This window comes from Bradyrhizobium sp. TM233 (assembly GCF_036247965.1).
GTDB classification, from domain to species: domain Bacteria; phylum Pseudomonadota; class Alphaproteobacteria; order Rhizobiales; family Xanthobacteraceae; genus Bradyrhizobium; species Bradyrhizobium ottawaense.
Genome location: NZ_BTIG01000001.1, coordinates 854,708 through 911,431 on the forward strand (window position 1 = coordinate 854,708; position 56,724 = coordinate 911,431).

Annotated in this window: 53 protein-coding genes (2 of these 53 only partly in view); 14 read left to right on the forward strand and 39 right to left on the reverse strand. The window is 64.7% G+C overall.

What is annotated here, in order from left to right; all coding sequences use genetic code 11:
• The 4 genes from phnE (AABA86_RS04075) to phnC all read right to left on the reverse strand — a co-directional run.
• Positions 1–549: the 5' portion of a phosphonate ABC transporter, permease protein PhnE gene (phnE, locus tag AABA86_RS04075; RefSeq protein WP_338305815.1), read on the reverse strand. The gene continues 297 nt to the left of window position 1, outside the view; only the first 549 of its 846 coding nucleotides appear in the window; its start codon is at positions 547–549; its stop codon lies off the left edge, out of view.
• The gene (gene phnE / locus AABA86_RS04080; RefSeq protein WP_338305816.1) at positions 546–1,430 is read right to left on the reverse strand and encodes a phosphonate ABC transporter, permease protein PhnE; all 885 of its coding nucleotides are present in this window, start codon (positions 1,428–1,430) and stop codon (positions 546–548) included. The genes phnE (AABA86_RS04075) and phnE (AABA86_RS04080) overlap by 4 nt, the downstream gene beginning before the upstream one ends.
• Before the next feature lie 73 nt (positions 1,431–1,503).
• A complete protein-coding gene (gene phnD, locus AABA86_RS04085; protein ID WP_338305817.1) occupies positions 1,504–2,439 on the reverse strand; it encodes a phosphonate ABC transporter substrate-binding protein in 936 nt (311 codons plus the stop codon).
• A 62-nt stretch (positions 2,440–2,501) separates the two neighbouring features.
• Complete coding sequence (phnC, locus tag AABA86_RS04090) at positions 2,502–3,311, reverse strand: phosphonate ABC transporter ATP-binding protein (RefSeq protein ID WP_338305818.1); 810 nt, start codon at positions 3,309–3,311, stop codon at positions 2,502–2,504.
• A gap of 174 nt (positions 3,312–3,485) precedes the next feature.
• On the opposite strand from phnC, the gene AABA86_RS04095 reads away from it, so the two are divergent.
• From AABA86_RS04095 to AABA86_RS04105, 3 genes are read left to right on the forward strand one after another with little or no spacing between them, the layout of a single operon-like run.
• Positions 3,486–4,145, forward strand: coding sequence for a transferase hexapeptide repeat family protein (locus AABA86_RS04095; protein WP_338305819.1), 660 nt, complete (start codon positions 3,486–3,488; stop codon positions 4,143–4,145).
• Positions 4,142–5,335, forward strand: a complete 1,194-nt coding sequence (locus AABA86_RS04100) for an alpha-D-ribose 1-methylphosphonate 5-triphosphate diphosphatase (RefSeq protein ID WP_338305820.1) — start codon at positions 4,142–4,144, stop codon at positions 5,333–5,335. The genes AABA86_RS04095 and AABA86_RS04100 overlap by 4 nt, the downstream gene beginning before the upstream one ends.
• Before the next feature lie 18 nt (positions 5,336–5,353).
• Positions 5,354–6,052, forward strand: coding sequence for a DUF1045 domain-containing protein (locus AABA86_RS04105; protein WP_338305821.1), 699 nt, complete (start codon positions 5,354–5,356; stop codon positions 6,050–6,052).
• Positions 6,053–6,055: 3 nt separating this feature from the next.
• Here AABA86_RS04105 and AABA86_RS04110 read toward each other — a convergent pair whose 3' ends face one another.
• The 15 genes from AABA86_RS04110 to AABA86_RS04180 all read right to left on the reverse strand — a co-directional run bounded on the left by AABA86_RS04110 (position 6,056) and on the right by AABA86_RS04180 (position 26,481).
• Complete coding sequence (locus tag AABA86_RS04110; RefSeq protein ID WP_338305822.1) at positions 6,056–6,649, reverse strand: hypothetical protein; 594 nt, start codon at positions 6,647–6,649, stop codon at positions 6,056–6,058.
• 83 nt (positions 6,650–6,732) lie between these two features.
• Positions 6,733–8,133 (reverse strand): selenium-binding protein SBP56-related protein, encoded by a 1,401-nt coding sequence (locus tag AABA86_RS04115; RefSeq protein ID WP_338305823.1) that lies wholly within the window; start codon positions 8,131–8,133, stop codon positions 6,733–6,735.
• A 390-nt stretch (positions 8,134–8,523) separates the two neighbouring features.
• Positions 8,524–9,462, reverse strand: a complete 939-nt coding sequence (locus tag AABA86_RS04120; RefSeq protein ID WP_338305825.1) for a dihydrodipicolinate synthase family protein — start codon at positions 9,460–9,462, stop codon at positions 8,524–8,526.
• 129 nt (positions 9,463–9,591) lie between these two features.
• Entirely contained in the window at positions 9,592–11,673 is a 2,082-nt protein-coding gene (locus AABA86_RS04125; RefSeq protein WP_212246057.1) for a methyl-accepting chemotaxis protein, read from the reverse strand.
• Positions 11,674–11,812: 139 nt separating this feature from the next.
• On the reverse strand, positions 11,813–12,583 hold the full coding sequence (locus tag AABA86_RS04130) for an enoyl-CoA hydratase (protein ID WP_338305826.1): 771 nt from the start codon (positions 12,581–12,583) through the stop codon (positions 11,813–11,815).
• 12 nt (positions 12,584–12,595) lie between these two features.
• Positions 12,596–13,060: a MarR family winged helix-turn-helix transcriptional regulator gene (locus AABA86_RS04135; protein WP_212246059.1), complete on the reverse strand. Its 465-nt coding sequence runs from the start codon at positions 13,058–13,060 to the stop codon at positions 12,596–12,598.
• 49 nt (positions 13,061–13,109) lie between these two features.
• Complete coding sequence (locus AABA86_RS04140; protein WP_338305827.1) at positions 13,110–14,771, reverse strand: tannase/feruloyl esterase family alpha/beta hydrolase; 1,662 nt, start codon at positions 14,769–14,771, stop codon at positions 13,110–13,112.
• A 96-nt stretch (positions 14,772–14,867) separates the two neighbouring features.
• The gene (locus AABA86_RS04145; protein ID WP_338305828.1) at positions 14,868–16,322 is read right to left on the reverse strand and encodes a GntP family permease; all 1,455 of its coding nucleotides are present in this window, start codon (positions 16,320–16,322) and stop codon (positions 14,868–14,870) included.
• Positions 16,323–16,325: 3 nt separating this feature from the next.
• On the reverse strand, positions 16,326–17,345 hold the full coding sequence (locus AABA86_RS04150; RefSeq protein WP_212246065.1) for a patatin-like phospholipase family protein: 1,020 nt from the start codon (positions 17,343–17,345) through the stop codon (positions 16,326–16,328).
• 221 nt (positions 17,346–17,566) lie between these two features.
• Positions 17,567–18,811 (reverse strand): phosphoglycerate dehydrogenase, encoded by a 1,245-nt coding sequence (serA, locus tag AABA86_RS04155; protein ID WP_338305829.1) that lies wholly within the window; start codon positions 18,809–18,811, stop codon positions 17,567–17,569.
• A gap of 284 nt (positions 18,812–19,095) precedes the next feature.
• On the reverse strand, positions 19,096–20,328 hold the full coding sequence (locus tag AABA86_RS04160; protein WP_338305830.1) for a rhodanese-like domain-containing protein: 1,233 nt from the start codon (positions 20,326–20,328) through the stop codon (positions 19,096–19,098).
• Between the two features lie 96 nt (positions 20,329–20,424).
• A complete protein-coding gene (locus AABA86_RS04165) occupies positions 20,425–21,708 on the reverse strand; it encodes a DUF1963 domain-containing protein (protein WP_338305831.1) in 1,284 nt (427 codons plus the stop codon).
• Between the two features lie 164 nt (positions 21,709–21,872).
• Positions 21,873–23,057 carry a PepSY-associated TM helix domain-containing protein gene (locus AABA86_RS04170; protein WP_338305832.1) on the reverse strand — a complete coding sequence of 395 codons (1,185 nt, stop codon included), beginning with the start codon at positions 23,055–23,057 and terminating at the stop codon, positions 21,873–21,875.
• 2 nt (positions 23,058–23,059) lie between these two features.
• Positions 23,060–25,297 (reverse strand): TonB-dependent siderophore receptor, encoded by a 2,238-nt coding sequence (locus tag AABA86_RS04175; protein WP_338305834.1) that lies wholly within the window; start codon positions 25,295–25,297, stop codon positions 23,060–23,062.
• Between the two features lie 299 nt (positions 25,298–25,596).
• Positions 25,597–26,481: a dihydrodipicolinate synthase family protein gene (locus tag AABA86_RS04180; protein WP_338305835.1), complete on the reverse strand. Its 885-nt coding sequence runs from the start codon at positions 26,479–26,481 to the stop codon at positions 25,597–25,599.
• Positions 26,482–26,661: 180 nt separating this feature from the next.
• On the opposite strand from AABA86_RS04180, the gene AABA86_RS04185 reads away from it, so the two are divergent.
• Both AABA86_RS04185 and AABA86_RS04190 read left to right on the forward strand, forming a co-directional pair.
• Positions 26,662–28,074, forward strand: a complete 1,413-nt coding sequence (locus AABA86_RS04185) for an FAD-binding oxidoreductase (protein WP_212246078.1) — start codon at positions 26,662–26,664, stop codon at positions 28,072–28,074.
• A gap of 8 nt (positions 28,075–28,082) precedes the next feature.
• Entirely contained in the window at positions 28,083–28,763 is a 681-nt protein-coding gene (locus tag AABA86_RS04190; protein ID WP_338305836.1) for a GntR family transcriptional regulator, read from the forward strand.
• Between the two features lie 6 nt (positions 28,764–28,769).
• Here AABA86_RS04190 and AABA86_RS04195 read toward each other — a convergent pair whose 3' ends face one another.
• The 3 genes from AABA86_RS04195 to AABA86_RS04205 form a co-directional block, all read right to left on the reverse strand.
• The gene (locus tag AABA86_RS04195; protein ID WP_162832268.1) at positions 28,770–28,934 is read right to left on the reverse strand and encodes a hypothetical protein; all 165 of its coding nucleotides are present in this window, start codon (positions 28,932–28,934) and stop codon (positions 28,770–28,772) included.
• A 124-nt stretch (positions 28,935–29,058) separates the two neighbouring features.
• Entirely contained in the window at positions 29,059–30,015 is a 957-nt protein-coding gene (locus AABA86_RS04200; RefSeq protein WP_338305837.1) for a DMT family transporter, read from the reverse strand.
• Complete coding sequence (locus AABA86_RS04205; protein WP_212246083.1) at positions 29,984–30,283, reverse strand: hypothetical protein; 300 nt, start codon at positions 30,281–30,283, stop codon at positions 29,984–29,986. The genes AABA86_RS04200 and AABA86_RS04205 overlap by 32 nt, the downstream gene beginning before the upstream one ends.
• 218 nt (positions 30,284–30,501) lie before the next feature.
• Here AABA86_RS04205 and AABA86_RS04210 point away from each other — a divergent pair, with 218 nt between their 5' ends.
• A complete protein-coding gene (locus AABA86_RS04210; RefSeq protein WP_338305838.1) occupies positions 30,502–32,523 on the forward strand; it encodes a YgiQ family radical SAM protein in 2,022 nt (673 codons plus the stop codon).
• A gap of 17 nt (positions 32,524–32,540) precedes the next feature.
• Here AABA86_RS04210 and AABA86_RS04215 read toward each other — a convergent pair whose 3' ends face one another.
• The gene (locus AABA86_RS04215) at positions 32,541–32,834 is read right to left on the reverse strand and encodes a DUF718 domain-containing protein (protein ID WP_212246087.1); all 294 of its coding nucleotides are present in this window, start codon (positions 32,832–32,834) and stop codon (positions 32,541–32,543) included.
• A gap of 364 nt (positions 32,835–33,198) precedes the next feature.
• Between AABA86_RS04215 and AABA86_RS04220 the strand changes: the two genes are divergently transcribed.
• Together AABA86_RS04220 and AABA86_RS04225 are read left to right on the forward strand one after the other, a co-directional pair.
• Positions 33,199–33,657, forward strand: coding sequence for an Rrf2 family transcriptional regulator (locus tag AABA86_RS04220; protein ID WP_038947373.1), 459 nt, complete (start codon positions 33,199–33,201; stop codon positions 33,655–33,657).
• A 26-nt stretch (positions 33,658–33,683) separates the two neighbouring features.
• The gene (locus AABA86_RS04225; protein ID WP_212246110.1) at positions 33,684–34,367 is read left to right on the forward strand and encodes a class I SAM-dependent methyltransferase; all 684 of its coding nucleotides are present in this window, start codon (positions 33,684–33,686) and stop codon (positions 34,365–34,367) included.
• 370 nt (positions 34,368–34,737) lie between these two features.
• Here the strand turns inward: AABA86_RS04225 and AABA86_RS04230 are convergent, their stop codons facing one another.
• From AABA86_RS04230 to AABA86_RS04255, 6 genes are all read right to left on the reverse strand, one after another.
• On the reverse strand, positions 34,738–35,298 hold the full coding sequence (locus tag AABA86_RS04230) for a group I truncated hemoglobin (RefSeq protein ID WP_038947372.1): 561 nt from the start codon (positions 35,296–35,298) through the stop codon (positions 34,738–34,740).
• A 282-nt stretch (positions 35,299–35,580) separates the two neighbouring features.
• A complete protein-coding gene (locus tag AABA86_RS04235) occupies positions 35,581–36,114 on the reverse strand; it encodes a hypothetical protein (protein WP_338305839.1) in 534 nt (177 codons plus the stop codon).
• Between the two features lie 294 nt (positions 36,115–36,408).
• Positions 36,409–37,368, reverse strand: coding sequence for an alpha/beta fold hydrolase (locus AABA86_RS04240; RefSeq protein ID WP_338305840.1), 960 nt, complete (start codon positions 37,366–37,368; stop codon positions 36,409–36,411).
• Positions 37,369–37,533: 165 nt separating this feature from the next.
• Positions 37,534–38,046, reverse strand: coding sequence for a phasin family protein (locus AABA86_RS04245; protein ID WP_338305841.1), 513 nt, complete (start codon positions 38,044–38,046; stop codon positions 37,534–37,536).
• Between the two features lie 687 nt (positions 38,047–38,733).
• Positions 38,734–39,924: an extracellular catalytic domain type 1 short-chain-length polyhydroxyalkanoate depolymerase gene (locus tag AABA86_RS04250; protein ID WP_212246119.1), complete on the reverse strand. Its 1,191-nt coding sequence runs from the start codon at positions 39,922–39,924 to the stop codon at positions 38,734–38,736.
• 3 nt (positions 39,925–39,927) lie between these two features.
• Positions 39,928–40,347: a CopG family transcriptional regulator gene (locus tag AABA86_RS04255; RefSeq protein WP_338306146.1), complete on the reverse strand. Its 420-nt coding sequence runs from the start codon at positions 40,345–40,347 to the stop codon at positions 39,928–39,930.
• 351 nt (positions 40,348–40,698) lie between these two features.
• On the opposite strand from AABA86_RS04255, the gene AABA86_RS04260 reads away from it, so the two are divergent.
• On the forward strand, positions 40,699–41,163 hold the full coding sequence (locus tag AABA86_RS04260; protein ID WP_212246121.1) for a hypothetical protein: 465 nt from the start codon (positions 40,699–40,701) through the stop codon (positions 41,161–41,163).
• 162 nt (positions 41,164–41,325) lie between these two features.
• A complete protein-coding gene (locus AABA86_RS04265) occupies positions 41,326–42,348 on the forward strand; it encodes an LLM class flavin-dependent oxidoreductase (protein WP_338305843.1) in 1,023 nt (340 codons plus the stop codon).
• A 120-nt stretch (positions 42,349–42,468) separates the two neighbouring features.
• Here AABA86_RS04265 and AABA86_RS04270 read toward each other — a convergent pair whose 3' ends face one another.
• The 6 genes from AABA86_RS04270 to AABA86_RS04295 all read right to left on the reverse strand — a co-directional run bounded on the left by AABA86_RS04270 (position 42,469) and on the right by AABA86_RS04295 (position 48,995).
• A complete protein-coding gene (locus AABA86_RS04270) occupies positions 42,469–42,927 on the reverse strand; it encodes a hypothetical protein (RefSeq protein ID WP_212246125.1) in 459 nt (152 codons plus the stop codon).
• Between the two features lie 10 nt (positions 42,928–42,937).
• A complete protein-coding gene (locus tag AABA86_RS04275; RefSeq protein ID WP_028140810.1) occupies positions 42,938–43,156 on the reverse strand; it encodes a hypothetical protein in 219 nt (72 codons plus the stop codon).
• A gap of 99 nt (positions 43,157–43,255) precedes the next feature.
• Complete coding sequence (locus tag AABA86_RS04280; RefSeq protein ID WP_338305844.1) at positions 43,256–44,815, reverse strand: hypothetical protein; 1,560 nt, start codon at positions 44,813–44,815, stop codon at positions 43,256–43,258.
• Between the two features lie 83 nt (positions 44,816–44,898).
• A complete protein-coding gene (locus AABA86_RS04285) occupies positions 44,899–46,038 on the reverse strand; it encodes a glycoside hydrolase family 5 protein (RefSeq protein ID WP_338305845.1) in 1,140 nt (379 codons plus the stop codon).
• A gap of 2 nt (positions 46,039–46,040) precedes the next feature.
• Positions 46,041–48,212 carry a GumC family protein gene (locus AABA86_RS04290; RefSeq protein WP_338305846.1) on the reverse strand — a complete coding sequence of 724 codons (2,172 nt, stop codon included), beginning with the start codon at positions 48,210–48,212 and terminating at the stop codon, positions 46,041–46,043.
• 126 nt (positions 48,213–48,338) lie between these two features.
• Complete coding sequence (locus AABA86_RS04295; protein WP_338305847.1) at positions 48,339–48,995, reverse strand: LysR family transcriptional regulator; 657 nt, start codon at positions 48,993–48,995, stop codon at positions 48,339–48,341.
• A gap of 151 nt (positions 48,996–49,146) precedes the next feature.
• Here AABA86_RS04295 and AABA86_RS04300 point away from each other — a divergent pair, with 151 nt between their 5' ends.
• Complete coding sequence (locus tag AABA86_RS04300; RefSeq protein ID WP_338305848.1) at positions 49,147–50,370, forward strand: MFS transporter; 1,224 nt, start codon at positions 49,147–49,149, stop codon at positions 50,368–50,370.
• Here the strand turns inward: AABA86_RS04300 and AABA86_RS04305 are convergent.
• Entirely contained in the window at positions 50,367–51,410 is a 1,044-nt protein-coding gene (locus AABA86_RS04305) for a zinc-binding dehydrogenase (protein WP_338305849.1), read from the reverse strand. The genes AABA86_RS04300 and AABA86_RS04305 overlap by 4 nt on opposite strands.
• Positions 51,411–51,423: 13 nt before the next feature.
• On the reverse strand, positions 51,424–52,089 hold the full coding sequence (locus AABA86_RS04310) for a class I SAM-dependent methyltransferase (RefSeq protein ID WP_246550051.1): 666 nt from the start codon (positions 52,087–52,089) through the stop codon (positions 51,424–51,426).
• Between the two features lie 445 nt (positions 52,090–52,534).
• Between AABA86_RS04310 and AABA86_RS04315 the strand changes: the two genes are divergently transcribed.
• From AABA86_RS04315 to AABA86_RS04325, 3 genes are all read left to right on the forward strand, one after another.
• Complete coding sequence (locus AABA86_RS04315) at positions 52,535–53,020, forward strand: GreA/GreB family elongation factor (protein WP_338305850.1); 486 nt, start codon at positions 52,535–52,537, stop codon at positions 53,018–53,020.
• 10 nt (positions 53,021–53,030) lie between these two features.
• Positions 53,031–53,444 (forward strand): nucleoside diphosphate kinase regulator, encoded by a 414-nt coding sequence (rnk, locus tag AABA86_RS04320; RefSeq protein ID WP_338305852.1) that lies wholly within the window; start codon positions 53,031–53,033, stop codon positions 53,442–53,444.
• Between the two features lie 105 nt (positions 53,445–53,549).
• Positions 53,550–53,969 carry a hypothetical protein gene (locus AABA86_RS04325; RefSeq protein ID WP_338305853.1) on the forward strand — a complete coding sequence of 140 codons (420 nt, stop codon included), beginning with the start codon at positions 53,550–53,552 and terminating at the stop codon, positions 53,967–53,969.
• A 138-nt stretch (positions 53,970–54,107) separates the two neighbouring features.
• Here AABA86_RS04325 and AABA86_RS04330 read toward each other — a convergent pair whose 3' ends face one another.
• Both AABA86_RS04330 and AABA86_RS04335 read right to left on the reverse strand, forming a co-directional pair.
• Complete coding sequence (locus tag AABA86_RS04330; RefSeq protein WP_445083446.1) at positions 54,108–55,133, reverse strand: tripartite tricarboxylate transporter substrate binding protein; 1,026 nt, start codon at positions 55,131–55,133, stop codon at positions 54,108–54,110.
• Positions 55,134–55,155: 22 nt separating this feature from the next.
• Positions 55,156–56,724: the 3' portion of an acetate--CoA ligase family protein gene (locus tag AABA86_RS04335; protein ID WP_338305856.1), read on the reverse strand. 519 nt of this gene lie beyond the right edge of the window; the window shows 1,569 of its 2,088 coding nt (coding positions 520–2,088); its start codon lies beyond the right edge, outside the window — the gene reads right to left on this strand; it ends in the stop codon at positions 55,156–55,158.

Genomic DNA, 56,724 nt, shown 5'->3' on the forward strand with positions numbered 1-56,724 from the left:
GCCCTCGACCTGCTTCTGGTCGGCGCCCTCGATCGCTTCCGAGAACAGCTTTCCGAACGCGCCGAAATCCGACACCGCAATGGCGAGCACGCCCGCGAACGGGCCGAGGCCGACGACGTTGATCCACACCAGCGCCCAGATCAGCGTGTCGACGCCACGGATCGAATCCAGGAACCGGCGCACGGGAAAGCGCAGGAGCTTCGACGGCACCACGTTGCGCGCGGCCAGCAGGCTGACGGGGAGTGCGAAGACGGCGGCGAGCGTGGTGCCAAGCAGCGCAATCGACAGCGTCTCGCCGAGTGCCTTCAGGTAGACCGGCAGCGACGAGCCGGGATCGGGCGGGATCATCATCAGGCTGATCCAGCCGAGCTGGCTGAGACCTGCGAAGAACCGCGACGGCGAGAAATCGAGATCGACCAGGCCGTAGATGAGGATCGCGAACGCCGCGACGATCATCGCCGGCGTGGCAAGCCGCGCCGAGGCCGGCCGGTCGAACACATCGGGGTAGCGGGCGCGAAGCGCTCGCGTATCGACCTCCTGCGGAGTCACGTCCGCGCCTCCTTGCCGAACAGGCGGCCGCGCAGCCAGCCGGTGCTGATGTCGATGATGAACACGGTGAGGATGATCGTGAGCAGGATCGCGCTGACGTCCGAATAGTAGAACTTGCGGATCGCGACGACGAGCTCCTGGCCGATGCCGCCGGCGCCGACAAAGCCCATCACCGAGGCCTCGCGGACGTTGATCTCGAAGCGCAGCAGCGCATAGCTGGCATAGCCCGCGGTCACCTGCGGCACCACGGCAAAGCGCATGCAGGCCAGCCAGCTCGCGCCGGTCGAGCGAATGCCTTCGACCGGCTTCATATCGGCGTTCTCGACGATTTCCGAGAACAGCTTTCCGAGCGCGCCGGTGGAGTGAATCGCGATCGCCAGCACACCCGCCATCGGTCCGAGCCCGAAGGCGATCACGAAGATCAGCGCGAACACGATGCCGGGAACGGTGCGGGCAAATTCGAGCAGGCGCCGCACCGTGAAGCGCAGCCAGGGTGCGGGTGAGGTGTTCTCAGCCGCGAAGAAATTCAGGCCGAATGCGAAGGTCGCGCCGATCAGCGTGCCGACATAGGAGATCAGCAGCGTCTCGCCCAGCATCCTCAGCCATTTGCGCCAGCCCCAGAGCCATTCGCCGACATCGGTCCAGACGCGCTGGCCGTTTTCAAGCGTGAGGATGCGGTCGAAATAGCTGACGAAGTTGCCGAAATAGGTGAAGAGCGTGCGCAGATTCACTTCCGCGCCAAACGCGGCGAGAAGCAGCGCGGCGGCGAACACCACAACTCCGAGCAGGAGACGGAGCCGCCTGCGCGCGACCGCCTGGCCATAGGCGGCGTTCAGCGCGGCCAATTGCTGCTCGGGGAGGATCGAAACCGCGATGGTCATTGGTCAAAGAGGACCCGTCAAAAGAGAAAGAGCCGGGTCCATCGACCCGGCTCCAGTGCGTCGTCCCAGAGAATCAGGACGCCTTCTTCTTACGCAGCGCATCGACGAACTTGATCAGCTCGATCGTGCCATCCCAGTCCTTGGTGGTGGCGGGATGAAAACCCTTCTTCTGGCCGTCCTGGAGGCGATCGAAGGCCGCCTTGTCCTTGGCCGGCGCATCGAAGAACGCCTTCGCGATCGCCGCCTTCGCCTCTTCGGGCAGGTCGGAATTGTAGGCGTAGGGGCCGTTGATGATCGGCGCCGACTTGTGGATGATGCGGAAGTCGTCCTTCTTCATCGCCGAGCCGTCGGCATTCTTCAGCATGCCCTTGGTCAGCATCTGGGCCAGCGTCGAATCGTCGTCGCTGGTCCACTGGTTGGCGGCAACGTCGACCGTGCCCTGCGCCAGCGCCAGCATCGCGTTTTCATGGCTGCCGGTGAAGACGACCTTGCTGAAATAGGTGTCGGCATCCGCGATGCCCATCTTGTCGAGCTCGAAGCGCGGCACGTTGTTGCCGGAGGTCGAGTTCGGGTCGACGAGGCCGAGGTTCTTGCCCTTGAGCTGATCGACGCTCTTGTAGGGGCTGCTCGCCTTGACGAAGAACACCGAGTAATAGCCGGTCGAGCCGTCGGCGTTGATGTCGTTGGCAAAGGCATCGGTCTTGACGCCGGTCAGGCGGGCGCGGGCGAACGAGGCCGAGCCGTAGCTCGCGATGTGGATGTTGCCGGCGCGCTGGCCCTCGATGACGGCGGCGTAGTCGTTGGCGATGCGCAGCGTGACCTTCACGCCCAATTCCTTGGACAGATAGTTCATGAACGGCGCCCAGCGCTCGGTGACGCCCGAGGCGTTTTCGGCCGGAATGACCGCGAAGGTCAGCTCGGGATATTTGGCTTTCCAGTCTTCGGCGAAAGCCGACGAGGCGAAGGCGAGCGCCGCGGCGCCGGCAAGAACGAGTCTACGAGTGATCATGATACCCTCTTCATCGGTTGGGGTCGGTTGACGCAAAAACTTGCAACTCAAACAGGCGCGGCTCAGGCGGCGGCCGCCGTTCCAAGTGCCGGGACGCCCGCGGGCGCCGGGACAGGCTTGGTGCCCATGACGTCTGCGGCTTCGAGATCGTAAAGCTCGCGCGCGACGTGGTCGGTCAGTGCGGCCGGCACGCCGTCGAACACCACCCGGCCCTGCGCCATGCCGATCAGGCGGTCGCAATAGCTGCGCGCCAGATCGAGCGAATGCAGATTGCAGATCACGGTGATGCCGAAGTGCTTGTTGATGCGCAGCAGCGCATCCATCACGATCTTGGTGTTGCGCGGATCGAGCGAGGCGATCGGCTCGTCGGCGAGGATGATGTCGGGCTGCTGCACCAGCGCACGCGCGATCGCGACGCGCTGCTGCTGTCCGCCGGAAAGCTGGTCGGCGCGCTGGGCCGCGAGCGATGCAATGTCGAACTGTTCGAGCGCCGACATCGCCAGCGCCTTGTCCTGCTCGGGCCACACTTGCGACAGCGAGCGCCAGGCCGGCATCGTCGCAAGCCGTCCCATCAGGACGTTGGTGAGGACATCGAGCCGGCCGACCAGGTTGAACTGCTGGAAGATCATGGCTGAGCGCGCCCGCCACTGCCGCAGCTCCTTGCCGCGCAGCGCGGTGACGTCGATGCCATCGAACAGGATGCGGCCCTGCGTCGGCGTCACGAGACGATTGATGGTTCGCAGCAGCGTCGACTTGCCGGCGCCGGACCGTCCGATCACACCGACGAAGCCGCCGGGGGAGACTTGAAACGAAGCGTCGTCCACCGCGGCTTTCGCGCCGAAGCGACACGTCAGACCTTCCACCACCAGCATGCAGGACTCCAGATTAGCTGGAGCCAACCGCTAACGCCCGCGCTTGACACTTGTGTGACACGGGCGTTGCAGTGCGTCGATGCTACACACCTCATCCCCTGTCATCACTGCGTCACGACGTTGTCATCAAGCAGCTCGAAGAGGAACGCCCGCCCTCGCACTTCCGGACGCAACATGGCCGCCAAAACTCTTTCGGTCCAGCCGACCATCGATCCCTCGGCCAAGCTGCATGAGACCAGGCTCGGCGCCTATACCGAGGTCGGCGCGCGCACCATCCTGCATGAAGTGGCGATGGGCGATTACTCCTATGTCGTGAACGATGCCCAGATCACCTACACCACCATCGGAAAGTTCTGCTCGATCGCGGCCATGACGCGCATCAATCCCGGCAATCATCCGATGCACCGCGCGACCCAGGCGCATTTCACCTATCGCTCGAGCGCCTACTTCGAAGGCGAGAATGACGACGCCGAGTTCTTCGAGTGGCGGCGCCAGCATCACGTCCATATCGGCCACGACGTCTGGATCGGCCACGGCGCGATCGTGCTGCCGGGCCGCAACATCGGCACCGGCGCGGTGATCGCGGCCGGCGCCATCGTCACCAAGGACGTGCCGGCCTACACCATCGTCGCCGGCAATCCGGCCCGCATCGTGCGGCGGCGTTTCTCCGAGGAGATCGCCGGACGGCTTGCGCGGCTCGCCTGGTGGGACTGGGATCACGACAAGTTGCGTGAAGCCCTGCCCGATTTCCGCAAGCTCGGGATTGAAGATTTTCTTGCGGCATACGAAGCACGGGCAAGCTCCTCAACCAGCAAACGAAGCGCGGTCGCGTGACAGACATTTTCCTTGAAGGCGGCCGGGCCCTGATCGGCGCCGAATTCGTCGAAACGTCATTGGCGGTGTCCGGACAGGACATCGCGCAGGCCGACGCCTCACGGGGCCGGGCGCGGCTGACAATCGATTCGCGCAACCTGCTGGTGCTGCCCGGCATCGTCGACCTGCACGGCGATGCCTTCGAGCGGCAGATGATGCCGCGCGCCGGTGTCGACTTCCCGATCGACGTCGCGCTCGCCGACAGCGATCGCCAGGCGATCAGCAACGGCATCACCACCGTGTTTCACGCCACGACCTGTTCGTGGGAGCCGGGCCTGCGTAGCGCCGACAATGCGCGCAGCCTGATGGAGGCGATCGAGCGGCAGCGTCCGCAATTCGCCGCCGACACCCGCTTTCATCTGCGGCACGAGACCTACAATCTCGACGCCGAGGCCGAGATCAGCCTGTGGCTCGACGAAGGCCGCGTCGATCTGTTCGCCTTCAACGACCACATGGACGGCACCGTCGCCGACATGGCCAAGCCGCGCAAGCGCAACCGCATGGTGGAGCGCACCGGGCTGTCAGCGGAGGAATTCGACCGGCTGGTCGAACGCGTGGTCTCGCGCGCCGACGAGGTGCCGGCTTCGGTTGCGCGGCTGGCCGCCGTAGCACGCTCGGCCGAGGTGCGGATGCTCTCGCACGATGACGCAACGCCGGCGATGCGCCGGGAGTTTCGAGAGCTCGGCGCTGATATCGCGGAGTTTCCGGTCAACGAGGAGACGGCGCAGGCGGCGGCAAGCCATGGCGATGCCATCGTCTACGGCGCGCCGAACGTCGTGCGCGGCGGCAGCCACACCGGCTGGACCAAGGCCGCCGACATGATCGCCAAGGGGCTCTGCTCAGTGCTGGCGTCGGACTATTATTATCCCGCGCAGCTGCTCGCCGCGTTCCGCCTCGCCGCCGATGGCGTGCTGCCGCTGACGGAAGCCTGGAATCTGGTCTCCGCCGGCCCGGCGCGTGCCACCGGCCTTGCCGATCGCGGCGTGCTCGCGGAAGGTTGCCGCGCCGACATTATGCTGGTCGACGACAGCGTGAAGCTGCGGCCGCGGCTGATCGCGGTGATCTCAGGCGGCAAGCTCGTGCATCTGACCGATGCGACGCGGCTGCTGAGTGCTGTGGCAGCGCCGCGCGAGGCTGTCGTCGCGGCGTAAATTGGTTATGCTGAGGCGATGACAGGTTTTCCCCGCTACGCGATCTATTTTGCCGCAGGCAGCGAGGCCGCACTCTCCCGCTTCGGCGCCGAGCTGCTCGGCTACGATGCCTACACCGGCAACGAGCTGGCGTTTCCCGCCGACGCATTGCGCGTCGCGCCGGACTGGCGCGACGTCAGCGCCGATCCCCGCAAATACGGCTTTCACGCCACGCTGAAGGCGCCGATGGCGCTCGCATCAGACAGGACCGAAGCGGAGCTGATGGCCGCCTGCGCCGCATTCGCCGGCAAGGCACGGCCGCGTCCCGTGATCCGGCCGATCGTGGATTCCATCAGCGGCTTCATCGCCGTCATTCCAGCCGAGCCGGTCGATGCGCTCCAGCGGCTCGCCGCCGATTGCGTCCGCGACTTCGATTCCTTCCGCGCCGCGCTGTCGCCGGACGATCGGGCGCGACGCAAACCCGAGAAACTCAGCGAGCGGCAGCGCGACTATCTCGACCGCTGGGGCTACCCTTACGTGATGGAAGAATTCCGCTTCCACATGACGCTGACGGGGCGGCTGGATGCCGAGCGCCGCGGACCGATCCTGGAGATGCTGAGGCCGCGGTTTGCGACGCTCGGTCTCGAGACGCTGGCGATCGACCGCATCGCGCTGTTTCGGCAGGATGATGCGTCGGCAAGATTCCACATCGTCGACGAGTGGCCTCTGGCGCGATAGACCTCAGCGCCAGCTCGCAAGATTCAACGCGAGCGCCACCGCGCCAACCAGAACGAGGCTGGCCGCCCAGACTGCATCCAGATTGAACCAGCTTCGCGAGACGAACCTCAATCCAAGATGGCGGTAGACCAGCCACGCCAAGCATCCGCCGGCGCCGACCATGGCGGCAACGTGCACCAGGGACACCAGCACCGCCATCCCGAGACTTGTCTTCATCAGCGCGCCCGCCGCCTCATGGCCGGCATCGAATTCGAAGGCCTGGCAGAGCCCGAGATAGATCGGCACGAGCATCAAGGCGGCGCCGTGAGCAATGGCGACGGCAAATGACCAGAGCGCCAATTGCGTCGGCGGAATTCGTGCCAGCGCGCGGGGATGACGCCGCGCGATCAGTCGATAAACGCCGAAGCCGATGACGAGAAGGCTCGCGCCTGTCTGGATCGAACGCTGCCACTCGGCCAGCACGAGCAGGAACGCGAATGGCAGCAGCACGAGAAATGTTGCCAGGAGATGCCCGGCCGACAGGGCCCACAACGCACGAAAGAGCGCGCGCGGGCTCTTGTCCATGAGTCCGGCCGAAACGGCGAGCGGCCATCCCATCCCCGGATTGACTCCGTGATAGAGGCCGCTCGCAACAAGAGCGAGCCACAGCCAGCCAAGCGCCGGGCTCGCGTGCCCACCATCTAGACCGACGGGTAGCAAAAGGAGTCCGTCGAACAATCGCCGCCCTCCAGCCTGATCTGGTGCGCACGATAGCCGTCCGGGAAGCTCACGAAATAGTCCTTGTCGAGCTCGAGGCCGCCGTTGCGACCGACATTGGCCATGACCTCCACGCCCGGAACGCCATCGGGATAGAACTGGTCGTCCCAGGTGGAATAGAGCGAATTGGTCCAGTACACGCGCCGGCCGTCGCGGCTGATCTCGACCATTTGCGGGCCGGCCGCAAAGGACTTGCCATTCGGATGCGCTGTACGGCGTGCGATGCCGCCGATATGGACGGAGCCCGCAAGCTTCGGCTTTCGGGGATCGGTGACGTCGTACTGGCGCATTTCGCCGGTGCCCCAGCACGACACATAGAGAAACCGGTCATCCATCGACAGGTCGATGTCGGTCACCAGCGGTGGCACGGCGCCAAATCCCTGCAGCAGCGGCGGGAGCTTCTCCTTTGGCGCGGGTTCGGGCGGGATCGTTGCCGTCTTCTCGGCATGGAATTTCCCGCCTTCGCGCCACCAGGTCCAGATCGATGCTTCGAGATTGGTGGTGTCGACCACGACGCCCACGAAGCCGTATTCGCGAACCGGATCGTGCGCAGGCCGTACCTCCAGCGCCATCTGATGATTGGCGCCAAGGTCGATGGTCTGCACGTTGCGCCGGGCGCGGAGATCCCAGAAGTGGAGACGATGGCCATATTTATTCGCAAGCAGATCCTCCGGGACGATCCCGTTCTCGAACTGCGGCGGCAAGGCCCATTCGCTCGTCACCATGTAATCGCGCGGCAGATTCCACCAGAAGTCATAATGCAGCGTCTGCGGACCGCGGTCGATCTCCCATCGTCCAAGGACCTCGAACGTCTCGCAATCCATGATGAAGACGCCTGGCGGCCCGTTGGTGCCGTCCTTGCCGCCGCCACCCAGCGTGCTCACGTAAATACCGTCCGGCCCGCAATGGATGGTGTGCGGCCGCGAATAGCCGGTCTTCTTGAAGATTTCCTCGGGCTCGATGATCTTGTGGATCTTGGCTTTGGTCGGATCGGGCTTGGTATCGATGATGTAGATCCGCGACGAACGGATTCCGGGGATGATGAGATAGCGCCGCTCGATGAAGGCATGTCCGGCGAGCGGCGACAGAGCGGAGGAGCAGGCATTCCAGCCGAAGTGGTGAAACTCATCACCCTTGTTGGGCATCGTCACGGTGTGGACGATCTGGCTGTAGGTCGGCGATCCCGGCTTGACGTCGATGACCGCGAGAGCATCCGGCTTCGAGAAATCCGGACTGAGCAGCAACGTGTAGGCGAAGTTCTCCGCAGGTGCTTCCATCGCAAGCCTGGGCGATGCGTGAAATGTGGGATCCGGCCTCATCGTCATGGCACTGCCTCCCTGTTCTGTCGGTTCGCGCAACCTGGCTCGGGATAACGGCATTATGAAGAGGTGTTACACGATGTCTCGAGATGCTCCGCGGGGCCTGGTTGGCGAACGTACCCTACTTCATCGCAGGGCTGCGGGAAACGGCCCGAACCGCGCTAATTCGACGCCTCCAGGCGAAATGGGCCGATGAGATGAGGCGAGCGCGCACCTCACCCTCCGTGTCGTCCCGGCCTAGTGCGCAATTGCGCACGGGGGGCCGGGACCCATAACCCCAGGGAGAGGTTATGAAACGAGCTGCCGACTCCAAGTCTTCGCCACACTTCTCCCTGTGGCTATGGGTCCCGGATCGGCGCGCGCTTAGGGCGCGCTTGTCCGGGACGACAGTGGGGCTTACTTCCCCCACCGCAGCGCCAGCGCGTCGCGCTCCTTGGCGAGTTCCAGCAAGCCCGCGCGCGTGGCCGGATGCAGCGGCTGCAAGGGATGGCGCACCGCGTCCGACTTGATCACGCCGCCGGCCTGCATCATCGCCTTGCAGGCGATCAGGCCGCATTGGCGGTTCTCGTAGTTGATCAGCGGCAGCCAGCGCTCATAGGCGGCCTTCGCTTCCTCGCGCTTGCCGGCGAAATAGGGATCGACGATCTGGCGGATGCCGTCGGGATAGCCGCCGCCGGTCATCGCGCCGGTAGCGCCGGCATCGAGATCGGCGAGCAGCGTGATCGCCTCCTCGCCGTCCCAGGGGCCCTCGATGTCCTTGCCGCCCGCCTCGATCAGGCTGCGGAGCTTTGAGGCCGCGCCGGGCACCTCAATCTTGAAATAGCGGATGTTGGCGAAGTCGCGCGCCAGCCGCGCCAGCAGCTCGACCGACAGCGGCGTGCCCGCGACCGGCGCGTCCTGAATCATGATCGGAATGGTGATGGCGCCCGACAGCACCTTGAAGAATTCGACGATGCCTTTCTCAGGGACCCGGAAGGTCGCGCCATGATAGGGCGGCATCACCATCACCATGGCGGCGCCCGCGGCGTCGGCCTGCTGGCTGCGCGCGGCGCAGACGGCCGAGCTGAAATGCGTGGTGGTGACGATCACGGGAACCCGGCCCGCGACATGCTCCAGCACCGCATGCATCACGGTTTCCCGCTCGGCATCGGTGAGCACGAACTGCTCGGAGAAATTGGCGAGGATGCAGAGGCCGTTCGAGCCGGCGTCGATCATGAAATCGATGCAGCGGCGCTGGCCCTCGAGGTCGAGCTCGCCGCGCTCATCGAAGATGGTGGGCGCGACCGGGAACACGCCGCGATAGGGGCGCGGAGCCTTGTGTGGGGTGACCGGCATCGAACTCTCCATCCCTGATATGTCTTACGTCTGGCGCCGCATAGGTGATGCGGCGGCACAGATGTAGCCGCCGGAGGGACCTGCGGCAATGCCGAACGCGCGACGTCAGATGGAGAAACTGATGCGAAACTACGCGGTCTTGACCGCGCCCAAAAAGCCCTCGACCGCGACGCGGAGGCGATCGGCGTCGGCCGACATCTTCTTGACGGATTCCGACAACACCGTGCCGGCGTTGCCGGTCTCCTGATTGAGCCTGGCGACGCTACCGATGGTGTCGGTGACTTCGCGGGTACCCTGCGCGGCCTGCTGGAAGTTGCGCGAGATCTCGGTGGTGGCCGCGCGCTGCTGCTCGACGGCGGCGGCAATCGCCGTCATCTTCTCGTCGATGCCGCTGATGGCGCCGCCGATGGCGCGGATCGCGGTCACGGCCTGGCCGGTGGCGCCCTGGATCTCCTCGACCTGACGCGAGATCTCTTCCGTCGCCGTCGCCGTCTGTGCAGCGAGGTTCTTGACCTCGCCTGCGACCACGGCGAAGCCCCGGCCCGCTTCACCGGCGCGCGCGGCTTCGATGGTGGCGTTCAAGGCCAGAAGGTTGGTTTGGCCGGCGATGGCGTTGATCATCTTCACGACCTCGCCGATACGGCTCGCGGTCTGGTCGAGGATCTCGACCGTCGCATTGGTCTGCTCGGCCTGCGACACCGCTTCGCGCGCCTCTCGCGCACTCGACTGCACCTGCGCGGAGATCTCGCCGACGGATGCGGAGAGCTCTTCGGTCGCCGCCGCGATGGTCTCGAGATTGTTGGTGGCCTGCTCCGCGGCGGAGGAGACCGCCGCGGTCTGGCTGCTCGATTCCGACACCAGCGAGCGCACGCCGGTTGCGGTGGCATCGAGCTCCCGCGTCGAGGCGACAACGCTATGAATCACCGCCTGCACGGTGTCGTCGAAACTGCGGCAGGCCTCGTCGACGGTACCGGAGCGGGCCAGCTGCAAGGCCTGCTGCGATTCGCGCTCCCGGCCCAGGCGCTCGGCGGTCGCCGCGCTCTCGCGCAGGCTTTCGAGCGCCGCGGCCATGGTGCCGAATTCGTCGGGATGCCGGGATTGCGGCACCGGCGTCGCGTAGTCGCGCGCGCTGATGCGGGCGATGGCGTCGAGGATGGCGCGAACCGGGCGCATCAGGCGATTGCGCACCACGTATACGCCGGCCATGGTCACCGCGAGCGCGAGCAGGAAGGCGAGCGACTGCACGACGAGATTGGTCAGAGCCTTGGCCTGAACGGCCTCGGCACGCGCGATCGACTGATCCAGCGCCTTGGTTGCGACGCCGACAATGAGCGCGAACGGCGACTGGCAGAGCGTATTCCATTCCGCCGCGGGGAGCGCCGGCTTGCCGCTGCCGTCGAAATTCCTGGTGAGCTCGTTGATCTGCTTGAGGACGCCATCGGTCTTGGCCTTCGCGTCCGTCGCTGCCGTGACCAGTTCCGCCGACACGTCGGGCGCGGCCAGCAGCTCGGCCATGCCCGTCCAGGCGGAGGTGATGGTGCCGTCCCATTGCGCCACCGACCGCTTCTGCGCGTCGTCGAGCGGCTTGCTGCTGTTGACGTTCGAGCGCAGCGACGAACAATGGATGCCGTAGCGGTCGCGCACCTGCCAGGCGAAGCGGCGGACCTGGATCATGCGTGCGATATAGGGATCGTTCATCCAGGCGCGGTTCGACACCGCGGTGGAGGCGAGGTTCGCGGCGTCGATGACCTTGGTGACGGCATCGTACCAGGCGTTGGTCCGCTCAATCTTGCGCTCGGCGCGCGGACGCTTGGCCTCGTCGTAAAACAGCTGGAATTGCGGCGCGGCCTCGCCCCAGCGCTGCTTCAGCGTGCCGGCGAGCTCGTCGCGGCGGGCGAAGTCGACGGTCGAGAGCGCGGCGCCGACCGCCTCATAGCCGGCCTGCTCGGCCTTCTCCGCCACTTCGAGCTTGGCGCGCGGATCATCCTCGCCGAGCAGCGCACTCTGCGCGTCGCCGCGATTGGTCCGCAGCGACAGCACCCCCTGGAAGATCGCCTTGTCGGCAGCGGCAAGCCGCTCGGTCTCGAGACTCTCGCTGTAGCGGCCGAAGGCGCCGGCCATCTGGAACGCCGTCGAGGCCAGCGCGCCGACGGCCAGCAGGGCCATCAGCGTCAGGAGAAGCGAGCTTACCGATTTCTTAAACATTGCCACTTCTTGGAGATTGCCGTGGGTCGGGGGCCTACTCTTCACGAGCGGCCACCTTGCATCGCGACATGCCAAGGTTTGGTTAAGACTTTAATCAAACACCTGCGGTTGTGCGCGGCCGCACCTCCCGGCAGGCCGCATCCCCTCACGCGACCTTGGTGAAATCGGGCGGACGGCGCTCGGCAAAGGCCGTGAACGCCTCGCGCGCCTCGGCGGTGCGCAGGCGCTGCGCGAACTGCTCGCCTTCGGCCTGCATCTGCGCGACCAGCGCCTCGCCGTTGCGCATCAGCTTCTTGGTGGCGGTGAGCGCGCCGGCCGGCTGGCGGGCAAGACGCTGCGCCAGCGCCAGCGCCTCGGCATCGAGCTTGTCGAGTGGCACCACGCGGTTGGCGAGGCCCCATTCCAGCGCGGCCTTCGCCGGCACGGTCTCACCCAGCGCGAACATCTCGTAGGCGCGGGCATGGCCGATGCGCGCCGGCATCAGCAGGCTGGAGGCAGCCTCCGGCACCAGCGCCAGGCTGACGAAGGGCGTCGACAGTTGCGCGTTGTCGGCGAGCACGACGAGGTCGCAATGCAGCAGCATCGTGGTGCCGACGCCGACGGCGCGGCCCTGCACCGCGGCAACCAGCGGCCGGGTGCAGCGCGCCAGCGACTGGATGAAACGCACGACGTTGCGGCTGCCCTCGGACTTGCCGGCTGCAACCGCGGCGAATTCGCCGACGTCGTTGCCGGCAGTGAACATGTCGCCCTCGCCGCGGATCAGGATCACGCGGGTCGACGGATCGAACTCGGCGGATTCGATGGCGTCGGCGAGCGTGCCGTACATCGCATCCGTCAGCGCGTTCTTCTTGTCGGGACGCGCCAGCGTGAGGGTGAGGATTCCGCCATTGTTCTCGATCCGGACGTGCTCGGTCATCGGTCTCTCCTTTTATTCGTCTGAAGGTCTTGTTTCTGAAGATCTTGGAAACTTGGCCTGAATGCTGGTCAGCCAGCGCGCGACGATGTCGATCTCCGCAGCCGTGAATCCGTCCGTCAGCGCGGCGTTGACCTCGGCCGCGCCTTCTTTCGCCTGCGCCAGCGCGGTTCGCCCCTTCGGCGTCAGCCAGATGCGCCAGGCACGCCCGTCCTCGCGATCGGCCCGCCGCTCGATCAATTTCGCCGCCGCCGTGCGGTCGACGAGGCCGGAAATGCCGGCTGGCCCCATGTCGAGCGCCGCGCCCGCCTCGCCCATCAGCACGCCGTCCTGCTTGCCGAGGATGAACAGCAGCCCCGCCTGCGCCGGCGTCACCTCGTTTTCCGGCCGCGCCGCCATCCAGCGCTGCAAGCGGCGTTGCGCGACGCTGAGCAGGTAGATCAGCCGATGATGCCGCGCGTCGGCCGTTTTATTTCGCATGCGAAATAGATAGCCGGGCGCAAGCTTGTTGTCAAACGGGCCGCCTCGTTTACGGCGCGCAGGTGAAGCTCGAGGCCTCCGTCACCGCACCCGTCTTGTAGTGCGGCCAGGTCGGCCAGCGGCACAGCGGCAGCGCGCGCAGCGTCGCGAATGAGGGTGCCTCGACCTTCTGCTCGGCAACTTCGAGGTCGCCGGGCGCCTTGCCTTTCTCGACCCAGTCGACCAGCACGCTCAACATGTCGACATTGGCCGGTGCGCCGGAGCCGACATGGTCGACGCCGGGTGCGGTGTAGAGCCGCGCGAACTCCGCCGTCTCGGCCTTGCCGAGCTTGCGCTCGACGCTCTCGAAATAGCGGATGCCGGCATAGGGGCTCTGTGCGTAGTCGGCCATATGCTCGAGCATGATCAGACGGCCGCCGCGGGCGCGGAAGCGGCCGAGATCGGGATCGGTCGAGTCCATCAGGCTGGAGACCTCGAGCAGTCGCGCCTTGTGCTCCTCCACCTTGTAGGCGGTGACGTCGAGCTTGGGGTCGCGCGCAAAGACATATTGAATGCCGCCGGCGCCGTAGATCCAGGCGATGCCGTTGTTGGGCGCGGGCGGCTGCGCCGGCGGCGCGGTGCCGAGCCACCACGCCACCCAGCCGCCGGTCGGGCCGATCGCCGGCGTATCCTCCCCCGACACGCCCCAGCCGGGATAGTCGTCGAGACCGTTGGCAAGCGTGAACGGGAATTTGTAGGTCCCGTGCAAGGCATCGATCGCCTTGATCTGCACATCGGTCAGGCACTGTTCGCCGCTCTGGCCAGCCGCACAGCGCAGCGTCTCGACCTTGAATGCCGCCTTGCAGGCGACGGGGTCCTGCACCAGCGCATCGTCGGAGCCGTCGGCCTTGTCACAGGCCGCTCGCACGGCCTCGCCGACGAGCTTGACCTGCGCCGGATTGATCCAGCCCGCACCCATGGTGACGAGACCCGAACGCATGCCGGCATGTTGCAGGCCGACCCAGTTGATCACGGGCACGCGAGCGAAGATGCCGTCGAAATCGTCCGGGTAGCGCTGCGCCATGGTCAGGCCTTCGCGGCCACCCTCGGACGAACCCATGAAATACATCTTGTCCGGCTTCTTGCCGTAGGCGCGCTCCATCAGCCCAACGGCCGCATCGCGCACCTTCTTGTAGGCACGGTGAGCAAAATTCTCGAAGGCTTCGTCATTCAGTGCAAAGACCTGCGGCGGCTCGCCTTGCCTGGTCTCGTGGCCCGAATCGGTGCCGTAAGTGACGAAGCCGCGCGCCAGCGGCGACGGCTTGTCGAACGGATAGGCCGGCGGCAGCGCAAGGCCGGTAATCAGCACGCCGTTGAAACCACCGCCGCCATATTGCAGCGAGCGGCCGTTCCATTCGACGGGAAGGTTGACCTGGAATTTGATCGGCGGCGCCTTGGAGTCGACCGGATCGATATGACCGAGCACCTTGCAGAAGCCGGGGCTGGCCGGCGTGACGCGCCCGGACGGCGTCGGCCCGCGTTCGGCGACGGCGATCGGCGTGGGCGCCTGCAAGGTCGCTGAGTCGATCTTCACGGCATCGGCGCCGCCGATGAGACCCTTGCAGACCGCATCGGCGTCCTCTGCCAGCGTTGCCGCCGACGCCGTGCCTGCACCCAGTGTCGCCATCGAGCTTACTAGCAACGCACACAGCTTCGCTTTCTTTCGCGTCATCGTTTCCACCCGGCTTTCTCGATTTGTTGCGTCGACGGCTGGCCGCATTCAATGCAACCTTCGCCCTCGCGTCAATCGCTCACGCCGAACCGTCCGTCAGAATGATCCGAGCACGCTCCCCAAGGCGATCACGGCCAGCAGCGCCAATAGCGACGTCACGATGCCCACCATCACGATGTCGAGATAGCTGTCCCGATGGGTCAGGCCGCAGATCGCGAGCAGGCTGACCACCGCACCGTTGTGCGGCAGGATGTCCAGCGTCCCCGAACCGATCACCGCGACGCGATGCATCAGCGCAAGGTCGATGCCGCTGCGCGCGGCAATCTCGACATAGGTCTGGCCGAGCGCGTCGAGCGCAATCGTCAAGCCGCCGGATGCCGAGCCGGTCAGAGCGGCCAGAATATTGGTCGCAACCGCGAGCGAGACCAACGGGCCACCTTCGATCGCGAGCACCCAGTCGCGCACCGTTTCGAAAGCCGGCAGCGCCGCGATGACCGCGCCGAATCCGACGAGGCTGGCGACGCTGAGCGCCGGCAGAACCGATGCATTGGCACCGGCGTCCATGGTCTGCCGCAGAGAGGGAAGCCGGGCCCAATTGAGAAAGATGGTCGTGGCGATGGCAGCGGCCAGTGCGGTGCTGACCGACCACACACCAGCGACCGCCGCCAACGATGTAGCGCCGAAGCGCTGCTCGCTCAGATACGAGACATCGAGCCGCGGCAACACCAGGAGCGACATCACCAGATTGACAGCCACGACGACGGCCAGCGGCAGGATGGCACTCACCACCGGAGCGGACATCTCGCTGCGCCGTCCATGCCGGATCTCGGCCGGATCGAACTCTCGTGCGGTGGTGGCGTATTCGCGGACCAGCTCGTCATCGACGGCACGTTCGGCCGCACCCTCCATGTCCCCGCCATAGCCTTCCCCCGCACGGCGAGCCGAGGCTTCGGCGCGGCGCAACCACCACAATCCCGCGCCAACCATGATGAGGGAGGCGATGATGCCGAGTCCGGGCGCGGCAAAAGGCGTCGTGCCGAAGAACGGCATCGGGATCGCGTTCTGGATCGATGGCGTGCCCGGCAAGGCCGACATCGTGAAGGTCGACGTGCCCAGCACGATCGTAGCCGGAATCAATCGCCGCGGAATCGCGGCGGCACGGAACAGCGAGCGGGCCATGGGGACGATCACGAAGAATGCGACGAACAGGCTGACGCCACCATAGGTGACCATCGCGCCGGCGAGCACGACCGCCAGGATCACGCGGCGCTCGCCGAGCCGTCTTGCCATGAAGGTGGCAACCGACGTGACCGCCCCGCTATCGTCCATCAGTTTCCCGAATACGGCGCCAAGCAGGAAGATCGGGAAGAACTGCGCCAGGAATCCCGCGGCATTCACCATGAAGATCTGCGTCAGGTTCGCAAGCAGCGGCTCGCCGCCGAACAGCGCCGCGACGAGCGCGGCGAACGGCGCCAGCAGGAGAACGCTCCAGCCGCGGAAGGCGAATAGGACGAGAAGGCCGAGCCCGACGAGAATGCCGAGAAGCCCCACGTCTCAGCACTCCGACAGCAGGATGTCGAGATCGGCGGTCGAGCGCTGACCGATATCCGCGCCGTGCTCGTCGAGGAACGTTTCGGCCGCCCGACGTCCTTCGCCGTGCAGCATCGAGACGAATTCCCATTCGGCATTGAGCTTGGAGGAGGCGCCGAACTTCGCCAGCATGTCGCTCTTGACGCGGTGGGTCCGCATCTTCGCCCAGCGCGCGCCCTCGCCACTCCCCGGGTCCGCCGCCTGACGTAGCAACGCGATCATACGCAACTCCTTCATCAGCGGTGAGTTGAACGAAATCTCGTTCAGCCGATTGAGGATCTCCGCAGCCGTCCGCGGCTCTTCCTGCTTTTCGGCCGGATTGATCTGCACCAGGATGGTGTCGTGCGCGTCGCTTTCGCGAATGAGCGGTGTGATGGTCGGGTTGCCGGCAAAGCCGCCATCCCAATACGGTTCGCCGTCGATCTCGATCGCGCGGAACATGGTTGGCAGGCAGGCCGACGCGAGCAACACGTCAACCGTGATCTCCGCGTTGCGGAAGATGCGGCCTCGCCCGGTGCGCACCCGCGTCGCAGTGATGAACAGCTTGATCGGCGAGCGCGCGAGGCGCTCGAAATCGATGCTCTCGGCCAGCACCGCATGCAGCGGATTGTAGCCGGTCGGATTGAGGTCGTAGGGGGAGAGCACCCGCGACATCAGGTCGGTCAGGATGTAGGCCGGCGACGTATCGAGCGTCCAGCGCCCCATCAGCCGGTCGAGCGGCGAGCGCTGGAGCGGGCTGAAGGCCGCGGCCTTCGAAACGCGGCGCCAGTATTGTTCGAGCGCGTCACGCGCACCCTCGGCGCCACCGGCCGTCCACCCATCCGCCAGCACCGCTGCGTTCATCGCGCCCGCGGACGTCCCGGAGATCGCGGCGATCGTAAGCCGCTTCTCTTCCAGCAGGCGGTCGAGCACGCCCCAGGTGAAGGCGCCATGCGAACCGCCGCCTTGAAGCGCGAGGTCAATCAGTACGGTGTCCGGTTCCATCGCGGCACTCACGCAACTGAAGCTCAAATTCGACGCGATTTGTCACGTGCGCGTCGAAGTCGATGGCGTAGTGTAGAGAGCCTTGGCGGCGGAATGCAACCGGAACGTGGGCCCCTCGCCGTCTAAAGCGCGATGCGATTAGGATGAATCGATCGCGCTTTAGGTCGTTGTTTAAGCATGATCTTTTCGGAAAACCGCTGCGCACTTTTCCGGATCGTGCTTTAGTGCTCAAACACCAGCCGCGCGCCGACCGTGCCGTCGAGGCTGCGGATCTGCTGGAGCAGCGTTGCGGAATCCTGGCCGCCGAGATCGGCATCGAGCACGACGTAACCGAGATCGCCGGCCGTCTCCAGATATTGCGCGGCGATGTTGATGTCACGCTGGAGGAAGACCTCGTTGAGACGCCGCAGCATGCCGGGCACGTTGCGATGGACGTGGCTGAAGCGCGCGCCGGAGGGACGCAGATGCAGCTGCACTTCGGGGAAATTCACCGCACCCATGGTCGATCCCGTGATGAAATAGTCGACCAGCTTGCGCGCGACCTCGCCGCCGATGCGCTCCTGCGCCTCCTCGGTCGAGCCGCCGATATGCGGTGTGAGGATGACGTTCTCGAGGCCCTGCATGGGGCTCTTGAAACGGTCGGAGTTCGACGACGGCTCGACCGGAAACACGTCGACGGCGGCGCCGGCAAGATGGCCGTCCCGCAAAGAGCGAGCGAGCGCATCGAGATCGACCACGGTGCCGCGGCTGTTGTTGATCAGGAACGAGCCCGGCTTCATCGCCCGCAGCTCCTTCTCGCCGATCATGCCTGATGTCTCCGGCGTCTCCGGCACATGCAGGCTGACGACGTCGCTTTGCGCCAGCAGCTCTTCCAGCCTCTCGACCGGCTCGGTGTTGCCGTGGCGGAGCTTGTCGGTGCGGTCGAAATAGATCACGCGCATGCCGATGGCCTCGGCGAGCGTCGAGAGCTGCGAGCCGATATTGCCGTAGCCGACGATGCCGAGGGTGCGGCCGCGCACCTCGCGGCTGCCGATCGCCGATTTGTCCCAGCCGCCCTCATGGGCCGACACCGAGCGCGGGAAGATCCGCCGCAGCAGCATCACGATCTCGCCGATCACCAGCTCGGCGACGCTGCGCGTGTTGGAGAACGGCGCGTTGAACACGGGAATGCCGCGCTTGCGCGCTGCCGCAAGATCGACCTGGTTGGTGCCGACGCTGAAGCAGCCGACGGCGAGAAGCTGGTCGGCGGCCGCGAGCACCTCGTCGGTGATCTGGGTGCGCGAACGGATGCCGAGCAGCGACACGCCCTTGAGCGCGCGCCGCAGGTCCTCGCCATCCAGCGCCTTGGTCAGCCGCTCGACATTGGTGAAGCCCGCGCCCTTGAAAAGGTCGACAGCGCTGTCATTGACGCCTTCAAGCAGCAGCGCCTTGGCACTCCGCTCAGGGCTTTGGCCTGGGGCTGGCATGGTGTCTCCATAGATGATGAGCTTTGCCGCAGCTCATAGACCGAGGACGGTACGCGGCACAATAGGGGTCGGATACGGGGAGAAGATGGCGGGTGGTAGATGTTTACAGCGCCCGGCCGCGGCGGCCGTCCCGTCATCCTGAGGTGCGAGTGGCGCGATGCGCAGCATCGCGCCGGGAGCCTCGAAGGATGGACGGCCCCGATACAGCCGCGCGGAGGGAGCCGGGCCGTCGCCCTTCGAGGCTCGCCGAAGAGGCGAGCGCCTCAGGGTGACGGATAACACCGTCAAATCACATAGAACCCGTGCGTGCCGTCACGGCGGAGCTGCTCGACGAGGCCGTATTCCCAGTCGAGATAGGCCTGCATCGCGGCTTGCGCGACGTCGGTGCCTTCATAGGGCCGGCGGTAGCGGTGGGTCGGATCGGGCTTGGGCAGCACGCGCGGCGGGCCGATTTCGAGCGTGGCGTCATAACCGCCCTCGCGCACATAGACCTCCCAGCCCATCTGCGCCAGCCATGACGCCGTCATGTCGGCACGGACGCTCCTGTCGTCGGTCAGGAGAATGCGCGCGCCGCGCACGGGCGCGGCCGTGTCGGTCTCCTGCACGAGCTGGCCGCCGGGATAATGGCGAAAGCCCGGGAGGTGACCGGCCGCATACTCCTCGGCGTCGCGCACGTCGAAGCGATAGAGCGTGCGATCCGTTTGCGCGACAAGCACAGCCATCTCGCTTGCGCCGATATGGCGAACACCGGCGCGATAGGCGACGTCGCGCGCATTGGCCGGGCCGCTCTCGAACGAGCCGATCGCGCCGCGCCTGTCAGCGCCGTGGCCAAGCGTGTGCCGCGCCAGCGTCCAGCCGATGGTGCCGTTGCGCAGCGCCCGCACCTTGTTGGGCACGCCGGCATTGATCAGCGATTGGGCGCCGATGATCGAGCGGGTGCGGCCGGCGCAATTGACGATGATGGTGGTTTCAGGATCGGGTGCGGCCTGCCCCGCCCGCAGCACCAGCTCCGCACCGGGCACGCTGACCGAGCCCGGAATGTTCATGGTCGCATATTCGTCGAAACGGCGGACGTCGAGGATGGCGATGTCAGCCTTGTCCGCGATCAGTTTCGCCACCTCGTCGGCGCTGAACGAGGGCGTGTGCCTGCGCGCCTCGACCAGTTCGCCGAACGCTTTGGAATAGGAATTGACGTCCTCGAAGACTTCATAGCCCGCCGCCCGCCAGGCTTTCAGCCCGCCTTCGAGCGCGCTGATATCGGTGTAGCCGAGCGCGGCAAGACGCTCCGCGCCGGTCGCGACAAGTCCCTCGCCGTCATCATAGAGAACGATCGGCACGTTCTTGCGCGGCAGCCTCGTCTCGGCCTCGATCGCGATCCGGTCGACGGCCATGTTGGCGGAGAACAGCGGATGCCCCGTCGCAAAGCCTGCCTCATATCTGAGATCGAGCAGCGCGATCTCCTCTCGCAGCAGCAGTGCGCGGCGGATATCGGCGGGGGTGACGGTCGGAAGCTTCATGGCATGGACCTCGAGAAGAGAGCCGTGAGCTTTTGAACCATTGCGGCGGCGTTGGCCAGCGATATTGGAGAACACGAGATACGCTCGAAGATCAGGCTAATCGCATTCGTATGTGGCGACGACCCGCGAGAAGTCGCGTTGAGCAAGCGCATCGCGATCGATCCAGAAATGAAGCACGCCGCCGATATCCGAGTGCCAGTTGAAAAAGGCACGATCGCCCTGGATTTGAAGCAGCAACATGTCCTCCAGGTGCTCCTCCGTCGCATCCTGCGGCCCGCTGCCATATCCCAGCATCTGATGAATCGCCGTTCTGAAATGGCGGCGCTGCCCATCTTCCGCGGTCGGCGTCGTCCAATGATTTTGTCGCGCGAGATTCGCAATGTAGCTCAAAGGCGCGTCGTCGGGAGCGTCGACATCATTCGTCGCCATGCAGCGGATCGTATGGTTGATGGCATTGCCAAGGTCTCCCGCGATTTCACCCGCATAGGTGCGCACTTGCCCGTCCATCTTCTTGTAGGCCTGCACGATGTCGAACCACCAGGACCTGAAGGCTGCCTTCGTGTCCGCATCGACATCGTCCATCGGGGTCAGCGCCCGACAGCGCTCGAGCCACCCGATCGCACCGGCGCGAAGACGCCTCAATTCCACAGTCGCTTCGTCGGTGAGCGGCCTGCCGGAATATCCAAGCGTTAGATCGCGCTGGACATGAGACAATACGGACCGAACCACGCAAGCGACCAGCAGCCAGTTGAAGGGCCAATCCTCGTCCTTCTCGTACTCGGCCACGTTTCGAAATTGAAGCAGATCATTCTCCTGCCGCTCGCCTGGACCCAGCGCCTTACATAGTTCCTTGATCATCAGCTCGCCTCCGACGGCATCCTCGCGGAAATAGAAGTCGCGGAACGGCCGGAAGGACACCGGATATTTGAATTCGACCTTGGAATGAAAATCGAGGTTCGGGTCGAGCCATTTCACCTGGCGGTCACCTTCGTTGCCCGCCAACGGCATCAAATCCGGCGGTGGCGCGCGGTTGGGATACGCATTGCCGTCCGTCGGGCTATAGAGGACGCGACAGGGTGGATGTCTCTCGCCGACGAACACCGAGCTACAGAAGAAATAGAGCGTGCCCCGCGTCGGAAGTGGCGACCAGCCGGCACCCGGCACTTCAGCCAGTTCAATCTGGGCCACGAATGTCAGCGCAACGGTCTCTAATGTTTCACAGGCCATGACGTCTGCCGTCGGCCAGTCGACATGCGGAGGCAATTTGGGAAGCCCCCCGAAGAAACTTCGGGCCGGGTGAGCCAGCGGCACGGGCAGATCACTGCGTCTGACGAGCACCGCAGGGAGCGCCGTCTCTTCAAGTTCGTCTCGTTCAGACATTGCTGGAGAAGTCTCCCACCGACCTGAGCGTGTGGAGAGGATCGAACCATTCCAGAGCGTCCCAGACAAGAACTTCTTAGGCCGCAATGGGACGCCTTGGAGTATCCAGGCCTCGACCGAAGAGACGAGCTGTCTTCAGGCCTCTCGCCGGCCGCCTCGTCCGCTCACTCGCCGGGAACGAGCCGTCCGAGCGGCTTCTGTGCCGGACGCCGCAACCTGCGGCGCGACAGATAGAGCAGGATGCCGGTGACCGCGAACAACGGCATCAGAATCGCGGCCATCATGAAGGCGAGCTTGCCGGGCCACCCCAGGATCGCGCCGCGATGGATGTCGTAAATGGCCGCAACGATCTTTTCGCCGAACGTCTTGTCGGCATAGCGCTCCGCGGAAACCAGCTGGCCGGTGACGGCGTCGATACGGAATTCGTCGCGCGTGGCTTCGAGCGTCATATCTTTTCCCCACGACCGGATCCGGATCACCGTGCCCGGGCCGCCCGGCAGCGTCAGCAACGCCCTGGAGAAACGGCCACCCTCCTCGCGCTGGAACGTCGTCCATGCGTGATCGAATCCGATCGGCTGAGCCGGCTCGGGACGGCCGGCCGCACGCGGCGGCTTCGCAGGCATCTTCGCAGCAGTGACTTGCGGCCGCGCCAGCAGCCAGGTCACGCCGTCCTTGTACCATTCGAAGGAGAACGATGGCCCGGTGAGCGCCATCGTCAGATAGATCGGCAGGACCCAGGTGCCGATCACGGTGTGCAGCGACCGGTGCAGTCCGCGGCCGTTGAGCCCGAGATTCGGCCTTAGCCACATCTTCACGCTGCCGGCCCGACGCGGCCAGCGCAGCACGAGGCCCGACACCAGCATGACGATCAGGCCGAGCGCGATCGTGCCGGTGATCGGACGTCCCCAGCCCTTGCCGTCGCCGGGAATGAGCAGCCAGCGATGCAGCCGGCGCACGGTCGCGAAAAACGCTTCGCCGCGCGGCGAGCCGAGCACGTTAGCGTCATAGGGATCGACATAGAGCGAAGTCGGCCGGTCGCCCCGATCGTCACGGGCAAAGCGGACATGAACCGCCGCAGATGGATCGCTCGACAACGTGACAGCGGCGACCTTGCCGAGGTCCTGCGCCGCCTTCAGCCGCGCTACAAGTTCGTCCGGCATCAGCGCCGGCGTCTGGCGCGGCGCGACCTGCATGATGCCGGCGTTGAGATGATCGACGATCTCGTCCTCGAAACCCATGATCGCGCCGGTCAGCGCGATCAGGGACACCAGCAGCGCGAGAACCAGGCCCACGATGGAATGGACCTGGAACAGGACCGCCTTGATCGCGTGTCCCAGCCGCGCCGCCATGGCTAGAACTTCACCGTGGCCGACAGTGACACGCGCCGCGCATCGCCGATGGCGACATTGAGGGCGTTGCCGGTGGTGGATGTGTAGTAGACCTTGTCGAACAGGTTCTTGACGTTGAACTGATAGGTCACCGGCAGATTGTCGACCTTCGTGTCGTAGGTCGCAAAGATGTCCGCGACGGTATAGGCCGGCATGAAGAACGTGTTGGCGGAATCGCCCGGCCGGTCACCGACATAGCGCGCGCCGCCGCCGAGCCGCAGACGTCCAGCGAGCGCGTCCCCGAAATCGTAGACGAGATAGAGGGAGGCCGTGTTCATCGCGACGTTCAGCAGTTTTGCGTTGCCGACGACGGGATCATTGATCAGGCGCGCGTCAGTATAGCCGTAACTTCCGATCATGCTCCACTGGTCGGTCAGCTTGCCGGTCACGTCCAATTCGACGCCGCGCGACCGGGCCGCGCCGGAGGTGCGCGCCGCCGACTTGCCGTTGCCGATATCATCGAGCACCAGCACGTTCTTCTTCTCGATGTCGTAGACCGCCAAGGTGCCCGACAGCCGCTTGTTGACATCGAACTTCAGCCCGGTCTCCCATTGCGTTCCCTCTTCGGGCGCAATGGTGGAGTCGACGACGAAGCCGGTGGTGAACGCCGCGATGGTCGATGTCGGCTTCAACGACTGCGTATAGCTCACGTAATAGGAGAGCTGATCGCTCAGCTTGACGATGACGCCGCCGAGCGGCAGCACCTTGTCGCCGGACAGGTTGGTGTTGGTGACGAAAAGAGGCCGACCTTTGCCTGCGAGCTGCTCGTATTCCATCCAGCGCACGCCGCCAACCACCGACAGCCAGTTGGTCAGATGGAACGTGTCCTGGGCGAAGAAGCCGCGGGTGCCGAGCTTGTCGGTCTGCTCGCTGTCGGTTGCCGAAACGGTCGTGCCCGGCACGACCAGTCCGTAGACCGGGTTGTAGAAATTGAAGCTCGGCGTCGCCTGGCGGATCAGGTCGTGGCGATCGATGGTGCGATAGAGCGCCTCGCCTCCGAGCAGGATCTCGTTGCGGAAGCCGCCGACCCAGACGTCGCCCTGCAGATACGAGGTGCCGTAACTGGCATTGCTCAGCGAGTTGCGGGTGCCATCGTTGCTGCGGATCTCGACGCCGGTCGCGGCGTTGACGCCTGTGATGCGGAGCTGATTGGCGCTGAAGGTCTCGGTGTTGTAGCTGTAGGCCGCGGTGACCTTCCAATTGTCGTCGAGCTTCTGCTCGACCGAAGCCTGCACCAGGTCGGAGGTGCCCCACATGTTGTTGAAGGGCTCGTCGAGCCGGCGCGTCGCCGGGATCGCCAGCGGCGCCCCCTTGACGAAGGACGTGCCGCGGTCGAACGGAGTGATGAACTCGCGGTGCTCATAGGTGAGCTGAACCGTCGTCGTGTCGCCGTACCAGGCCAGCGACGGGTTCACCAGCATTTCCCTGTGCCGGCCGAAATTGCGCCAATAGTCCTCGCTGACGCCGTAGCCGACGAAGCGATAGGCGAGACCGCCGTCGCCGATCGGGCCGGTGATGTCGAGCGTGCCGTCGGCGCCGCTGCGGTTGTTCGCGTAGGTCGAGCCGAGCAGCGTGACCGAGCCGTGCTGGTACAGCTCCGGACGCTTGCTGATGGTGTTGACGATGCCGCCGGGATCCATGATGCCGTAGAGCAGCGAGGCCGGTCCCTTCAACACCTCGACGCTTTCGACCGCGGCATTGAGGCTGCGGCCCTGCACCAGCGGCATGCCGTTGCGCATGATCGAGCCGTCGCGATTGTCGCCGAAGCCGCGGCGGATCACGGCGTCCTGGGTGCCGGCGAGCGTGTTGGTCTGGGTGATGCCGCTGATATTGATCAGCGCATCGTCGATATTGCGCGGCAACTGGTCCTTCAGCACCTGCTCGGGCACGACGTTGACGGACTGCGAGGTGTCGAGCGGCGAGGCGCCATTGCGCAGCGTGGTCGCGCTCGGCATCGCGCGGTAGCCGAGCTTTGCGGCCTGCTGCGCGGCGGCTTCCGCCGCCGCGCGCTCCGAAAGCGTCGGCGCTGCGGGTGCAGGGGCACGATTGGGCTGGCGCACGGCGGTCTGCGTGCGGCGTGACGGCTGGTCGGATGCACGCACCGGCTTCGGCCGCTGCGCCGGCGCCTCAACCGTCACCGGCGGCAGGGCCGATTGCGCCTGCGCGGTCGTCATGTTGGAGGGGCATTCGGCGAGCAGCACGGCTGCTCCGATGAGAAGACCCGCACGGCTCTTGCCGGCATGATTTCGATGGCTGCTAACGCGTTGGCCATCCAGATGAGCACGCACGTTCGATTCACTTCCAGGTCAGACACGGCATTGAAGCTGGCGCGTCTAACAGTCGCGGCGATTGAAGAGAACCGCAGGAAGAGTTGAATCGCTCTAGTGTTGAATCGTTCTAAGTAGGGATCGGCACCGGACGGCAATCTCCAATTGCTGGCCTGCCGGCCGCGACACGCAACGCGCGAATTTGCGGCGGCGTGCCGCGATCTCGCGCGGGCTCACGCGATGGCAGGAGCCGTCAACTCGTCGAGCTTCCGCTTGAACGCGGAGCCGTCGGACGATGCGCGGAGCGGCGGGCGCACGCGCAGCCAGGCTGCATCGCCGGTCTGTGCCGCCAGGATCGCTTTCAGCGTCGCGGTGAACGAGGGCGTCTTCAGCACGATTTCGATAGCAGCCTGCATGCGCGCCTCGACATCCTTGCCCTCGACCATGCCTTTGACCAGCTCGGGCACGACATTGGCCATGCCGCAGATGGTGCCGGCGCCGCCGGCGGCGATCGCGCGGGTGATATCGGCTTCATTGCCGACGGTGATGGCGAGCTCGGGAGCCGCGGCACGGAAGGCCTGGAACTGCTTGAAGTCACCGCTGGAGTCCTTCAGGCCGGCAATCACCTTGCCGTAACGCTTGCGCAGGCTCGCGGCGACCGCGGTGGGGATCGCAACGCCCGACATCTGCGGGATGTGATAGAGGTAGGCGCGCAGCCGATCGTCGGCGACGCCGTCGATGATCGCGACAAAGGCATCCTCGATGCCCTCAGGCGCGACGCTGCGGTCGAAATAGGGTGGCAGCAGCAGCACGTGGCGCAGGCCGAGACCGAGCGCGGCGCGCGACAGTGCGATGCTGTCGCTGATGGCGGGGAAGCCGCCGCCGATGCCGATGCGTTCCGGCGCAATTCCAGCCGTGAGCACGGCTTCGATGGTCGCAATGCGCTCGCTGACATTGAACGAGGTGCCCTCGCCAGTGGTGCCGAACAGCACGACGCCGTCGACCCCCTTGCCGAAGAGCTGCTTGGCGTGAGCCGCGAGCTTGGCGGAATCCACGCTGCCGTCAGCCGCCAGCGGCGTCGCCGATGCCACCCAGAACCCGCGAATTGCCTCCGTCATCTCACCACCCTCTAAGCTGCGACCTCGGACCAAGCCCCTGATCTCGCAATGGATCTCAAAGGGCTTTCCGAGCCTTGTTTTTGCTTTACTTTCCATCTTGTACCTTACATACAAGAAAGAGGCAAATCCTTTCCACCGTCACGGCGCGCATAGGCGCGGCCAGATTTAGGGAGGTCTCGCATGAACATGGTGACCCCGGTCAAGCGGCCCGACCAATTGCTCGGCGCCCTGCGCGACAAGCTCGGCGCAGCCGCCGTCCTGATCGGCACCGACGTGCCTGCCCGCAATTGCAACGACTGGAGCGCGAGCCTGCCGCAGACGCCGCTTGCGGTGATCCGCCCCGTCGATGCGCAGGGCGTGGCCGATGCGATTGCGACCTGCCGGCAGGCGCGGCTGCCGTTCGTGCCGCAGGGCGGGCTGACCGGGCTGTGCCGTGGCGCTTCGCCCGAAGCCGGCTGGGTCGCGATCTCGCTCGAGCGGATGAGCGGCATCGAGGAGATCGACCGCGCGTCGATGACGATGACGGTGAAAGCAGGCACGCCGCTGGAGACGATCCAGAAGGCGGCGGATGAAGCCGGCTTCTTCTTTCCGCTCGACCTCGGCTCGCGCGGCTCCTGCGCGATCGGCGGCAACCTCTCGACCAATGCCGGCGGCAATCGCGTGATCCGCTACGGCATGACGCGCGAGCTGGTGCTCGGTCTCGAGGTCGTGCTGCCCGACGGCACCATCATCACTGGCCTCAACAAGCTGATGAAGAACAATGCCGGCTACGATCTGAAGCATCTGTTCATCGGCTCGGAAGGCACGCTCGGCATCATCACCCGCGTGGTGCTGCGGCTGTTTCCGAAACCGCGCTCGACCATGGCCGCGCTCTGCGCGCTGAAGGACTATGCCGCGGTGATCGCGCTGCTCGATGCGGCGCGCAGCGGGCTCGGACCGCTGCTGTCGGCGTTCGAGGTGATGTGGCCGGATTATTGGGACGTGATCACGAATCGTGCCGGCGTGAAGCCGCCGGTCGCCGCAGGTCACGGCCTCTATGTGCTGGTCGAGGCGCAGGGCACCGACGAAAGCCTGGACGCGCCACGCTTCCAGGCCTGGCTCGAGGAGCTGATGGAGCGCGGGCTGCTGGCCGATGCCGCGGTGGCGCAATCGCTGGCGCAGACGCAGAGCTTCTGGCGCGTGCGCGACATCTGCGCCGAATTCGGCCAGGTGCTGGGCCCGCACATCTCCTACGACATCGGCCTTGCGGTTGCTCGGATGGACGAATTCGTCACGCGCTGCAAGGCGGCACTCGCTGACGGCATCGCTGGCTGCGAGAGCGTCTATTACGGCCATATCGGCGACGGCAATCTACACCTGGTCTCCTGGGTCACCGGCCTCTCCGTCGAGCAGCAGCCGAAGGAAGAGATGGACGCGATCATCTATGGTCTCGTCCGCGAACTGGGCGGCAGCATCTCGGCCGAGCACGGCATCGGCACGTTGAAGAAGAAATGGCTGGGCCATGCCAGGAGCGATACCGAGATCGCGCTGATGCGGACGCTGAAAGCGGCGCTCGATCCTGATCATCTGCTCAATCCCGGCAAGGTCGTCTGAGACAGCGAATGCGGTCACTCAAGCTCGATACGCCGAAATCGCTGTCGCAGCGGGTGATGCAGCGGCTGCGGCAGGCGATCATCGACGGCGAGTTCGCGCTGGGCGCCGCCATCTCCGAGGAAATGGTGGCGAATTCCTTCGGCGTCAGCCGCACGCCGGTGCGCGAGGCGATGGGGCAGCTGCAGGCGCAAGGCCTCGTGGTGATCCGCCCGCAAGTTGGCAGCTTTGTGTTCACGCCGAGCGCGGAGGACATCAACGCGCTCTGCACCTTCCGGATCGCACTCGAACCCAAGGCCGCCGAGCTCGCCTATCGTTGCGATCGCGACGGTGCAGTCGCCGCGATGAGCGAGGCCATCGCGGCGATGGAGCCGGCGGTCAGTGCAAAGGACAACATCGCCTATGGCCGCGCCGATGCGGCCTTTCACGAGGCGCTGTTCACCCATTGCGGCAATCGCTACCTCGCCGAATCCTATCAGCTGGTCTCCGGCCGCGTCGCGGCGCTCCGCACCAATCTGACCTCACCGATCGACGTGCGGACCCGCACGTCGTTCGACGAGCATCGCAGGCTGCGCGATTTGTTCGCGCGCGGCGAGTTCGCCGCCTTCGAAGAATTGATGACCACGCATATCACCAATTCGGGCGTGGTCTACGCCAGGGCGTTGAAGGTGGAGGCACTGAGGGTGGAATGAGGGCTTCTAGCGCCCTTCCCTCGGTCCCGGCCTGTCCAGAAAATCCAGCGCGGTATTGATCTGCTCGAGCTGGTGCTCGATCCTGTCGCGGTCCTCGACCGATGGCACCTTTTCGAGCTGCTCCACGAGCTTCTGCTTTCGCAACAGCAGGTTCTCTATGACTGTACTCACAGCTCCCCCATCGCCAGAGGCGAACATCGCGAGCGCGCGCGAGGCGGGCTCGCGGCAACCTCCATCAGAATGTCCACGAAGGCCGATGGTTCCTGCGGGTGAACCCGGACGCATGCGGATGGAACTAGCGGCGCAAACTGGCCCAGACGCCCCCCAAAATCAGCAAACCGCCGAAAAGATGGATCAACTGCGGCGGTTCGCCGAGGATGGCGAACGACAATAGCGCGCTCGCGATCGGCCCGAGATAGAGCACGAGCGAAGTCCGCACCGAGCCGAACTTGCCGCCGAGCCAGGCAAAGCCGGCATAGGCGAGCAGGCCGGGAACGATCCCGGCGAAGACATAGGCCGACAGCGCCTTGGTGCTGAAGACCTCCGCCGGCGTCGCCCACATCTCCATGGCCGCGAGCGGCAGCGAGAACAGGGCGCCGGCGCCCGAGAACAGGCTGATGCGTGCCAGCAGCGACGCCTTTGGCGCGGCGCGCGATTGCAGCAACGTGTAGCCGGACCAGCCGAGCATCGCGATCACGACGAGACCGTCGCCCACCGCGGTCTGCAGCTCGATCAGTGTCTGCGGATGGCCGCCGGAAATGATCAGCAGCGCACCTGCGAGCGCGAGCGCCGTGCCGAGCCATTGCAAGGGACCGACATGCTCGATGCCGCGCAGGGCCGAAATCAGCAGCACCGTGATCGGCGACAGCGCCATGATCAGCGCGATGTGGATCGCCGTCGTCGACACGCCCGCGGCATAGACCGGACCGCCGCACAGGAACATGCCCATGAAGCCGGCGGCGAGGATCGGCCAGATGTTTCGGCCGAGCGGCACGCGGCCGCTCTGGATCTCCTTGAGTGCGATCGGCGCCAGCCCGATGGCGACGATGCTCCAGCGGAAGAAGGCGAGCGCGAAGGGCGGGACGGAGCCGGCGAGTCCGCGCGCCAGAATCTGATTGGAGGCCTGCGCGGTCGCCACCAGGATGAAGCCGATCAGCGCGATCGCGCCCAGCCAGGCGCCCGTGGACGGCGATGCGCCGCCGACCGCGCGATGACCGCCGTCAGAGGTTTCCTTGCCCGTTTCCTTGCCCATGGATCAATCGGATATCCGATGACGGCCGCGGTGAGAACCCCGAGGACGGCTCACCGACATGCATATGCGGCACGCGCATCATCCCGGGGGGCGCGGCGATGCTCGCGAGCAGCACCGGTACGACGGGGGTGCGGCTGAGCGAGACCGAGAACACCGCCAGCAGCGCGCACAGCATGCAGAGCCTCATCCGCACCGTCCGGCGATCGGTGATCGGCAGGAACAGGAAGAACAACATCGACAGGATCAGCAGCGCATCGACCAGAAACATGGGGCTCTCCTTCAAAACTGGAGAGAGCATGACGCGACGGCACCGGTCGGACTGTGGGGGGCGTCACACCCCCATGGCTGACGCGGGTCACGCTGGGAGAGGACGAAGCGGCACGCGCTCGTGACCCGTTAACGCACCCGGACTGCGGCCCGGGAACCTCGATCTTTCACGCGTCCGTCGGTTGTATTCAGGAGCGTGGAGTCCTATGCGTAGGCGCCATGGACACCCAGATGATCACCGCCGCAAAGCCGCTGATGGCCCAGGCGCAGCCGCGCAAGCCGGCACCGTTCCTCCCGATGAGCCGCGCCGAGATGGATGCGCTCGGCTGGGACGCCTGCGACATCGTGCTGGTGACCGGAGATGCCTATGTCGACCATCCGAGCTTCGGCATGGCGATCATCGGGCGCTTGCTGGAGGCGCAGGGCTTTCGGGTCGGCATCATCTCGCAGCCCGACTGGCACTCGGCCGAGCCTTTCAAGGCATTAGGCAAGCCAAAAGTGTTCTTTGGCGTCACCGGCGGCAACATGGATTCCATGGTGAACCGCTACACCGCGGACCGCCGCATCCGCAGCGACGATGCCTATACGGCGGGCGGCGAAGGCGGCAAGCGGCCCGACCGCTGCACCGTGGTCTACGCCCAGCGCTGCCGCGAGGCGTTCAAGGATGTGCCGATCGTGCTCGGCGGCATCGAGGCCTCGCTGCGCCGGATCGCGCATTACGACTACTGGTCCGACAAGGTGCGCCGCTCGGTGCTGGCCGACGCCAAGGCGGACCTGCTCCTCTACGGCAACGCCGAGCGTGCGGTGGTCGAGGTGGCGCAACGGCTCGCCGCCGGCGAGGCGCCGCGCGCGCTGGACGAAATCAGGGGCGTCGCGCTGTTCCGCAAGGTCCCCGAGGACTACACCGAGCTGCACGCCGACGATCTCGATTCCGCCGACGAGGGCGCAACACGCCAGAAGGGCACGACCGTCATCCGCCTGCCGGCACTTGAGCAGGTCGAGCAGGACAAGGAAGCCTATGCCCGCGCCTCGCGCGTGCTGCATCGGGAGAGCAATCCCGGCAATGCGCGGCCGCTGGTGCAGCGTCATGGCGATCGCGACCTCTGGCTCAACCCGCCGCCGATCCCGCTGACCAGCGAGGAGATGGACGCGGTCTACGACCTGCCTTACGCGCGCGCCCCGCATCCGTCCTACGGCGAAGCAAAAATCCCCGCCTGGGACATGATCAAGTTCTCGGTGACGATCATGCGCGGCTGCTTTGGCGGCTGCACCTTCTGCTCGATCACCGAGCACGAAGGCCGCATCATCCAGAACCGCTCGGAAGGCTCGATCCTGCGCGAGATCGAAAAGATCCGCGACAAGACGCCGGGCTTCACCGGCGTGATCTCCGACATCGGCGGCCCCACCGCCAACATGTACCGGATGGCCTGCAAGGACCCGAAGGTCGAGGCGGCGTGCCGGCGGCCGTCTTGCGTCTTCCCCGAGATCTGCCCGAACCTCAACACCTCGCATGACGATTTGATCCGGCTCTATCGCAAGGTGCGCGAGACCAAGGGCATCAAGAAAGTCATGGTCGCATCGGGCGTGCGCTACGACCTCGCGGTCGAGAGCCCCGAATACATCAAGGAGCTCGTCACCCATCACGTCGGCGGCTATCTGAAGATCGCCCCCGAGCATACCGAGCGCGGTCCGCTCGACAAGATGATGAAGCCGGGCATCGGCGCCTACAACAAGTTCAAGCGGATGTTCGACGCCGCCGCCGAGCAGGCCGGCAAGAAATACTACCTGATCCCCTATTTCATCGCGGCGCATCCAGGCACGACCGACGAGGACATGATGAACCTCGCGCTCTGGCTGAAGAAGAACCGCTATCGCGCCGATCAGGTGCAGACCTTCCTGCCCTCGCCGATGGCGACCGCGACCGCGATGTATCACACCGGCGTCAACCCGCTGCGCGGCGTGCGCCATGGCGGCAGCGACAAGGTCGAGGCGATCAAGGGCCTGCGCCAGCGCCGCCTGCACAAGGCCTTCCTGCGCTACCACGATCCCGACAATTGGCCGGTGCTGCGCGAGGCCTTGATCGAGATGGGCCGCCGCGACCTGATCGGCTCGCAGCCCCACCAGCTCGTCCCCGCGCACCAGCCGCCCGGCACCGGCAAGGCCGCCGGCACGCGGCGCCCGGTGCGTCCGGGCGAGAAGACCCAGCGGTTCACGACCAAGGGCCTGCGGGTGATGAAGTAGCGGGCGCCGCTCGCCTGCTACAGCGCGAGCACCACTGCCCCTGACACGGCATCAGTCACACCGCGTCCGTTGCCCTGGTCTTCGAGCACCGACCTGAAACTGTCGAGGGTCTTGATCATCGCCGATCGTGCCGCGACCATTGCCTCCTGGCTGGCCCAGGTGCCGATCAGGCAGAAGGTCTGCTCGCCGGTCTTGATGATGACGCCGTGCTCCAGGCCAGGCCATTTCGCCTTGCCGTTCCGGTGCGCGTCGAGGAAGGCGGCTTCCTCACCCGGCTTCACCTTGAACCTGACCACATTATAGACGTGCATGATGCGCCTCCCAAAAATGGACTGATGAAAACGGGCGCCGCGCGAGGGACAGGACGAAAAATCCATACGGTCGCCCGGGCCAGATGGTGCTCCTCGCGCGCAGGGGCGTCACCGTGACAAATCGGCATGGCGACCTCGGTTGCTTGGGACTGCCAGAACAAAAATGTCGAAAACAACCCCATGCACAGTAGACGGCATGAGCGGGATCAATGGCTTAGGGGACGTGCGAACGCTCGATGCGCGGCGCAAAGGACAGGTTGCTCCGTCGGGCAAAACAGGGGCATGGCGGGATCATCGGAAGCTACGTGCGTAGGCTCAGCAAAGTCGCTTGACCTTTTCGTCATCACGTAACATATAAAGTTACATGAAACGAGATTCCCGCCTTTCCGGCGTGCTGCACGTTCTCCTCCACATGGCGCAGCAGCCTGGGCCGTTCACGTCCGAGACGCTGGCGAAGGCCATGGACACCAACCCCGTGGTGATCCGCCGTATCATGGCGGGTCTGCGGGAGATCGGTTACGTGCGCTCCGAGAAGGGGCATGGCGGCGGCTGGACCATCGCCTGCGACCTGTCGAAGGTGACGCTGCGCGACGTCTATGCCGCGCTCGGCAATCCTCCGCTTCTGGCGATGGGCAACCGGACCGAGGCGCCCGGCTGTCTGGTCGAGCAGGCCGTCAATGCCGCGCTCGATCAGGCCTTTGACGATGCCGAGGCGCTGCTGCTGGCGCGGCTCGGCGAGGTGACGCTGGCGATGCTCGGCGAGGACCTGCGCAAGCGGATCGGGTCTCGAAAGATCCACGACATCAGCGCGCATCGCGCCTGAACGGCTCCATTCACGGGGACAACATCATGACGGACATTCAAGCCGCATTCTCCGATCCGCAATTCGTGGCGAGATACACGGAGGGGCCGCGGCGCTTCGTGCCGGGCTATGACGCCATGCAGTCCATGACGGCGATTCTGCTCGCCGAAAGTGTCCCCAGCGATGGGCAGGTGCTCGTCCTCGGCGCCGGTGGCGGCCTGGAGCTCAAAGCGTTTGCGCAAGCGCATCCCGGTTGGCGCTTCGACGGCGTCGATCCGTCCGCGGCGATGCTGGCGCTGGCCGGGCAAACCCTGGGATCGCTCGCACCACGTGCGCGCCTTCATCAAGGCTATATCGATGATGCGCCGGAGGGACCGTTCGACGGTGCCACCTGCCTGCTGACCCTGCACTTCGTCGGCGTCGAGGAGCGGCGCCGCATCGCCTCGGAGGTCCGCCGCCGCCTCAAGCCGCGCGCACCGTTCGTGGTCGCGCATCTGAGCGCGCCCAATGGCGAGCAGGAGCGCCCGCTGTGGCTGGCGCGCTACTCCGCGTTCCTGGCTGCGTCCGGCGTCGAGCCCGAGCAGGCGGCAGCCGCGCGGAACGCCGTCACCAACCATCTGGAGATTCTCGCACCCGCGCAGGACGAGGTGATCCTGCGCGAGGCCGGCTTCACCGATCCCACGCTGTTCTACACCGGCTTCGCCTTCCGCGGCTGGGTGGCCTACGCCTGAGGCGCCACCACGCCGGGCAATCATGCCAGAGCCGGATGCGGCAGGGTCTGTGGACATGATTCATTGCTCCGCAAATTGGGCGGTGTTCGCTTTGCCTTCAAAACCGGACATGGCCGGTTTGCCCCTGCCGGCAAAGGGCAAGAAACGGACATCCCGATGCCGTCCAACCTTGGTCCGTGACGAGCCAGTCAGCCGCCATTCTGGCGCTTGAGGCATAGGACAGATAGGGGCCCAGAAGCGGACCCCATCGAGGTTACGGTCGTTGGACGGCGGGGGCAGAGCGAACATGCTCCGCCCTTCCGCGATTGGCTGCTAGCGTCAAAACAGATTCATGCAGGTCGCAATTCGTCGTTCGGCACCACGGGATGCTTCAACCGCGCTTGGCTCTCGATACGTAACCGGCGGTAACCTCATCTTTGTGGCTGGCGAACGCAGCCAGCACTTCGGTCTTCTCGCGCTTCGGGACCTTGGCGAAGTCAAGTGTCCGCCCGAGTTCAGCAGCGACCTCGTCGAATTCCGCCGGGGAGATCCGCAACGCCCGGTGCGCCTCCTCAAGGCCAAGGGGCGTCGTCCCCGGCCTGGTGGCCTTGAACTGGAACGGCCCACCCGAAACGTCACAGACCCAAAGTGTTCGCATGAACTTGAGACCAGGCAAGCGTTTCAGATTTTTGGTGTGCCATTCCCTCAACTGCGGATTTTTTGACTTCTGACCGACGACGGCGTTCTTTACGACAGCGTCGCTGAAGTGATCCACGACCGCTGCAATGGCGAAGACGCCGCCAAGTCGTTCATACAGGCTTTGATCCGGAGTGGTTTGCTGGGCCTGCGCACGCGCTTGATTGGCTCCAGCCAAAGCGACGGGGGCGGCTGTCAGCGCCAGTCCTGCGACCACACTTCGTCTGCTGATGGAAGTCGAACGAGGCCTTGCCATGGGTACCTCCTTACATCGGTTTCCTGAGGCATTGCAGCCAACATCCCGCGCAACTGCCGCCGTGCGCGCGTTGCCGTCCGGAGGCGCTGCCGGTGATTGCGGCACTCCCGTTGGATGGGTCGGAACGGAAATGGTTCCCGGAAGTTTTGAGCTAGACGCAGACCCATGCGCACCAAACTGCGAAGAACTTGGTATGAGCAATCTAGTCCGCCATGCCCCTGAGAGCTGACGTCGAGCCAAGCGTCGAACGCGGACGAAAAGGGCCAGAAGCGGTCTCACAAGCTAATCGCACCATCCACTGCCGGATCGCTTCGCTTGATATGCAAGCGCTTCAGCAGATACCTCGTCGTATTGAGTTTTGCTGATCGGGAACGAAGCGAGCCGCCGAATGCCATCTTCCATAGTGTAGATTACGACCGTGTACTCTCGGCACCATCGATTTGGTGAGCCAGGGACAGCGATGTAGTGCCGGCCTTCGCTGCGCTTCCCTAGGAAGACATCGAGCACTTGGCCCACTTCGACCTTGCCCCTGAGAGCCTCCGTGACCTTCAGACGGGCAAACCAAATATCGTTAGTGCAACCCTCGCAATGACGGCCACCCATAAAAAACACAGGTTGCTGCAATCGGACCTTCGCGACCACAACGTCCCTAGCGTCGGGGGGCAAATCCGTTAGTGCTTCTTGAAGTGCGCTTGGCGGCCCTTCAGAAAAGTACGCAATAGGAGCGCTCTGATCGTTCGCCGCAGAAAGGGGCAAACCCAAAGTGATCGCGCTCATCACCGCAACAAGAGCCAGACTTCGCTTTACAAGTTTCATGCAGGTTGCTGCGCTTAGCGGTTGCACCATCAATCTAACCCAATCTGGCGGAATTGAATAGAGAAGGTCCGCCTTGGGTCAAACTGCGAAGAACTCTGGCCGAGCAAATCCCGTCCGCTGTGCCAACATGAGCTGACCTCAGCGCCCAGCGGCGTCACTTCGCTTTCAGGGTCAAAGCTACCATCGGACCACCATGGCCCATCGGTCCAGTCTGACTCGGGAAGCGGACCCCCGCGCGCTGGGCTGAAGTCAGCCACTGGCCACTTCCAGACGCCCGCATTGCAAAAGGAAACGCTATGCGGTCCTCAGCGGTGCGGTGAGCGCCAGCGCAGCCACGGCATCCGCTATTCCCGGCGAATCTGCATAGGTAACCATGTGACCGGCATCCTCGACCAGATGTAGCAAGGAGCGGGGCAACGCCTCATGCAGGCGGCGCGACTGGTCGGCCTCGATGAGCCGGTCACCCTTTCCGTGCAGGATCCTAACGGGACACCGGATGCCATGATACTGAAGCTGCAATTGCGCGGCAGCTGGAATAAGGAACGCGCTCTCCTCGGCGGCCGCCCTCAACTGCTTGGGCCGGAGAGCCAACGAGATCGGAAATTTATTCTTGAATTTCGGCGGAATGGCACGCGGCGCGAACAGCGTGCGCATCAGCTTCGGCGCAATAGCCCACGATATGATCGGCGAGATCGTGTAGCGCATCAGATCCCCGAGCAGCGGCAGTGCCGGACCTGACATGAGCCAAAAGTCCATCCTTGAGGTTGGAAAATAGTAGCCGGACACAAGCACGAGCCCACTCACGGCATAACCGCTTCGCAGAGCCAGCGCGATTGCCACCAGCGTTCCCCAGGAGTGGCCGAGCACCACGGGATTGCGCGCTCCAAGCTGATCAAGAGCCTTCGCGAACAAGGAAGCTTGCGTTGTGGGCGTCCAGATGCGCGTGCGCGGACGGTCGCTGTAGCCAAACCCTGGCCGGTCGAAGCAAACGACGCGATAGTCGTGGGCCAGGCGGTCGACCAAACCGCTCAGGACGAGATCCTGAATCATGGTGCCGTTCCCGTGAAACAGGACCACGCAAGGCGCAGCGGCATCGCCCCGTTCGATATAGTGAAGGCGCACTCCGTCGCAATCCGTAAAGACGCCGATAGGCGGATTCTTTCGCTCCGCTGTCACCTGAAACGCGATGTTGCCGAGGATCAGGACGACAAGTCCCGCCAAAACGATCAGCAGAACGGCTTCTGTTGTGGACATCGTGTCAGCCTACATTCCTGATCGCGGGTCCCTCGGATTGGCGGCACCGAGCCCGCTCTGGGTTGTTGTGAGCCGCGCTCTCCAGCCGAAAGCAAGCAACCGTGATCGGCGCGTGCGTGATTCGCGTTTGCGTCCATCCTTTGCCGCAGCGGGTACGGCTTGCAGTTATCGTCCCGGCAGAGCCGTGAGCTCTGGGGCCGGCTTGATGCGCCAGAACGGATATGCCGCCAATTCTTTCGAATGCTGCCCGAACATCTCGGCCCGTCTGCTTGTAAACTCGGTAATGACGGCGAAAAATTCAGTTGGTGACCCGATTGTCGCAAGTCTCAGGCCGAAATCAAAAGTAAACTGCACGTTGGCCTGGGCTATCTCAAGAAGCTTTGCTTGGTACGCCTGCATGTTTGCCGTGGCTAAAGCGAAGCCTTTCATTGGATCGCTGTCGATCATTCTCTGACTGAGGTCATCTGGCAAAGCATCCACCCGAGGCTCAATGATAGGAACCTCGTGTCCAGGATCATCGTGAAGTTTAGGAGGCGGTTCAATCGAGGCTGCCGCAACAGAGCGAAGAAATTCCTCTTTCGGGCTTCTAACAATGGCCTGCTTGTTCCGTTGGGCCCGCGCGGCCATTTTCGGATTGCGGGCGCGCTTTGACGCTGGTGCCGGTTTGCGTTTGCTCATCTGGCGCTCCAAGAACATGAGGGTGCGACCACAACGGTCATTTCTGAACGGACAACAGGCTTCGTGATGTGGCGTTCCAAACCCGCGCATTGTTGGAGACCCGCATGAACTGAGATCAATCGCACGTTCTGCGACTGGACGATGATTTCAGGTAGCAACTCCAACCAACAAACGTCTAGCTGGCGATCTTCCAGACCTATGTTCGACGGGCGTTGGCCTGAGAACAATTAGCTCTTCGCTCGTTGTGCTCTCCAAAGACCGCTTTAAGTTGCGGCGACTACGCAAGCAGTCATGCCTTGATCGCGAGACTTCCTCGAAGCGAACCTTCGGAGGTCAGCATCGGCCCTTGATAGACCGCATCGCTGGAGCAATTTGAATGCTCTGGTCACTAGCAGTTCGTGGTGAAGGCGAGAGGAAGGGCACGACGTCATCCGTGTGACTGACGGCCAGGGCATGGTGCGCGCGGCGAGCCGCCGACGTCTCATCACGGACCTCAAGCTAAACGGGGCATTGACGGATGGCAGATCGCCGAACGTTGCCGGGAGGATGATCCCAAACTCCCGGTGATCTTTGAGACCGATTTCTCGCCCGTCGCGCCCCGCCCGGTACCCCCTGATGTTGCGGCAGCCCTATCGTCCGGAGGACGTTGTCGGTGCCGGTAGCTTCGGATCGGGCGGTGAAGCCAGATTACCCACCGAGCGAATGCTCGAGGAAGAAGCGCAGCATTTCCCTCGTCGCATCCGGCCCCTGCGGATCAGTGTAGGTCCCGGCGGGACTGCCGCCTGACCACGCGTGTCCAGCGCCATCGATGTTCCAGTGTTCGGAGATCGCCCGACCGGCCCCGTCGATCAGGACGGTGCGAGTATAGGCATGGCCGTGGGGTACGCGTCCGCGAAGTACCTTCGTCGTCGGCCTCGTTGCCCTGGTCGACTGCTCGATTATCTGATCGCCATTCTTTGGATGCACCGTGGTGTCGCGATCGCCATGGAAAACGATGGTCGGCACAGAAGTTTTGCCGTCCGCAATTGCCTTGGAGCCGCCTCCCTGCCGCATGGCGACGAACGCGGAGGGAAGATCGCTCGCGGCTCCGCACGCGAGGCCTGAATGAATACCGACCGCCGCGTACAGGTCGCTATACGTTGCGCCCATGATGGCGGCGGCGGCCCCGCCGGCCGACAGACCCGCGACGTATACGCGCTTGGGATCGATCGCATGGTCGCGCATGATCTGGCGGGTAATGCCGGCGATCATCGAGGGCTCGCCCCCGCCGCGGCGCTGGTCGCCCGTGCGAAACCAGTTCCAGCACTTCGATGGGTTGGCTCCGTTCGGTTGCTCAGGATAGACCACGAAGCAATTCTGCTCTTCCGCCAAGAAGTTCATCCGGGTGCCGGCCGCGAAATCGTCGGGCGACTGGGTGCATCCATGAAGCATGACGATCAGCGGAAGCCGTCGTCCCTCACAGCGGCTTGGGATGAACAGCTTGTAGGTCCGGCTTCCCGCGGCGTTACTGAAGGTACCGGCGATAAACCGTGTGCCCTCGGGCACCATGTCCGACGGGGACAGAGGAGCGCGTGCGATCGGACTTCGCAGGCCGAGCCCGGAAAAATCCCGCATGCCGTCGAGCGGTGAGGAGCGCCTGCGTCGCTGATCAGAGCGGGCCGGCGAGATCTGCGGAGCTTCCCGCTCCTCGACGACGTCGGCCGTAGCGTCGATGGTAAGCGGATCGAGCCCCGGGAGCCGAGCCTGAGCGGCGTTGCGATGCTCTGGTTTTGGAGCGCTACCGCCGTGGAGCATGCGCTGCAGGAGCGCGGTGGCCTCGACCAGTTGGCCGGCACGCGTGAGGCGGGTTGCTTCGCGGATTATGACTTGATTCAGCATCGTTCACCTCGTTCTGTCGGCGAGAGCGGCCTTGACCGCGGGAGTGGCGTGAAGGGCCCCCAGCACCGAGACCGACGCGATTGTGGCGCGAGCCAACTCGGGAGTGACGTCCTGGGCGATGGTGGCTAAGCCCAAAACATTGATCTGCAGCATTTCGCCGGCGCGCCGCGCCGCTTCGAGATCCTCGCGAGTGTAGTTGCGCAGCCCGAGGTCCAGGTTCTTCCGGGCCGTGGATTGTCTGACGACCTCTACGTGGCGCTCCAGCTGGTTCCGGATTGCTGTCCGGATAAAATCGGTCCGGTTCGAATAGAACCCTTCCTGCACCATGAGATCGACATGACCGAGGTCGACATAGCCAAGGTTGATCGTGATCTTCTCGGTGTCGGGGGCCTTGGGTCGCAGCTCGCGCACATTATGGGCCATGGGTACATCCATTATTACCATCCCCTTGGATGGTCTATGGATGTTATTTAGATGCTCCCGGGCGCCTTTCAAGGGCGTGGCGAAGGACCGCTTTGGGTCACAAGCAGCGCCCGCCTATTTGGTCAGGCGGCGTCCGGCTTCCCTCAAACAGGAGACATGACGATGGCTCTCTTTGTGCTCAGGTCGCGGCCGCGAAAACACCATTTTCCGACGACGAAGTACGGTCTGCAGAAGCATCACCGACGTTAACCCTGTCGGCAAATGATTCGCCGGAGATCGGCAATCGCCGACAAGTTGCCTTATTGCAGCGGAGAATCTTGAGCGGCACTAACCCCGGGTTAGAGGCGCTTTATGCTGAAAATGGCGTTGTTGGGCCTCCTCATCCTGTTGAGCGCAGGCGTGCTGTCGGCAATGGAGCTGAGCGCTCCACCGCGTCGCGCCGTCGCGATCGCCCCGCCGCTTGCCGAGCAGAGCGCAAGCGTCTCTGCGTCACATGACGCGTTGCCGAAGGCCGATCGCCTCGAGGTTGCCGCTGTGAGCAGCGCGATGCCGACACAAATTGCTCCGGTCGAGAACCCCGTTGCTCCGCAAGACATCCAAGTCGATTCGACCGCGCCGAAACCGATCGTCCGTCATCGGCGCGATGCGAAGACGATCGCGACCGCCGAACGTCCCAAGCCGAAGCCAAAGGCAATTGTTGCCAAGCGAGCTGCCAATGCTCAGCGTGCAAAGGCCGCCGGCGAGACCGAGCCCTGTCGACTGAAGGCGTTCGGCGGCCTACTCAAGGCATTGAATTTGACCGGCTGCGAAATCTGAGGCCGCTTCCCCGGTACGGCAGATCGAAGTCGAACGACCTGACGTCGTGGTGCGAACCCGGGCCTGCTTCCTCCTAGAGGCACTTACGGACACACGCCTTGCCGCCATTTTTCCCTCGGCCAGCGTCTCGCAAATTCTTCCGGTCATGCATACCTAGCCCTCATGAAAAAGATCGGATTCCTCTCCTTCGGACACTGGACCCCCTCGCCGCAATCGCAGACCCGCTCGGCCGCAGACACGCTGCTGCAATCGATCGAGCTTGCGGTCGCGGCCGAGCAGCTGGGCGCGGACGGCGCCTATTTCCGGGTGCATCATTTCGCGCGCCAGCTCGCTTCGCCCTTTCCGCTGCTCGCGGCGGTCGGCGCCAGGACGAGCAGGATCGAGATCGGCACGGCCGTGATCGACATGCGCTATGAGAACCCGCTCTACATGGTGGAGGACGCTGGCAGCGCCGATCTCATCGCCGGCGGCCGGCTGCAGCTCGGCATCAGCCGCGGCTCGCCCGAGCAGGTAATCGACGGCTGGCGCTACTTTGGTTATCGGCCGGCCGACGGCCAGAGCGATGCTGACATGGGCCGGCGCCATGCGGAAGTCTTTCTCGACCTGCTCCGGGGCGAGGGTTTTGCCGAGCCCAATCCGCAGCCGATGTTTCCCAATCCGCCCGGGCTGCTCCGTCTGGAGCCGCATGCGCAAGGCCTGCGCGAGCGGATCTGGTGGGGCGCCGGCTCCAACGCCACCGCGGTGTGGGCGGCAAAGCTCGGCATGAATCTGCAGAGCTCGACGCTGAAGAACGACGAGACCGGCGAAGCCTTCCATGTGCAGCAGGCCGCGCAGATCCGTAGCTTTCGCGCCGCATGGAAGGAAGCCGGCCACACCCGTGAGCCCCGCGTCTCCGTCAGCCGCAGCATCTTTGCGCTGATGGACGATCGCGACCGCGCCTATTTCGGCCGGGGCGGCGAAGGCGAGGACCAGATCGGCTTCATCGACCCGCAGACCCGGGCGATCTTCGGCCGGAGTTATGCCGCCGAGCCCGATGCGCTGATCGAGCAGCTGCGCCAGGACGAGGCGATCGCGGAGGCAGACACGCTGCTACTGACGATCCCGAACCAGTTAGGGGTCGATTACTGCGCGCATGCGATCGAGGCGATCCTGAAGCACGTGGCCCCGGCGCTGGGGTGGCGGTGAGGCGGGCGGCAGTCTAACCATCAGGACGATTCACAAGAACCGGGCCGATCAGAGCGCGTCAAGCTGGCGCCTCGTGACTTGCGCACGAGCTCGTTTCGGGCAGCTCTTTTCCAGATGAGTTCAGCCGCCGCCGAGGCTGTGGCTGATCCGCGTGACAACGCGGTCCCATTGCCGCTTTTCGGCCGCGGGATAATTGATGAGCACGCAGTGCACATAGCCGCGCGAAAAGTTGCAGCGGTCGTACCAGATCTTGTCGCGCTTGATGCTGGAGACGACGAAGAAATTCGGGGCGACACGCTTGTAGATGATGCCGGACGGCGGACTCTTCGTGGCCAGGAATGCAGCCGGCGAAAGACCCTGGCTGTTGGAAACGGCCTGTACGGTGAGATCGGCTCTGCCGTCGGAGGTGCGAAATTGCTGGCCGAAGCCGTCGGGCTTGCCTGCCAACTCCGTGAAGAGCGAAACGGGAATGTCCACCGATGTTCCGGACTCGGCGATGCGGTAGGCCGTCCAGCTCTCTGCCTGGGCGGCAGACAGCGTGGCAAGGAGCGCTGCGACAGCTGCGAATGTCGACTTCATGTCCACCTCATCACTCGCGCGGCACCAGTTGCAGCTCCATCAAGGCGATCCTTTGCAGGTTGGCGACGTTGCGCTCGCCCGCGGCGGCCGTGCGCAGGATGGATTCGGCGAGCATGTTGACGTGCGAAGCTTGCACGGGCTCCGGCAGGCTCGCAACCGCGGCTTCCAGGGCGCCCGTCATGATCGCGATCACCTCGGGTGAAAATTCAGCGTTGGAGAAGTTCTTCATCGTGCGGAGCCGGCCGTTTGTGCGACCCGCGAGACCAACGCCGGGAAAAAGTGGAAGTTCCTGAGTCAAAGCGTTCAGGTGTGCGCGCCTGACGCTGAGCTACGCCACGGACTGGTAGCCGGTGAGCTGCTCGACTCCCGTATCCTCGCGGGCGACGGCCTGCATTCTCACATGGCTGCCGATGACGAGGCCCGTGAGCGAGAGCATGAGCCCCAGCGCGAGCGGCGCGAACAAGGCCTCTTCCTGGAACAATCCGTTGAGCAGCACGACCATGACGCCGAAGCCGGCGAGACCCTGCGTCAGATAGCCCGATGACGCGTAGAGGCGCCAGGCCTTTAGCGCCATCGCGAAATAGAAGGCCAGCAGCACGAAGGCGCCAACGCCCATCTGGTACAGGAGCACGCCGATCGCGCTCTCAACCGCGCCATCAATCGTTCCGGCCGCCTGGGCGGCGCTCCAGTCGATGGAAAAGTAGCTCTCCGATAAATTGCCACCAATGCCGAGGCCCCGGCCGAAAGGTCTCTGCACGAATCCGTCCAAACCGCCCATCAGCCCAATGACGTGATAGTCGCCGATCTGCAGCCCGAGGCGGATCGCCAGAACCGCAAAGGCGATCATGCCGACGATGCCGAGCAACAACGTCAGCACGGCGCCGATCAGACGGGTCGCGATCCAGGCCGCGACCACGAAGATCACCACGATGAGCGCGCCCTTCACGCTGCAGAAGACCAGCAGCGGCAACGCCGCGAGGGCCAGCAGCGGCCGTCCCACCGAGAACAGGAACAGGGCGAGGAAGCCGATCCCGTAAGCGAAGCTGATCGGATGCATGTTCGGACCGTTGATGCGCAGCATCTTCGAGAGGCCGAACCCTTCGAGCAGGGGCGTGTTCAGAAAGTCGAAGCTGAAGCGGTCCTTGAGGCCGACGGGCACGTTGCCGGTGGCCCTCATCTGGGCTTCCCAGACACCCGAATGAGTCGCCTTGAGCTCGTCGAAACCCCAGAACGTATAGCTGTTGGTGATGGCCAGCCAGACGTCGCGGAAGACGAGCTCGACATAGCCGCAACCGACGATGATGACCGCGAGCGTCACCAGGAACGGCGTGATGCGCACCTCATAGGTCGCGGCCGTCAGAAGCGACAGCTGGAACAGGAACAGCGGCAGCACGATATTGCGCAGATAGACCGCCGCCGGCTGTCCGTCCTGGATGAAGCCGATCGCGAAATACAGCGACACCACGGCGAGAGTCACGACACCCCAGCGCATGATCCGGTTCACCTCAGCCGACTGAGTCCTTTGGCCCAGCACGTAAAGGCCGAACGTCGCCAGCCACATGACGGAGCAGACGAGGAAATTGTAGCCCTTGATGAAGTCGAGATCGGACGGCAGCGGCACCAGCGGCGACAGGATCGAGACGAACAGGTTCTGGAAGAACAGGACAAAGATCGCGATCGCGGGCGCGTAGGTCGGTACCGCCACGACAATCGCGATGCCGACGAGGACCTCGACGGCAATGGCCAGAGCCGGATTCGCCAGATGCAGGACCGGCGCAAACCCGATCGTCGCCACGGCGATGCAGAACGTCGCGGCCAGCTCGCGCCAGGCCGGCGGCGATGTCGTGGCCTGCCCGCTGTGAACCTGCAGTGAGTCCCCGGCGCTCATCGATCGTCCTTTGGCATCGCGCGGCGATCACGATAGCGGGGCGATGGGCAAGGAGTCGTTAACGATACCGAACCGGCCCGATCTCAGCGCCGGCCGGGCCGGGGCGCGCCGAGCAGCGCCCGCATCACGTCGGGATCGGGCCTGCCGGTGCTGTTGTCGACGAGGCCAAAACCCTGCGCCAGCTCCCAATGCGCCCAGCCCCAGCAATGGTCGCGGGCATAAGCGGTTACATCCGCCAGCCAGCGCAACCGGCTCTGTCTGGGGGCGCCGGCTTTCAACACGCCGAATTCGTTGACGATGATCGGCCGCTTGAACTGCTGCTGCCATGCGAGCGCGGGCGCGAGCCAGCGATCGGCGCCCGGCTTGTCCTTGGCCGCGGCAATTGCAGTGTCGAGCATGCCGAGCGCCTTGGTCGCGCCCCTCGCCTGCAGATCCTGGCGCAGCGTTTGCACCTTGGGATCGCCGGCGTTGATCGGATAAGGCAGGTCCATGATGTCGTGCAGCGGATCCTGCGCATCCCAGTGGCCCTGATGGGTGAACACCATGGGATCATAGAAGTGGATGGCATAGACGATGTCGGGATCCTCCAGCGGACGAAACCGCGGCAGCGAATCCGCGCGCTGCCAATTGACCGGACCGACAATGAGCGTGGTGGCGGGAAGCAACTTGCGGACGAAGCCGGCGAGCGTCTCGACCTGCCTTTGCCATGTGTCGGCATCGACATCGGGCTCGTTGAGCAGCTCGGCGAAGACGCGATCCGCCGGATAGGATCGAATGACCTCTGCAAGGCCGCTCCAGGCGTCCTGCATCTCACGCAACGCCGCGTCGGGATCCTCCTTGTGCAGGCGATTGAAGCGCTCGCGGGGATGAAGATCGACCGAAATGGCGTAGCCGAGCGCGGTGAGCTGCTTCAGCGCCGTGTCGAGCACGCGCAGCGTCTCGTCGCGTTCGGCCTTCGCGGCGAAACGAGGCATCACGCGCTCGGCCGGCACCGGCAGCCGGACGTGGCTCATGCCCGCCTTGCGCAGCTGCTGCAGCAGCTCGCGGCTTGGCGGCGCACCGTTGATCCAGCCATCGGCATTGAAGCCGCGCGACAGTGCGGCGAGCCTCTCCGGCGCAACCGTCTGCGGCACGGGCACGCAAGTGCCGGCGAAGGCCGGCGGTCCGAATGAGATCGACAGGAGCATCGCAGCAGTCAGCAGACGACGGCGCGACGCAGTCATCGTCAAACCGCAAGACCCAATGCGCCGCCCTCGGGGTGCGGCGCCTGCGAACCCGCAGGCGCATGATTGACGACGAGCCCTGTCGGCACGGTCTCATACCGCGACAGCGCCGCGGTCACCCGGCGCATCGCCGCCGAACCGAGCTCGCCGGCGCGCGCCACCAGGACGATCAGGTCCGCATGCGCCGCCAGCGCGATGGCGTCGGGCTGCAAGGCGAGATTGCCGGCATGGACGATGATCAGATCGAACTCCGAGCGAATATCGTCCTCGGGACTCGCATCGGCCTTTCGGCCGGCACTGAGAAGCTCGTCGATCGACTGAAGTCCCGCCGTGGTCGAGCCGTCGTTCCATTCGGTCACCGGCGGCTGGTGGCCTGCGAATTCCGGCTGCAGCCGGATCAGGACGCTCATCATGCCCCTGTTCACGGCGGCGCGGTTGAGCGAACGCGCGACGGTGTTGCCGCCGGCGCTCTTGCCGACCGACAGCACGAGGGCGACCTTGCAACCGCGCACCGGCACGCGATCGATCCGCTCGAGCAGCGGCCGCAGATAGGCGCCGAGATCGAGCTCCGCCGGGACGGCAATCGGTTTTTGCCAGACGGTGTTGGTGTTGGTCGCAGTCCCCTGCGCCAGATCGGGAATGCGGGCCCAGACGGGAAGGCGCGGCATCGCCTCGGGCCGGGGCGCGGCCGCGACGGAAGGCGGGATTTGCGCTTGGGCCTGCTGCTGGACTTGCCGGCCTTGCATGTCCTCTGCCGCCGCGTGCACGGCAGCCTCGGCAGGCGCGGGCCCGCCGGACATGCTCGTCATCGCAGCAATTGCGGCAGTCGATGTCAGCAGCGAGCCGATCGCCAGCGCCGCCAGCAGCAGAGCGAGCGGCGGACGGGTCGAGCGCAGCGGCGGAATGGCGGACGACGCGATCTTGGTCTGGGAGTTTTGCAGCTGACGCTGCTCACTGGTCGTCTTGAACCGCGACAGGAACTGCTCGTAGATGTTCCTGTTGGCATCGGCGTCCCGCTGCAGCTCCTGCAGCTTCACCAGCGCCTGGCCGTCGACCAGCATCTGGGTCTCGACCGTCTTGAGCTGCTTTTCCAGCGCGTTCTGCTGCTCCAGCTGAGCCTCATATTCGGACTTGGCGGTATCGATGTTCTTCTTCCGCTCGACCTCGATCTGCCGGTTGATATCGGCCAGCTGGCTGTAGGAGATCGCGAGATCGGGATGGCGCTCGCCATACACCGCCTTCTTCTGCGCGATCTGGTCGTTCAGCGTCGAGCGCTGCGCACGCAGCATGCTCAAAAGGTCCTGCTTCACGGGACCCTCGACATTGGCCTTGAGATCGCGTTGCACTTGCTCGTAGCGCGCCTTGGCTTCCTCGGTGCGAAGACGTGCGGCGGAGACCTGCTGATTGAGATCGGTCACCCGCAATTGCTGCGTGGTTGAATCCTTGCCGGCATTGAGGATCTTGTGCTCGAGCCTGAAGGCGGCGACGGCGTCTTCCGATGCGCGCAGCCGTTCGTTCAACGTCTTCAGCCGGTCCTTGAGCCAGTCGGCCGCCTCGTCCGTGGCCTCGGTGCGGACACGGCCCTGGCTGGCAACGAAGGCCGCGGCGATGGCGTTGGCGTAGTAAGCGGCGCGCTCGGAGCGGTTCGAGGTGAAGGAAATCGCAATGACGTAGGTGAGCCCGCGCCGCGTGATCTCGAGACGGTTGCGGAATTTTTCGAGCAGGCGCGTCATATCGGTATGACCGCCCGCGATGTCATCGTCATCAGCGATCTTGAGCTGCTCGATCAGGGGGCGGAGAAAGCCGTCCGATTTGGCGATCTCGATCTGGCTCTGAAGCGCCGCGGCGTCCTGGCCGATGCCCGGCAGCACCTCCTGATCCGAGGTCACGCGCAGCTCCCGGGGATCGAGCACGACCAGAGCCGTCGCGGCGTACCGGACCGGCAGAACCATCAGAGCGACGACGCCGAGGGCGAACAGCGCCAGCGCCAGCGTCAAAATCCGCCGGCCGTTCTCGCGCAGGAAAGACAGCACGCCGGTAACGGTCAGCGAGCCCTTGATAAGTGCCGGCGCGGCGCCGTCAGGTTTCATCCGCGCAGCCCGCGGCGCTTCCCACGAAGCCGCAGGCTCCGTCGGGGCGATGCTTCGCGGAGTTGCGCGGCTACCGAACGCCATGGGCTCGACTCGAAATCAACTGACAGACGAAATTCAGAGGCTTTCGACACCGTAAATATCCATGGTTAACCGGCGGTTACGGCCGGCGTGCGAAGCCGTCATGGCAAAACCTGCGAACAGGCTCGTTCAGGCGGAAAAGAACGGCTTGGATGGTCTGCGTGCCGGCCTTGCCGCACTGGCAGCCAGCGGCGCCCTCGGCGTGGCCGGCCGCGCGCGCTCGACATCGCCAAGCAGGCAGGACCGCAAGGTTTCGATCTCCGGACAATCTGCGGTGCCGAGCGGACCGATCAGGAAGCCGCTCTGCAGGGGCTCGCATTTGTAGCCGGGACAGCGCTGCACCCTGTCCGCAATCACGACGTCGACCTTGCCTTCGAGCAGCTCGTGCAGCCCCGCCGGCTGGCTGATGCGAATGGCGAGCTGGGGCTCGGCCCGGCGGAACTGCGCCAGCCGCGCCCGCAACGCATCGACCGCAAAACTGGCGTGGAGCCCGATATGCAGCAGGCTTGTGACGCCCTCGGGCTTGAGCTCGGCGGTGGCCTCGGCAAGGCAGCGAAACGCCTCGCGGACCCGCGCCAGATAGGTTTCGCCGGCAGAGGTCAGAATGATCTGCCGCGTCCGCCGCTCGAACAGCTGCACCCCCAGCCGCTCCTCCAAGAGGCGGACTTGCTGGCTGACGGCACCGGCTGTGACGTGCAGCTCGTGAGCGGCCTGCTTGAAGCTGAGATGACGGGCGGCGGCCTCGAAGGCGCGGAGGGCATTGAGTGGCGGCAGCAGATACGTCATGGCCGGCTCCGGGCGATGCGGGGAGGCGGGCAGGATGCATGAGTTTTGCTCGCGCGACAAAAGAGAAATCCTGCTTTGTCGCCGGTGGCGGCGAGCGATACCCCAGGGCCGGTCTCCATGCAGCCCGAGGAAACCCGCCGCAGTGCCTGACATGCCGTCGATCGAAAATTCCTATTCCTGGATTCGCCTCACCGTCTCCATGGCCCTCAGCACACTGGGCTGCGTCGGCATGTGGTCGCTGGTCGTGGCGTTGCCAGCGGTGCAGGCCGATTTCAACGCGCCGCGCGCCGAGGCGACCCTGCCCTACACATTCGCCATCATCGGCTTCATGATCGGCGGCATCGTTATCGGCCGCCTGACAGATCGCTTCGGCATCCTGCCGCCGCTGGCCGGGGGCACGGTCCTGATGAGCCTCGGCTACGTCCTCACCGCCTTCGCTCCGAACCTGTTCGTGTTCGCGATCATCTCAGGCGTCACGATCGGGCTCGGCGGCGCGGCCAGCTTCGCGCCTTTGGTGGCTGACGTCTCGCTGTGGTTCGACAGACACCGCGGCCTTGCCATTTCCCTGGCGATGGCCGGCAGCTCTCTTGCCGGCGTAGTCTGGCCACCCATCGTCCAGCATGCCATCGCCGCGCATGGTTGGCGGCAGACCCATATCGGCATCGGCCTGTTCTGCCTCGCAACGATGCTGCCGCTTTGTCTGGTTCTGCGGCGACGGCCGGTCCTCCACAAGGCTGCGCGCGAGGCGGCGAGCCGCGGCAGCACGATGCAGGCGATCGGCCTGTCTCCCAGCGTCACCCAGGGCCTGCTGGCCCTGGCCGGCATCTGCTGCTGCGTCGCCATGGCGATGCCGCAGGTCCATCTCGTCGCCTATTGCGGCGACCTCGGCTACGGCTCTGCGCGCGGCGCCGAAATGCTGGCGGTGATGCTCGGCTTCAGCGTGGCGAGCCGCTTTGTTTTCGGCTGGCTGTTGAACCGCATCGGCGGCCTGCCGACCTTGCTGCTGGGCTCGGCGATGCAGGCCATGGCACTCGCGCTTTATCTGCCGTTCAACGGGCTGGTCTCGCTTTACGTCGTGTCCGCCATTTTCGGCCTGGCGCAGGGGGGCATCGTGCCGAGTTATGCGGTGATCATTCGTGAGCTGTTCCCGGCCCAGGAAGCCGGCTTTCGCGTCAGCCTCGCCATCTCGGTCACGCTCGCCGGCATGGCGCTGGGGGCCTTTATGGCCGGCGCGATCTACGACTGGACCGGCTCCTACGCGTCGGCGCTGGTCAACGGCATCGCCTGGAATGTCGTGAACATGGCGATCGCGGCCTGGCTGCTGCAGCGCCAGCGCCAGCGCCGACGTATCGTCGGCGCCTTCGCTCCGGCCTAGCTGATGTTCAGCAGGATCCGCCCCGAGGTGCCGCTGCGCATCAGGTCGAGCGCGTCGTTGACGTCGTCGAGTGCGAACTCGTGGGTCACGATCCCGCGGTAGCTCACCTTGCCGGCGTCGCTCAGGCGAACGAGCCGCGGGATGTCGCGCGCGGGCTGGCATTGCCCGCCTTCCGAGCCCTTCAGCACCTTCTCGAAGTGTAACGGCAGCGTGTAGATCTCGGCCTTCTCGCGGGGAACGCCGACCAGGATGCAGCGGCCTTTCTTCGCCGTAATCTCGTAGGCGAGCTCGATCAGATTCTTGACGCCCGTGGTCTCGACGACCTTGTCGGGTCCGTCGGCCCCGGTGATGGACCGAACCGCGGCAGCGACATCCTTGACCGCTTCGGAGTTGATGGTGTGGGTGGCGCCGAAATCCTTCGCCATCGCCAGCTTGTTGTCGAGGCGGTCGATCGCGATGACGGGATAGGCGCCGACCATCGCGGCGAACTGCACGATGTTCAACCCGACGCCGCCGACCCCGAACACGACGACGGCTTCGCCGATGGCGATCTGCGCGTCGTTGTTGACGACGCCGAGTGCGGTCGTCACCGCGCAGCCGAGCAGCGGCGCGCTGGTGCGGTCGATCGTGGCCGGAACGGGCGTGACACGGTTCTCGGAGACCACGGCATATTCGTTGAAGGTGGTGACCCAGCCCGCATTGAGGCGCTTGCCGCGCCAGGAATAGGCCGGCGTGTTGGACTGGATGCCCTTGCCGGGCCGCCAATGCATGACGACGGTGTCGCCTTGCTTGCAGGAGACGACGCCGGGTCCGGTTTCGACGATCGTGGCCAGCGCTTCGTGCCCCAAAAGGTGCGGCAGGAATTTGTCGACGCCTTTGACGGCGTCGATCTCGTTGATTTGCGCGCCGCAGATGCTCGACGTGTGCACATGCGCGAGCACCTGGCCGTGTTCGAGCCTGTCGGGCAAGGTGAACTCGTCGACGATCAGCGGCTTGCCCGATTCGACGAGAATGGCCGCCTTGGCAGTCTTGATGTCCATGAGGAGCGCCCGATCACTCGAAATAGATGAATTCGTAATCGCCGGTGTAACCGAGCTTGCCGTACAGCCAGATCCATTCCGACGTATGCAGGATGGACTCCGCCGTCAGCGCCCAGCATTCGAGGTTGTGCAATTCGGCGACGTTCCGGTAGCCCTCGACCATGACGTATTTGTTCTTGCCGACCCGCTCGACCTCCTTGAGCGCCGCTTCGAGCTCGTAGAGCCGGAGATTGTGCAGGGTGCCGAGCGAGATCACGAGGTCGAAGCTCTTGTCGCCATAGGGATAGATGTCCTGGGCGCGGTAGTTGAAGAGGTAGGGCTTCACCTGCTCGTGCGCATTTTCGAGGCCGTGCTTGGAGATATCGAAGCCGACGACCTTCAAGCCCGGCAGGATCTTCTGCATCTCGTACAGCAGAAAGCCCTTTCCGCAGCCGACGTCGAGCACGCTGGAGCCGTCCTTCAGGCCGTAGGTCTCGATCAGCGCCTTGGCGACCGGCGCCCAGCGCCCCTCGATGAAACGATAGCCGCCATAGCCGAAGCGGCGGTCGCCGTCCCAATAGTCGGCCTCGTATTCCCGCGCCTTCAGCGAACAGCCGATCTTGTCGTCGTTCATGCGGCCCATGTAGTCGCGCTTCGTCGCCGTATGCAGCGGCGTCACGATATTCAGTAGTCGTCCCATTGAGCCCTCAGATTCCAACACGCGCTGCGATTGCCGCGACCGGCTGGGGAGCCCTGAGTCGCGACTTGCGAGTCGCTCTAGCATTGGTGATCGTGATCATCATTGCTTCAGATCAATGATGGGGGATCCTGAGACGGGACCGTCAGCCGCCGGCGGAGGTTCCGTTGCTGGCGGCTGAGCCGTGGACTCTGCAGCTCGCATCGCCGCCAAATCATAGACTGCCGGCGACGGTTCGATCGCTCGCGACTGTGCGGTTTCGCCGCAATGTTGTCAGTGAAATGAATCACTATAGTCAGGACGTCATGGCATATGTCGTCGACATAGATGCGCGCACCGCGCGCTTTGGTCTTCACGCCGGCCGCCTCCAAGCAGGCGGTTAGCCGGACGGTGTTCGCGCCGTCCGGGCTCTTTTCCAGCTTTCGTGACCTCCATTCGAGAGGTCGTATTGAAGCAGAAGGAGTGTGCCGTGCTGCCTCTTCCAAAAATCGCGCTCACCGCATCGGACTATCCGCGACTCGAACAGCTTGCCCGCCTTGCCGCCCAAAAAGGCGACCTGGACGGGATATTCCTCATAAGTGAGATCAACCGCGCCGACATCGTGCCGAACGATTGGGACGATCTCCGTTCGCGGGTGACCGTGGGGTCATGGGTCACGTATTGCACGAATTGGGGCGTTCCGCGTCGCATCGTGCAATTGGTCTGGCCCGAGGAGTGTTGGTCGGATCCCGCCCGCATTTCGGTCCTGACACCTTTGGGGGCCGCTTTGATCGGCCTGAGGGTTGGCGACCAAATGCCATACCTCCTCGCCGGCTGCCTGAACGTCGTCAGGGTTCAGAGCGTCACCCGATCAAGCCCCAACGTCGTCCCTCTCTTCCGGGCTCATCGGCGCAGCGAGCCGCTCGATGACGATCCCGGACCAACTGCAGCATAGGAGACATCAAATGCACAACTTCGAAGCCGAGATTCGGCGCGACCAGCCGGCGTTGCCGCCGATCAAGATCACTGAAGACGAATCGCGGCGTCTCAGCTCGCTGGCGAATTCGACCATGGATCTGTTTCCCCGTGTCGCCCAGTTTCTGGCGCGCGAGCTGGAGCGCGCGTCGGTCGCCGCAGAGAGCGATTTGCGCGGCGTGGTCAGGATGGGCTCCAAAGTGACCTATCGCGATGACCAGACGGGTGCGAGCCGGGAGATCATGCTGGTCTATCCGCACGAGGCGAATATCGAGCTCAACCGGATCTCGATCCTGACGCCTGTTGGAGCGGCCCTGATCGGCCTCTCAATGGGGCAGCGGATCGAGTTCGAGACGCCCGACAAACGCGTCAAGAGGCTGACCGTCCTCGCCGTCTCCGAATGAGGAAGGCAGATACGACGGAGCATAACGCTCGTGCGATAGCGGCACGCCGCCGGATGGCGGGCCGCTGAATCGCCGGTGATCTCGTAAGAGTTCCACGGACGACCCGTGGCGGAAGTTGTTGCCGCGCAAGTTGCTTCCGAGCTTCGTCAGGCATGCTCCGGCAGAGCGAACTCGAACGAGCACGGCGCTGAGCGGCGGCGTCACAAGAACACCGCCTCGCGTCCGCAATTGACTCTCGCCAGGCAGACAACGGAAACCGCCATGAAAAGCATCAGTGCCGGCCAGATCGCCCTGTTGGTCGCTCTCGGAGCCATGTTGATCCTCACGGGCGTTTGGGGATTTTCAGTCTGGGGAGCCAGCAGCGGGGTCGAAATGGGCAAGCATGGCTGGATCGCGCTTGGCCTCGGAGCTTTCTTCTCCCTGCTCATCGGCTGCGGGCTGATGGCCCTGATGTTCTTCAGCAGCCGCAGCGGTCACGATGATGTCGCCGATCCCTTCCGCCGGCGTGACGGTGAGGACAGCTAGGAGCAAGGCGCGCTCGCGCGACGTTTCGTATCCTCCAGGGACCTATCTGGGCTACGACGGTCTGCGTCACTCCTGCCCATAATGGGCACGCGGCAATGTGCTCTCCGAGGGTCTCAAAAGCGATTCATGCGCGGCTCGCTATTGCACCTCGATGTTGGCGTCCTTGACCAGCTTGCGCCAGCGCTCTTCCTCCTGCCCGACATAGCGATCGAGCTGTTCCGGAGCGCCGCCGACCATGATCAGGCCTTCGTTGGCCTCCAGTTTCTTGAAAGCACCGGACTGAACCGCCTTGGCGATCGTCTGATTGAGACGCGCAATCACCGGAGCGGGCGTCCTGGCCGGAGCGTACAGTCCGTACCAGGACTCGGCGGCGTAACCGGGAACCCCGGCCTCGGCGACCGCAGGCAATTGCGGAAATGCCGCCGAACGTTCGGCGGACGTGACAGCCAGCGCCCGGAGCTGGCCTGCAGCCACCAGCGAGGCCGCGCTGGCCACCGTGGTGAACATCACGTCGATCTGTCCCCCTAAGAGATCGCTGATCGCAGGCGCGGCGCCCTTGTAGGGCACAGCCGTCATCTTGACCTTCGCCATCGCATTGAACAGTTCGCCCGCGAGATGAGCCGAGGTGCCGGTGCCGAACGTTCCGAAATTGAGCTTGCCGGGATTGGCCTTGGCTTCAGCGATCAAATCCGAGATCGAGTTGATCTTGGAGGCCGGATTGACCACGACGATATTGAAAGACCGCGCGATCAGCGAGATCGCCGCGAAATCCTGGTGCGGATCGAACGGCAGCTTCTTGTACAGGCTCGGGTTGACCGCGTGCGCGAAGGTCGCCATCAGAAGCGAATAGCCGTCGGGCTCGCTGGTGGCCACCGTCTGGGTCCCGATGATGGTCCCGGCGCCCGGCTTGTTCTCGATGATGACGGACTTGCCGAGGTCCGTCTGGATTTCCTGCGCGGTCGTTCGCGCGATGATGTCGGTCCCGCCGCCGGCTGCGAAGGGCACCACGATCTTGATGATCTTGTCGGGATATTCGGCGCGCGCCGGCGTCAGTCCGAGCCCCGCGACGACAGCGCAGGCGAGGATGGCGAGACCTCGCCGACGCCGCATGGCGTAACCGTTTCCGCGAGCTCGGTCGTGCTTGATGATATCGCCACAGGCCATCTAAAACTCCATCCGATTTTGTTCAGACATCGAGAACAACCAATCCGTCGGCCGCCTTCACGCCCTGGCCCGCCGGCAATACGAACACCGGATTGATCTCCGCCTCTGAAAGTCGATCACCGAGCTGCGCAACCATGCGCGAGAAAGCGACGACCGCTTCCGCGAGCGCTTCGACATCGCATGTCGGCCGGCCCCGAAAACCGTCCAGCAACGGCCAGGTGACGAGATCGCGCGCCATCGCTTTCGCCTCGGACAGGCTGAGGCCGCCTTCCGGCGGAAGCAGGCGCATCGTCGTGTCCTTGAACAACTCGGCCGCGACGCCGCCCATGCCGAGAAGGATGGCCGTTCCCAGGGGATCGCGATGCATTCCGAGAATGATCTCGACGCCGGCTGAAATCATCTCCTGAACCAGGAATTGGGCGGGCCGCGTCCCGGCCCTGGCCTCGACCTCATCCGCCATCGCCGTCAGGCGGCTGCCGATCGTCTCGGCAGTCAGGTTGACCGCGACGCCGCCGACATCGCTCTTGTGCGCGATCTCGCGCGAGAGAATCTTGAGCACGACCCGGCCGCCGAGGTCGCGCGCCGCCTGCTCCGCTTCCCGCGCCGTTGCGACCACTTTTTCTGCAGCGACAGGAATCCCGAAGCGGGCGAACAGCGTCTTTGCCTGTGCTTCATCGAGCGAACCAGTCGGGAAGTCGCTGATATCGGCCGTCGTCAGGGGCGAGCTGGATGTCTGGACGTGCTCCGGCATTCCGGCCCGCAACAGCCCGTCGAGCGCAGCAGCGCAGCTCTCGGCGGAGGTGTAAGCAGGGACGCCGCGCCGGGTGAGGACGGAAACCACCTCGGGCGCGTGAGGACTCACATAGGCAATGACCGGCTTGTCGCTGAGCGGCAGGCAGTCGTGGATGGCATCGGCCATCAGGCCCGGCGATCCCACCGCTGACGAGCCGGCAATGACGACCAGCGCATCGTAGGACGGACTTGCGAGCAGGATGCGGATCGCGGCACGAAGCAGATCCGGCTGCAGACCGGCCAGGGTCACATCGATCGGATTGCGATCGAGATTGGCTTGCGGTCCCGACTGCAAGGCGCGCAATTGCGCGGCCGTCTCTGCGTCGGGGGCGGGCGTTGCAAAGCCGGCGATGCCGAGACTGTCTGATACGATCGTGCCGGCGCCGCCGGTCGAGGTGAGGATCGCAACACGCCGGTCAGACAGCTTCCGTCCCACGCTGAGGGCTGCGGGAATGTCGAGCAGGTCTTCGAACGTCCTGGCGCGGATCACGCCGAGTTGCCTGAACAAGGCGTCGTACATGCGATCGGAACCGGCCAGCGCGCCGGTGTGCGACACGGCCGCTTGTGCGCCTGCCTCCGATCGACCGATCTTGAAAGCGACGATTGGCTTGCCGGCGCGTCGCGCTTTCAGGACCGACTCGCGAAAGCGAGATGGATTGCGGATCGCCTCGACATAGAGCGCAATGACGCTGGTTGCGCTGTCGCCGGCGAGAAAGTCGATGAAATCAGCGAGCTCGAGATCGGCTTCGTTGCTGGTCGATACCAGCTTCGACAGCCCTACCCCGCGCGCCGCGGCGCG

Excerpts from the sequence above, each read along its gene's own strand:
- AABA86_RS04235 (WP_338305839.1), bottom strand. The coding sequence starts at position 36,114 with ATGAAACTTGTAAAGCGAAGTCTGGCTCTTGTTGCGGTGATGAGCGCG.
- AABA86_RS04200 (WP_338305837.1), bottom strand. The coding sequence starts at position 30,015 with ATGGGCAAGGAAACGGGCAAGGAAACCTCTGACGGCGGTCATCGCGCG.
- AABA86_RS04165 (WP_338305831.1), bottom strand. The coding sequence starts at position 21,708 with ATGTCTGAACGAGACGAACTTGAAGAGACGGCGCTCCCTGCGGTGCTC.
- AABA86_RS04115 (WP_338305823.1), bottom strand. The coding sequence starts at position 8,133 with ATGACGATGAGGCCGGATCCCACATTTCACGCATCGCCCAGGCTTGCG.
- AABA86_RS04215 (WP_212246087.1), bottom strand. The coding sequence starts at position 32,834 with ATGCACGTCTATAATGTGGTCAGGTTCAAGGTGAAGCCGGGTGAGGAA.
- AABA86_RS04275 (WP_028140810.1), bottom strand. The coding sequence starts at position 43,156 with ATGAAGAACTTCTCCAACGCTGAATTTTCACCCGAGGTGATCGCGATC.
- AABA86_RS04270 (WP_212246125.1), bottom strand. The coding sequence starts at position 42,927 with ATGAAGTCGACATTCGCAGCTGTCGCAGCGCTCCTTGCCACGCTGTCT.
- AABA86_RS04120 (WP_338305825.1), bottom strand. The coding sequence starts at position 9,462 with ATGCCGGTCACCCCACACAAGGCTCCGCGCCCCTATCGCGGCGTGTTC.
- AABA86_RS04300 (WP_338305848.1), top strand. The coding sequence starts at position 49,147 with ATGCCGTCGATCGAAAATTCCTATTCCTGGATTCGCCTCACCGTCTCC.
- AABA86_RS04190 (WP_338305836.1), top strand. The coding sequence starts at position 28,083 with ATGCGGTCACTCAAGCTCGATACGCCGAAATCGCTGTCGCAGCGGGTG.
- AABA86_RS04260 (WP_212246121.1), top strand. The coding sequence starts at position 40,699 with ATGCTGAAAATGGCGTTGTTGGGCCTCCTCATCCTGTTGAGCGCAGGC.
- AABA86_RS04280 (WP_338305844.1), bottom strand. The coding sequence starts at position 44,815 with ATGAGCGCCGGGGACTCACTGCAGGTTCACAGCGGGCAGGCCACGACA.
- AABA86_RS04295 (WP_338305847.1), bottom strand. The coding sequence starts at position 48,995 with ATGACGTATCTGCTGCCGCCACTCAATGCCCTCCGCGCCTTCGAGGCC.
- phnC (WP_338305818.1), bottom strand. The coding sequence starts at position 3,311 with ATGCTGGTGGTGGAAGGTCTGACGTGTCGCTTCGGCGCGAAAGCCGCG.
- AABA86_RS04290 (WP_338305846.1), bottom strand. The coding sequence starts at position 48,212 with ATGGCGTTCGGTAGCCGCGCAACTCCGCGAAGCATCGCCCCGACGGAG.
- AABA86_RS04185 (WP_212246078.1), top strand. The coding sequence starts at position 26,662 with ATGAACATGGTGACCCCGGTCAAGCGGCCCGACCAATTGCTCGGCGCC.
- AABA86_RS04180 (WP_338305835.1), bottom strand. The coding sequence starts at position 26,481 with ATGACGGAGGCAATTCGCGGGTTCTGGGTGGCATCGGCGACGCCGCTG.
- phnD (WP_338305817.1), bottom strand. The coding sequence starts at position 2,439 with ATGATCACTCGTAGACTCGTTCTTGCCGGCGCCGCGGCGCTCGCCTTC.
- AABA86_RS04330 (WP_445083446.1), bottom strand. The coding sequence starts at position 55,133 with ATGGCCTGTGGCGATATCATCAAGCACGACCGAGCTCGCGGAAACGGT.
- AABA86_RS04225 (WP_212246110.1), top strand. The coding sequence starts at position 33,684 with ATGACGGACATTCAAGCCGCATTCTCCGATCCGCAATTCGTGGCGAGA.
- AABA86_RS04220 (WP_038947373.1), top strand. The coding sequence starts at position 33,199 with ATGAAACGAGATTCCCGCCTTTCCGGCGTGCTGCACGTTCTCCTCCAC.
- AABA86_RS04310 (WP_246550051.1), bottom strand. The coding sequence starts at position 52,089 with ATGGGACGACTACTGAATATCGTGACGCCGCTGCATACGGCGACGAAG.
- AABA86_RS04205 (WP_212246083.1), bottom strand. The coding sequence starts at position 30,283 with ATGTTTCTGGTCGATGCGCTGCTGATCCTGTCGATGTTGTTCTTCCTG.
- AABA86_RS04210 (WP_338305838.1), top strand. The coding sequence starts at position 30,502 with ATGGACACCCAGATGATCACCGCCGCAAAGCCGCTGATGGCCCAGGCG.
- AABA86_RS04265 (WP_338305843.1), top strand. The coding sequence starts at position 41,326 with ATGAAAAAGATCGGATTCCTCTCCTTCGGACACTGGACCCCCTCGCCG.
- AABA86_RS04250 (WP_212246119.1), bottom strand. The coding sequence starts at position 39,924 with ATGCTGAATCAAGTCATAATCCGCGAAGCAACCCGCCTCACGCGTGCC.
- AABA86_RS04240 (WP_338305840.1), bottom strand. The coding sequence starts at position 37,368 with ATGTCCACAACAGAAGCCGTTCTGCTGATCGTTTTGGCGGGACTTGTC.
- AABA86_RS04170 (WP_338305832.1), bottom strand. The coding sequence starts at position 23,057 with ATGGCGGCGCGGCTGGGACACGCGATCAAGGCGGTCCTGTTCCAGGTC.
- AABA86_RS04245 (WP_338305841.1), bottom strand. The coding sequence starts at position 38,046 with ATGAGCAAACGCAAACCGGCACCAGCGTCAAAGCGCGCCCGCAATCCG.
- rnk (WP_338305852.1), top strand. The coding sequence starts at position 53,031 with ATGCACAACTTCGAAGCCGAGATTCGGCGCGACCAGCCGGCGTTGCCG.
- AABA86_RS04285 (WP_338305845.1), bottom strand. The coding sequence starts at position 46,038 with ATGACTGCGTCGCGCCGTCGTCTGCTGACTGCTGCGATGCTCCTGTCG.
- AABA86_RS04305 (WP_338305849.1), bottom strand. The coding sequence starts at position 51,410 with ATGGACATCAAGACTGCCAAGGCGGCCATTCTCGTCGAATCGGGCAAG.
- phnE (WP_338305816.1), bottom strand. The coding sequence starts at position 1,430 with ATGACCATCGCGGTTTCGATCCTCCCCGAGCAGCAATTGGCCGCGCTG.
- AABA86_RS04255 (WP_338306146.1), bottom strand. The coding sequence starts at position 40,347 with ATGGCCCATAATGTGCGCGAGCTGCGACCCAAGGCCCCCGACACCGAG.
- AABA86_RS04105 (WP_338305821.1), top strand. The coding sequence starts at position 5,354 with ATGACAGGTTTTCCCCGCTACGCGATCTATTTTGCCGCAGGCAGCGAG.
- AABA86_RS04140 (WP_338305827.1), bottom strand. The coding sequence starts at position 14,771 with ATGACGCGAAAGAAAGCGAAGCTGTGTGCGTTGCTAGTAAGCTCGATG.
- AABA86_RS04135 (WP_212246059.1), bottom strand. The coding sequence starts at position 13,060 with ATGCGAAATAAAACGGCCGACGCGCGGCATCATCGGCTGATCTACCTG.
- AABA86_RS04130 (WP_338305826.1), bottom strand. The coding sequence starts at position 12,583 with ATGACCGAGCACGTCCGGATCGAGAACAATGGCGGAATCCTCACCCTC.
- AABA86_RS04095 (WP_338305819.1), top strand. The coding sequence starts at position 3,486 with ATGGCCGCCAAAACTCTTTCGGTCCAGCCGACCATCGATCCCTCGGCC.
- AABA86_RS04110 (WP_338305822.1), bottom strand. The coding sequence starts at position 6,649 with ATGGGATGGCCGCTCGCCGTTTCGGCCGGACTCATGGACAAGAGCCCG.
- AABA86_RS04150 (WP_212246065.1), bottom strand. The coding sequence starts at position 17,345 with ATGGAACCGGACACCGTACTGATTGACCTCGCGCTTCAAGGCGGCGGT.
- AABA86_RS04160 (WP_338305830.1), bottom strand. The coding sequence starts at position 20,328 with ATGAAGCTTCCGACCGTCACCCCCGCCGATATCCGCCGCGCACTGCTG.
- serA (WP_338305829.1), bottom strand. The coding sequence starts at position 18,811 with ATGCCAGCCCCAGGCCAAAGCCCTGAGCGGAGTGCCAAGGCGCTGCTG.
- AABA86_RS04230 (WP_038947372.1), bottom strand. The coding sequence starts at position 35,298 with ATGGCAAGGCCTCGTTCGACTTCCATCAGCAGACGAAGTGTGGTCGCA.